The organism is Nakamurella lactea DSM 19367, from assembly GCF_000426645.1.
In the GTDB taxonomy this organism is placed as follows: Bacteria; Actinomycetota; Actinomycetes; order Mycobacteriales; family Nakamurellaceae; genus Nakamurella; species Nakamurella lactea.
In genome coordinates this window covers 288,358-346,028 of the sequence record NZ_AUFT01000007.1, presented here as the reverse complement: position 1 = coordinate 346,028, position 57,671 = coordinate 288,358, and the positions used below count along the sequence as shown (strand labels likewise).

Annotated in this window: 48 protein-coding genes (2 of these 48 only partly in view); 30 read left to right on the top strand and 18 right to left on the bottom strand. The window is 69.4% G+C overall.

Going from position 1 to position 57,671, the window contains the following annotated elements:
* A protein-coding gene (locus K340_RS0109470) for a hydroxymethylglutaryl-CoA lyase (RefSeq protein WP_029136549.1) crosses the window boundary here: on the top strand, nt 1–473 show its 3' portion. The gene continues 445 nt to the left of window position 1, outside the view; only the last 473 of its 918 coding nucleotides appear in the window; its start codon lies beyond the left edge, outside the window; it ends in the stop codon at nt 471–473.
* A gap of 169 nt (nt 474–642) precedes the next feature.
* Here the strand turns inward: K340_RS0109470 and K340_RS0109465 are convergent, their stop codons facing one another.
* Nucleotides 643–2,226 carry a glycoside hydrolase family 10 protein gene (locus tag K340_RS0109465; RefSeq protein ID WP_029136548.1) on the bottom strand — a complete coding sequence of 528 codons (1,584 nt, stop codon included), beginning with the start codon at nt 2,224–2,226 and terminating at the stop codon, nt 643–645.
* Between the two features lie 177 nt (nt 2,227–2,403).
* Between K340_RS0109465 and K340_RS28705 the strand changes: the two genes are divergently transcribed.
* Complete coding sequence (locus K340_RS28705) at nt 2,404–2,928, top strand: GNAT family N-acetyltransferase (protein WP_037363593.1); 525 nt, start codon at nt 2,404–2,406, stop codon at nt 2,926–2,928.
* 7 nt (nt 2,929–2,935) lie between these two features.
* Here K340_RS28705 and K340_RS0109455 read toward each other — a convergent pair whose 3' ends face one another.
* Complete coding sequence (locus K340_RS0109455; RefSeq protein ID WP_029136547.1) at nt 2,936–3,889, bottom strand: ornithine cyclodeaminase family protein; 954 nt, start codon at nt 3,887–3,889, stop codon at nt 2,936–2,938.
* A gap of 264 nt (nt 3,890–4,153) precedes the next feature.
* On the opposite strand from K340_RS0109455, the gene K340_RS34080 reads away from it, so the two are divergent.
* Entirely contained in the window at nt 4,154–4,870 is a 717-nt protein-coding gene (locus K340_RS34080) for a class I SAM-dependent methyltransferase (protein ID WP_029136546.1), read from the top strand.
* Between the two features lie 292 nt (nt 4,871–5,162).
* Here K340_RS34080 and K340_RS0109445 read toward each other — a convergent pair whose 3' ends face one another.
* Together K340_RS0109445 and K340_RS0109440 are read right to left on the bottom strand one after the other, a co-directional pair.
* The gene (locus tag K340_RS0109445; protein WP_029136545.1) at nt 5,163–6,191 is read right to left on the bottom strand and encodes a mannonate dehydratase; all 1,029 of its coding nucleotides are present in this window, start codon (nt 6,189–6,191) and stop codon (nt 5,163–5,165) included.
* A 30-nt stretch (nt 6,192–6,221) separates the two neighbouring features.
* Nucleotides 6,222–7,076, bottom strand: coding sequence for an SDR family NAD(P)-dependent oxidoreductase (locus tag K340_RS0109440; protein WP_029136544.1), 855 nt, complete (start codon nt 7,074–7,076; stop codon nt 6,222–6,224).
* Nucleotides 7,077–7,717: 641 nt separating this feature from the next.
* Between K340_RS0109440 and K340_RS28695 the strand changes: the two genes are divergently transcribed.
* From K340_RS28695 to K340_RS0109405, 6 genes are read left to right on the top strand one after another with little or no spacing between them, the layout of a single operon-like run.
* A complete protein-coding gene (locus tag K340_RS28695; RefSeq protein ID WP_051265612.1) occupies nt 7,718–8,437 on the top strand; it encodes a GntR family transcriptional regulator in 720 nt (239 codons plus the stop codon).
* Between the two features lie 29 nt (nt 8,438–8,466).
* A complete protein-coding gene (locus K340_RS0109425; RefSeq protein ID WP_029136542.1) occupies nt 8,467–9,132 on the top strand; it encodes an RraA family protein in 666 nt (221 codons plus the stop codon).
* Between the two features lie 39 nt (nt 9,133–9,171).
* Nucleotides 9,172–10,647, top strand: coding sequence for an ABC transporter substrate-binding protein (locus tag K340_RS0109420; RefSeq protein ID WP_029136541.1), 1,476 nt, complete (start codon nt 9,172–9,174; stop codon nt 10,645–10,647).
* On the top strand, nt 10,644–11,534 hold the full coding sequence (locus K340_RS28690; protein WP_051265610.1) for a carbohydrate ABC transporter permease: 891 nt from the start codon (nt 10,644–10,646) through the stop codon (nt 11,532–11,534). The genes K340_RS0109420 and K340_RS28690 overlap by 4 nt, the downstream gene beginning before the upstream one ends.
* A complete protein-coding gene (locus tag K340_RS0109410; protein WP_154674157.1) occupies nt 11,531–12,415 on the top strand; it encodes a carbohydrate ABC transporter permease in 885 nt (294 codons plus the stop codon). Before K340_RS28690 ends, K340_RS0109410 begins: the two co-directional genes overlap by 4 nt.
* 3 nt (nt 12,416–12,418) lie before the next feature.
* Nucleotides 12,419–15,205, top strand: a complete 2,787-nt coding sequence (locus K340_RS0109405) for a glycoside hydrolase family 38 N-terminal domain-containing protein (RefSeq protein ID WP_029136539.1) — start codon at nt 12,419–12,421, stop codon at nt 15,203–15,205.
* On the opposite strand, the gene K340_RS0109400 is transcribed toward K340_RS0109405, so the two are convergent.
* Together K340_RS0109400 and K340_RS0109395 are read right to left on the bottom strand one after the other, a co-directional pair.
* Nucleotides 15,180–16,982 (bottom strand): siderophore-interacting protein, encoded by a 1,803-nt coding sequence (locus K340_RS0109400; protein WP_029136538.1) that lies wholly within the window; start codon nt 16,980–16,982, stop codon nt 15,180–15,182. The two genes, K340_RS0109405 and K340_RS0109400, sit on opposite strands and share 26 nt — an antisense overlap.
* Nucleotides 16,983–17,026: 44 nt before the next feature.
* A complete protein-coding gene (locus tag K340_RS0109395) occupies nt 17,027–18,184 on the bottom strand; it encodes an ABC transporter substrate-binding protein (RefSeq protein WP_084614210.1) in 1,158 nt (385 codons plus the stop codon).
* A 104-nt stretch (nt 18,185–18,288) separates the two neighbouring features.
* On the opposite strand from K340_RS0109395, the gene K340_RS0109390 reads away from it, so the two are divergent.
* The 4 genes from K340_RS0109390 to K340_RS0109375 are packed head-to-tail and all read left to right on the top strand — an operon-like array spanning nt 18,289 to nt 22,460.
* A complete protein-coding gene (locus K340_RS0109390) occupies nt 18,289–19,266 on the top strand; it encodes a FecCD family ABC transporter permease (RefSeq protein ID WP_211229349.1) in 978 nt (325 codons plus the stop codon).
* Complete coding sequence (locus tag K340_RS0109385; RefSeq protein ID WP_029136535.1) at nt 19,263–20,330, top strand: FecCD family ABC transporter permease; 1,068 nt, start codon at nt 19,263–19,265, stop codon at nt 20,328–20,330. Before K340_RS0109390 ends, K340_RS0109385 begins: the two co-directional genes overlap by 4 nt.
* Nucleotides 20,323–21,189, top strand: a complete 867-nt coding sequence (locus tag K340_RS0109380; protein ID WP_029136534.1) for an ABC transporter ATP-binding protein — start codon at nt 20,323–20,325, stop codon at nt 21,187–21,189. The genes K340_RS0109385 and K340_RS0109380 overlap by 8 nt, the downstream gene beginning before the upstream one ends.
* Nucleotides 21,180–22,460 carry an enterochelin esterase domain-containing protein gene (locus K340_RS0109375; protein ID WP_029136533.1) on the top strand — a complete coding sequence of 427 codons (1,281 nt, stop codon included), beginning with the start codon at nt 21,180–21,182 and terminating at the stop codon, nt 22,458–22,460. Before K340_RS0109380 ends, K340_RS0109375 begins: the two co-directional genes overlap by 10 nt.
* 34 nt (nt 22,461–22,494) lie before the next feature.
* On the opposite strand, the gene K340_RS0109370 is transcribed toward K340_RS0109375, so the two are convergent.
* The 5 genes from K340_RS0109370 to K340_RS0109350 form a co-directional block, all read right to left on the bottom strand.
* The gene (locus K340_RS0109370) at nt 22,495–24,633 is read right to left on the bottom strand and encodes an elongation factor G-like protein EF-G2 (RefSeq protein ID WP_029136532.1); all 2,139 of its coding nucleotides are present in this window, start codon (nt 24,631–24,633) and stop codon (nt 22,495–22,497) included.
* Nucleotides 24,634–24,802: 169 nt separating this feature from the next.
* Nucleotides 24,803–25,750 carry an alpha/beta fold hydrolase gene (locus tag K340_RS28685; RefSeq protein ID WP_084614209.1) on the bottom strand — a complete coding sequence of 316 codons (948 nt, stop codon included), beginning with the start codon at nt 25,748–25,750 and terminating at the stop codon, nt 24,803–24,805.
* A gap of 39 nt (nt 25,751–25,789) precedes the next feature.
* On the bottom strand, nt 25,790–26,413 hold the full coding sequence (locus K340_RS0109360) for a TetR/AcrR family transcriptional regulator (RefSeq protein ID WP_029136531.1): 624 nt from the start codon (nt 26,411–26,413) through the stop codon (nt 25,790–25,792).
* 44 nt (nt 26,414–26,457) lie between these two features.
* Nucleotides 26,458–27,807 (bottom strand): FAD-binding oxidoreductase, encoded by a 1,350-nt coding sequence (locus K340_RS34075; protein ID WP_051265604.1) that lies wholly within the window; start codon nt 27,805–27,807, stop codon nt 26,458–26,460.
* A gap of 19 nt (nt 27,808–27,826) precedes the next feature.
* Entirely contained in the window at nt 27,827–29,041 is a 1,215-nt protein-coding gene (locus K340_RS0109350; protein ID WP_154674156.1) for an ROK family protein, read from the bottom strand.
* A gap of 108 nt (nt 29,042–29,149) precedes the next feature.
* On the opposite strand from K340_RS0109350, the gene ggh reads away from it, so the two are divergent.
* The 15 genes from ggh (at nt 29,150) to K340_RS0109275 (ending at nt 46,785) form a co-directional block, all read left to right on the top strand.
* The gene (gene ggh, locus K340_RS35780) at nt 29,150–30,535 is read left to right on the top strand and encodes a glucosylglycerate hydrolase (RefSeq protein WP_029136529.1); all 1,386 of its coding nucleotides are present in this window, start codon (nt 29,150–29,152) and stop codon (nt 30,533–30,535) included.
* Entirely contained in the window at nt 30,532–32,772 is a 2,241-nt protein-coding gene (locus tag K340_RS0109340) for a xanthine dehydrogenase family protein molybdopterin-binding subunit (RefSeq protein ID WP_029136528.1), read from the top strand. The genes ggh and K340_RS0109340 overlap by 4 nt, the downstream gene beginning before the upstream one ends.
* A complete protein-coding gene (locus K340_RS28675) occupies nt 32,763–33,317 on the top strand; it encodes a (2Fe-2S)-binding protein (protein ID WP_084614206.1) in 555 nt (184 codons plus the stop codon). The genes K340_RS0109340 and K340_RS28675 overlap by 10 nt, the downstream gene beginning before the upstream one ends.
* Nucleotides 33,314–34,201 carry an FAD binding domain-containing protein gene (locus K340_RS28670; protein ID WP_051265600.1) on the top strand — a complete coding sequence of 296 codons (888 nt, stop codon included), beginning with the start codon at nt 33,314–33,316 and terminating at the stop codon, nt 34,199–34,201. Before K340_RS28675 ends, K340_RS28670 begins: the two co-directional genes overlap by 4 nt.
* Nucleotides 34,198–35,214, top strand: a complete 1,017-nt coding sequence (locus tag K340_RS0109325; RefSeq protein WP_084614205.1) for an LLM class flavin-dependent oxidoreductase — start codon at nt 34,198–34,200, stop codon at nt 35,212–35,214. Before K340_RS28670 ends, K340_RS0109325 begins: the two co-directional genes overlap by 4 nt.
* A complete protein-coding gene (locus K340_RS0109320) occupies nt 35,211–36,335 on the top strand; it encodes an NAD/NADP octopine/nopaline dehydrogenase family protein (RefSeq protein WP_029136526.1) in 1,125 nt (374 codons plus the stop codon). The genes K340_RS0109325 and K340_RS0109320 overlap by 4 nt, the downstream gene beginning before the upstream one ends.
* Nucleotides 36,332–37,507: an amidohydrolase family protein gene (locus tag K340_RS34070; RefSeq protein WP_051265598.1), complete on the top strand. Its 1,176-nt coding sequence runs from the start codon at nt 36,332–36,334 to the stop codon at nt 37,505–37,507. Before K340_RS0109320 ends, K340_RS34070 begins: the two co-directional genes overlap by 4 nt.
* A 49-nt stretch (nt 37,508–37,556) precedes the next feature.
* The gene (locus K340_RS0109310; RefSeq protein WP_029136525.1) at nt 37,557–38,876 is read left to right on the top strand and encodes a sugar ABC transporter substrate-binding protein; all 1,320 of its coding nucleotides are present in this window, start codon (nt 37,557–37,559) and stop codon (nt 38,874–38,876) included.
* A 96-nt stretch (nt 38,877–38,972) separates the two neighbouring features.
* A complete protein-coding gene (locus K340_RS0109305; protein ID WP_029136524.1) occupies nt 38,973–39,917 on the top strand; it encodes a carbohydrate ABC transporter permease in 945 nt (314 codons plus the stop codon).
* Nucleotides 39,914–40,741, top strand: coding sequence for a carbohydrate ABC transporter permease (locus tag K340_RS0109300; protein ID WP_029136523.1), 828 nt, complete (start codon nt 39,914–39,916; stop codon nt 40,739–40,741). The genes K340_RS0109305 and K340_RS0109300 overlap by 4 nt, the downstream gene beginning before the upstream one ends.
* Nucleotides 40,738–42,003, top strand: a complete 1,266-nt coding sequence (locus K340_RS28660; RefSeq protein WP_051265596.1) for an amidohydrolase family protein — start codon at nt 40,738–40,740, stop codon at nt 42,001–42,003. The genes K340_RS0109300 and K340_RS28660 overlap by 4 nt, the downstream gene beginning before the upstream one ends.
* Nucleotides 42,000–43,187: an enolase C-terminal domain-like protein gene (locus K340_RS28655; protein WP_051265594.1), complete on the top strand. Its 1,188-nt coding sequence runs from the start codon at nt 42,000–42,002 to the stop codon at nt 43,185–43,187. Before K340_RS28660 ends, K340_RS28655 begins: the two co-directional genes overlap by 4 nt.
* Complete coding sequence (locus K340_RS28650; RefSeq protein WP_051265593.1) at nt 43,184–44,110, top strand: NAD(P)-dependent oxidoreductase; 927 nt, start codon at nt 43,184–43,186, stop codon at nt 44,108–44,110. The genes K340_RS28655 and K340_RS28650 overlap by 4 nt, the downstream gene beginning before the upstream one ends.
* Before the next feature lie 47 nt (nt 44,111–44,157).
* Entirely contained in the window at nt 44,158–45,432 is a 1,275-nt protein-coding gene (locus K340_RS0109280) for a metal-dependent hydrolase family protein (RefSeq protein ID WP_051265702.1), read from the top strand.
* 69 nt (nt 45,433–45,501) lie between these two features.
* Nucleotides 45,502–46,785 (top strand): hypothetical protein, encoded by a 1,284-nt coding sequence (locus K340_RS0109275; protein WP_029136521.1) that lies wholly within the window; start codon nt 45,502–45,504, stop codon nt 46,783–46,785.
* Between the two features lie 13 nt (nt 46,786–46,798).
* On the opposite strand, the gene K340_RS0109270 is transcribed toward K340_RS0109275, so the two are convergent.
* From K340_RS0109270 to K340_RS0109240, 7 genes are all read right to left on the bottom strand, one after another.
* The gene (locus tag K340_RS0109270; RefSeq protein WP_029136520.1) at nt 46,799–48,070 is read right to left on the bottom strand and encodes an MFS transporter; all 1,272 of its coding nucleotides are present in this window, start codon (nt 48,068–48,070) and stop codon (nt 46,799–46,801) included.
* Between the two features lie 114 nt (nt 48,071–48,184).
* The gene (locus tag K340_RS0109265) at nt 48,185–48,841 is read right to left on the bottom strand and encodes an amino acid ABC transporter permease (protein WP_029136519.1); all 657 of its coding nucleotides are present in this window, start codon (nt 48,839–48,841) and stop codon (nt 48,185–48,187) included.
* A gap of 1 nt (nt 48,842) precedes the next feature.
* Complete coding sequence (locus tag K340_RS0109260) at nt 48,843–49,568, bottom strand: amino acid ABC transporter permease (protein WP_051265589.1); 726 nt, start codon at nt 49,566–49,568, stop codon at nt 48,843–48,845.
* A gap of 14 nt (nt 49,569–49,582) precedes the next feature.
* Complete coding sequence (locus K340_RS28645) at nt 49,583–50,548, bottom strand: transporter substrate-binding domain-containing protein (RefSeq protein WP_051265586.1); 966 nt, start codon at nt 50,546–50,548, stop codon at nt 49,583–49,585.
* Between the two features lie 30 nt (nt 50,549–50,578).
* Nucleotides 50,579–51,304 carry an amino acid ABC transporter ATP-binding protein gene (locus K340_RS0109250; RefSeq protein ID WP_029136517.1) on the bottom strand — a complete coding sequence of 242 codons (726 nt, stop codon included), beginning with the start codon at nt 51,302–51,304 and terminating at the stop codon, nt 50,579–50,581.
* Between the two features lie 41 nt (nt 51,305–51,345).
* Complete coding sequence (locus K340_RS28640) at nt 51,346–52,641, bottom strand: threonine synthase (protein ID WP_051265583.1); 1,296 nt, start codon at nt 52,639–52,641, stop codon at nt 51,346–51,348.
* Nucleotides 52,642–52,742: 101 nt separating this feature from the next.
* A complete protein-coding gene (locus K340_RS0109240) occupies nt 52,743–55,433 on the bottom strand; it encodes a M14 family zinc carboxypeptidase (RefSeq protein ID WP_051265581.1) in 2,691 nt (896 codons plus the stop codon).
* 528 nt (nt 55,434–55,961) lie between these two features.
* Here K340_RS0109240 and K340_RS28630 point away from each other — a divergent pair.
* Together K340_RS28630 and K340_RS0109225 are read left to right on the top strand one after the other, a co-directional pair.
* Nucleotides 55,962–56,678: a GntR family transcriptional regulator gene (locus tag K340_RS28630; RefSeq protein ID WP_051265579.1), complete on the top strand. Its 717-nt coding sequence runs from the start codon at nt 55,962–55,964 to the stop codon at nt 56,676–56,678.
* Nucleotides 56,679–56,975: 297 nt separating this feature from the next.
* Nucleotides 56,976–57,671: the 5' portion of an immunoglobulin domain-containing protein gene (locus tag K340_RS0109225; protein ID WP_154674154.1), read on the top strand. 393 nt of this gene lie beyond the right edge of the window; the window shows 696 of its 1,089 coding nt (coding positions 1–696); its start codon is at nt 56,976–56,978; the stop codon falls past the right edge of the window.

The window sequence follows — 57,671 nt, the reverse complement described above, 5'->3', positions numbered from 1 at the left end:
GGTGCCCCTTCGAGGGCGAGGTGCCGGCCGAACGGGTGCTGGCCATTGCCGAACGGGTGGCAGACATCCAGCCGGACGAGCTCGCGATCGCCGACACCATCGGCGTCGGGGTGCCCGCGCAGGTCCGGACGCTGGCCGACGTCGCGACCGCGGCCTGCCCCGGCGTCCCGCTGCGCTGGCACTTCCACAACACCCGCAACACCGGGTACGCCAACGTGCAGGCGGCCGTTGACGCCGGGCCGACGGCGATCGATGCCAGCGTCGGTGGCATCGGCGGCTGCCCGTTCGCGCCGGCAGCGACCGGCAACGTCGCCACCGAGGATGTCGGATACTTGTTACACCGTCAGGGTTTCGACAGCGGCCTGGACCTCGCCGCGCTCACCGACATCTCCCGCTGGGTCGGCGAACAGCTGGGTGCGCCGACGCCCGCCCTGCTCGGCCGGGCCGGGCTGTTCCCGCCGCCGACGGAGTAGTCTTTCGCCGCCGGCGAGTCGTCCACGGTCAGGCGACCAGTGCCGATCCGGGCCTATCACGGCACGGCTCGGCCCGATCGGGCCTCAACTTCTGCATCCGTCCAGGCCAACCTGCGGCGACCGGAAAGTTGAGGCCGGATCGGGTCAACCCCGGGCCGGGAACCACGACTCAGACCCGCAGCGCCACCGACCGCGGGCTCTCGTGCCACAACCGGTCCAGCGCGGTGACCACGTAGGTGTAGTGCTCGCCCGGGTCGGCGGTGGTGTCCAGGTAGCTCTGCCGGCCGCGACCGGTCCGCCGGACCGTCGCCAGCAGGTGTGCGGCGTCGACGAAGTCGGTGGGCACGACCCGGCCGGGCAGCCGCCAGATCGCATAGGAGGTGGCGTCACCGGAGCGCGGGGTCGCCCCCGGCGACACCCAGCCGAGCCGGACCCCGCCGGCTTCCCGGCGCGCGGACGGCGCCACCGGGGGCCGCGGCGCCTTCCCGCCCAGGTGCTCGATCACCGGGACGATCGCCGGACGGGTGTAGTGCTCAGCGACCATGGCTGACGTCGAACCCTGGGCGTCGGCGCGGACGTCCTTAGCACTGAAGAACACGTCACCGTCGACCTGCGGGTAATCCTGGTTGAAGGTGAGATGGGTGGCCAGTTCGTCCGGACCGAACACCCCACTGGTCTCCTTGTAGGTCGCCTGGCCGATGTACAGCGCCACGTCGGTGCCGTCCGCCACGTCCGCCCACCACGGCACCAGCTTGGCGTAGTCGGCCACCGCAAGCCCTACCTGCCAATAGATCTGCGGGTTCAGGTAATCGACCCAGCCCTGCTTCACCCAGCGGCGGGTGTCGGCGTAGATGGCGTTGTACGACTGCGTCCCACCGGTGTCCGAGCCGTCCGGGTGCTCGGCAGACCTGTTGGCCCAGATACCGAACGGGCTGATGCCGAACTTCACCCACGGCTTGGCCCGGCCGACCCGGTCGTGGAACTCGGAGACCAGCCGATTCACGTTGTCCCGCCGCCAGTCCCCGATGTCGTCGAAGCCGTGCCCGTAGGTGGCGAAGGTGTCCTGGTCGGGCAGTGGGGTGCTGCCGGACGGGTACGGATAGAAGTAGTCGTCGAAGTGGGCGCCGTCGATGTCGTAGCGGCTCACCGCGTCGAACATGGCGTCCTGCACGAACTTTCGGACGGCGGGGATCCCGGGGTTGTAGTACAGCTTGCCGCCGTAGGGGAACACCCAGTCCGGGTGCACCCTGGCCGGGTGCGTCGGCACCAGCGAGTTCGGGTCGGTACCCATGGACACCCGGTAGGGGTTGAACCAGGCGTGGTACTCCAGGTTTCGCTGGTGCGCCTCGGCGATCTGGAAGGCCAGCGGGTCGTAGCCGGGATCGGCGCCCTGGGTACCGGTGATCCACTGCGACCACGGCTCGTAGGGGGAGGGCCAGAACGCGTCGGCGGTCGGCCGAACCTGGGAGATGACGGCGTTGAGGTTGAGCTGCTCGGCCAGATCCAGCCAGCCGACGAACTCCGCCTGCTGCTGCTCGATCGTCAGCCCGGTCCGGCTCGGCCAGTCGATGTTGACCACGGAGGCGATCCACATCGCCCGGAACTGCCGCTTCGGCCGATTCGGATCACCGCCGGCGGGCGCGCCGACTTCGGCCGGAGCCGGCAGGGATCCGATGGTGACGGCGAACGCGCCGCCGGCAGCGGCGGCGGCGGTCAAGCCGAGAAAGTGGCGGCGATCCAGTGCAGGGGACATTTTTTCCTCCTGAGCGGCCATTGTTGGTGGATTTCTACGGTCTCACGAGTCGGCCGGTTCTGCCAGCCCCAGTTGGAGGAATGGTGCGCGGGACCGGGTCACGCTTGGTCAAGTCTCCGATTTGCTGTTCAGCGTCGTGTCGTTCGCCGAGGCCGTTCCCTTGCCTATACTCGCCGGGTGATTTCGCTGGCGTTGCCCGATCGTGCCCGCTGGAAGTCGTGGACCGAGGCGATGGCCGAGTTCGACGGCGGCGAATTGCACGGCTTCTCGACGTTCGGGTTCGACGATGAAGACCTGACGCAACACGAGGTCTTCGAACGCTGGCTGCAGCGTGAGATCCGGCAGCGGACGGAGGCCCTGGACGGGTTCGTGCCCGCGACGGTGTGGTGGATCGTCGATGACGTTCGACCGACCGAAGTCCTCGGCTCCATTCACCTGCGGCACGAGTTGAACGATGCACTGCTGGCCGAGGGCGGGCACATCGGTTACGGCGTCCGGCCTTCGGCACGGGGGAACGGGGTCGCGACCGCGGCCCTGCAGCTGTGTCTGGCGGAAGCGGGCCGGCTGGGGATCGGCAAGGCCCTGCTGGTCTGCGACGCCGGCAACGCGATTTCCAGGCGCACCATCGTCGCCGCAGGTGGCGCCCTGGAGAACACCCTCGGCACGAGCGAGCGCTACTGGGTGACGCTTCCGGGAGGGTGATCGGACCTTACAGGTCGATCTGATGCGCACCCGAGCGGACCGCGAGCTCGACCAGGGGTACCGCGATCGCCGCGTCCTGGATGCCGAGTCCGACGCTGAGGAACAGCGTCAGATCGCGGTCGGCGTCGGGTGCAGGCAGCTCGGCGCCGGCCAGTACAGCGCCCAGCGAGAAGGTCCGGCCCGCCGTCAGCTTCCCTCCGTCCGCCACCAACGGGCCCGATTGCCGTGCCGCGGTGGCGATGTCGTCCACCACCACGGCCCGCGCCCGGCCCAACAGGTCCGACCCGATCTCCCGCCGGTCCGGGGCGAACGATCCGACACCGGCGATGAGCACACCGGCAGCGACGTCACCGGCGTCCAGCACCGGGACCCCGGACGTCGTCGCAGTCACGATCACCTCGGCACCCTCCAGGGTTGCCCGCCTGCTCTGCGGCGCGCTGGCGCGTACGCCGTCGGCCCGCAGCGCCTCGACCGCGTTCCTGGCGCGCGCAGGACTCGGCGACCAGAGCCGGATCTCGCAACCCGGGAACCGGGCGTCGAACCACCGGGCGTGCCCGCTGCCCTGAACACCCGCACCCAGAATCGCGACCACCGCGGGCCGCAGTCCGAGGGCCTCGACGGCCGCAAGGGTCGCCGCCGGCGTCCGGGCAGCGGTGATCTCCTCACCGTCGAGCAGAGCCAGACAGTCACCGGTCACCGGGTCCATCACCATCAGGTACGCATCGACGCTCCGGCCGTCGACGGGTCGATGCACCGAGCCGATCTTCGCCACCACCGGCCCGCCGGTGCTCGCCTTGGCCAGATAACTGAACACCATCGATCCGGCCCCGCCGTCCAGCAGCACTCTGGGCGCCAGCAGCTCAGGGTGTTGTTCAAGGGCCAGAAAAGCCGCGCGCTGCAACGCAATCACGTCCAACGAGGTCAGTAGCTCCCGCACCTCGGCCCGGCCAAGGATGATCACGGCAATTCCTTTCTACGGCGAACGCCATGAACTTCCTCGGCGGCCGGATCGGCGAACGCGCAGGCTCATTCGCACAACACTAGGCCGTCCGTCATTCGCCGGGGGTAATCTCGTCCGTAACCGCTAGAGCGCCTGCTGCTCACCGACTGCAGCGGCATCGACCCCGCGCGGCAGCTGCCGGCAGGCAGGTTCGCGTCGCCCGGAGGGACTGCTCGGGAGCCCCACCGGGCGCTACGGCACGGCGCCGAACGGAGGTGGGTTCGGGTGGAGGGTCACCCCACCGCGATCGAGCCGATTCCGGAGACGTCCGCCGCCGAGCGGCTGGTCGCCGACGAGTTGGCCATCGGCGCGACGGCCGCGGCCGCCGAACGCGTCCGTCACTCGGTGCCGCTCTGGTTTCACACTTTCGCCCTTGCCCCCGGGATCTACACGCCCGGCATCGCCCGCGACCACGGTTACCGGCTCCCCGCCGTGGGTGCCGACCGCTTCGCGGGACGCAGCGTGCTGGACGTCGGCACGTTCGACGGCTTCTACAGCTTCCTGGCGGAGGGCCGCGGCGCGCGCCGCGTCGTCGCTGTCGACAACGAGCAGTACGTCGAATGGGTGGGTGCTCGTTTCGGCGTGACATTGCCGGCCGCTGCCGGGTTTCGGGCGATCGCCGAGCTGCTCGAATCGCGGGTCGAGTACCACCGGATGGATGCGCTGGACGTGCGCCGGCTCGGTGAGTCCTTCGACGTAGTCCTGTGTTTCGGTATCCTGCACCGGGTAACGGACCCGATCGCGTTGTTGCGGGCGCTCGCCGACGTGTACGCGCGCGACGACTTCGTCTACTGGGGATTTCCCGTCGAAGCCCTCCGTCGGTTGGCCGGCGTTGTCGGCCTCCGCGACGTCGAGGTCATCGACCAGCCGGAGATCGACGGGCATCCGCGGATCATCGCCGTCCTTCGAAGAGGCAGCATCGCGGGTCTGGCGCAACGATGACCGCCGCGACCGAGCTCGCCGGCCTGGCCGCGGTGCGATCCTGGCAGGAGGAGTGCTACCGGGACCTGCACGCCCATCCAGAGCTATCGCACCAGGAATACCGGACGGCCGCGGCCGTCGCGCAGCGGCTGCGCGAGTTCGGCATTCAGGTACGCGATGGCCCCAATGGGCCGGCAACAAGAGCAACCCACCCGCGAGGTAGCGGAATCTTGCGCCGACGCGCCGCGAGAATTCCGCTACCTGGCCAGGTTTCCGCTACCTCCAGGAGGGTGAGCGGGCTCGACAGCGGGCGTCAGACCTGGCCGCGGCCGTACGCGACCTGCTGCAGCGCCCGGAGGTAACCGAGGGCATACAGCCGGCCCAGCGTGGCGTAGCCGGGGCGCTCATTCGACTCGCCGAACAACGTCGGCACGTGGTCGGGGCGCATCGGCCCGTCGAAGCCGACCTCGGCATAGGCCCGCATGCACGCCTCCAGATCGTTCTGTCCCTCGTCGTGGAACGTCTCGATGAAGTCGGCGGCGGTGCCGCGGACGTCCCGGAAGTGCACGAACGCCACCGCGTGCTGCCCGCCGAACTCGCGGATCACCGACGGCAGCTCATCGGTCATCAACGCGAAGTTGCCCTGACACAGGGTGATCGCGTTGTTCGGCGACGGGTACAACGCCAGCACCCGGCGGTAGGCATCGATCGAGCTGACGATCCGCGGCACCCCGCGCATCGACGGCAGCGGCGGGTCGTCCGGGTGCAGGGACAGCCGGACGCCGGCCTGCTCCGCCGCCGGAACGGCGGCATTCAGGAAGTACTGCAGGGCATCCCAGAGCTGCTCGCCGGTGATCTCGCCGGGCTCGGCCAGCGCGGGCAACCGGTCGGCGGCCCGCTGGGAGAACCCGGACGACAGTGCCCCACCACGCAGCGGGACCCCGACGTCGGTGCGGGCCCAGCTGGTGATCGCCATCCAGTTGTAGCAGAGCACCGGGATGCCCAGCCGGCCCATCGCCGCGATCTGCACCAGCACGGCGTCGATGTCCTGGTCGCGGCCGGGTAGGCCGAGCCGGATCCGGTCCATCGGCGGAGTGTCCTCGATCGCGGCGATGCTCATCCCGTAGCCGGCGACCTGCTGCTGCAACGTGCGAAGGCGCGACTCGGACCAGGGCACGTCGTCGCCGTCGACGACCTCCGGTGCCGGCCGATCGGCCGCCCGCAGCCAGCGGGACTCCTGCTCGGCGCCGTCCAGGATCATCACGGCGTGGTCAACACCGCACTGCTTCACCAAGTGCCACAACGGTTCCGGAGTACTGTGCAGCAACTCGCTGAGCCTCATCGATCCTCATTCCGCAGGTGTGGTTCTTCGTCAGCCATAGGACGCCAGCAGGCCGCCGTCGACGGTCCAGGTAGCGCCGGTGACGAAGGAGGCCTCGTCGGAGACGAGAAAGGCGACCACCGCGGCGATCTCACTGGACCGGGCCACCCGACCCAGCGCGTGCAACTCTCCCCAGCCGGCCAGCACCGCGTCGGGGTCCTCCGGCCGGACGGCCGCCGCGTTCCGGCGGACCAGGGGTGTGTCGACGGTGCCCGGGGCGACGGCGTTGACCCGCACACCCTGCCGGCCGTGATCCAGCGCCATCGCCCGCACCAATCCCATCGCACCGGCCTTCGCCGCGGCGTAGCCGGCGTTGCCCGGTTCGGTGGCGATGCCCTGTACCGACGACAGCACGACGACGGACCCGCCGCCGTTGGCGATCAGCAACGGGATCCCGGCGCGGGCGGACAGGTACGCGGCGGTGAGGTTCACGTCGATCATCTGGTCCCAGATGGTGCCGTCCTCGGCCAGCACGTCGCCGTGGCGTTCGGCGCCGGCCGAGAACACCAACGCCTTCAACGGGGCGATGGCGTCGGCCTCGGCCACCACCCGCCGCAGGTCCGCCAATCGGGTGGCGTCGGCGTACCGGTGTCGCATCGATCCGGGCGCGTCATCGGCGCCGCCGACGGCGCGATCGTCCACTTCGCGATTGTCCCGCTCGGGGCGGTCCGGCCCGGGACCGTCCAGCCCGCGGCCAACGGCGTCGCTCTGGTCCGGCGGATCGGCGATGTCGGCGCAGACGACGTGCCAGCCGCGCGCGGCCAGCAGGTCGGCGGTGGCCGCGCCGATGCCCGAGGCACCGCCGATCACCACGGCCGAACGGCCGGCGCTCGTCTCAGTCCGCACCGACCGATCCTCCCCCACCGCCGACAACTACTCACCCCGAGGTTGCCGGCACCCGATCCCGCCTGTTACCCCTGGCCGCTGGTCCGACTGGTCGGGACCGCCGCCGCGTCCATGTCCTGCAGGCATCGGCGCAGCTCGGACCACCTGTCGGCCAGAGTCGGGCGCCCGACGCCGGAACCGGCAGGATCCGCCGAGGCCCACGCGCGTGCGCTCGGCTGCTGCGCGGGCAGCCACGGCGTGTACAGCCGGCGCGTCACCGCATCCCGGCGCGCGTAGACCAGGGCGGAACCCGCCCGGTCGCATCCGATCCCACTGCCCGCATTGCGGTCCATCGCTTTCAGCACCAAGTTTCTGCCATCGACAGGCCCGCCCCGGTCTGCCGATCCACACTTCAGATGTCGGGGCACCGGGCGCCGCCGAGAACGACGGCACGACTGCGTCGGCCGTCGGTCCGCAGTACCCAGGCCACCTACGTTGCCCGGGTGGGGTGCGCCCCCCGGACGGCGTACTAATCGCCTATCGATTGCCGATCAGCGATAGACTCGCTACTGTCGCGGAGATTGTCAAGAGGAACCACCTATTCGGGCGACAATCGTGACCAGCGGTCGGCGTACCACAGGCCGCCACGAGGAAGGACGGCTGTGAGCGATTACCAGGCCGCACTGCAGCCGACGAAGACGCTCAGCCGCACGCTGCTCTCCGACCAGATCTACGACGTGCTCATCGACGCGATCGCCGCCGGCCGGCTGGAGCCGGGCCAGCGGCTGGTCGAGTCCGAGATCGCCCGGCAGCTGTCGGTCAGTCAGGCACCCGTCCGCGAGGCGCTCAAGCGGCTGGCCCATGGCGGCATGGTGCTGCAACTTCCGCGCCGCGGCAGCTTTGTGGCCACCATCGACGAGAAGACGGCCCGCCGGACCTATCAACTGCGGGCGCTACTCGAGGATCACGCCGCCCGCGAGTTCTGCAGTTATGCCGACGACACCGCCGTCGAGAAGCTGGCGGGCGTGCTCACCGAGATGCGGGCGGCCGCTGCGGCCGACGACCTGCGGCAGGTGATCGAGCAGGACATCAACTTCCACCGCACCGTCTGGGAGTCCACCGGCAACGACCTGTTGGCCCGGATGTGGCCGCTGGTCGAGGGCAGCCTCCGGGCGGTCACCACGGTGTCGAACCGGATCTATTTCGGCTCGCTGTCCGAGATCGCCGAGACGCACCAACCACTGATCGACAGCCTGCACGGGAACGATCCGGACGTCGCTGGGCCGCTGTTCCGTGAGCACGTCACCGTCGTCTGGCACCGGGTCGACGCGGCGGCCGCCGGCGGCAAAGCCGCCCGATCGACGCGGAAATCCGGCTCGTGACCGAGCCCGCCCGGATCGACACCGGCCGGATCGACCCGGCCCTGGCCGACTCCGCCCTGTTCGACACCATCCGGTCCAAGCTGCACACCGCCGCGGTCGGCGACATCCTCGATGAGCTGGGCCGGCGGCATCAGTTCCTGCCCGCCGAGATCCGCCCGTTGGACCCGGAACTGACCGTGATCGGCCGGGCCATGCCGGTAGTGATCGCCGATGTGTTCGGACCCCGGTCCAAGCCGTTCGGCAAGCTCACCGAGGCGCTGGACCAGCTGGCCGCCGGCGACGTCTACCTGGCCAGGTCGGGCCGGCTGGCCTGCTCCGCCTGGGGCGAACTACTGACGGCGGTCGCCCGCGAGCGGCGAGCGGCCGGTGCCGTGATCGACGGCTACCACCGTGACACCTCGCGCATCCTGCCGCAGCGCTGGCCGGTCTTCAGCCGCGGCGGCTACGCCCAGGACGCCGGTGTGCGGGCCGCGGTCCTCGACTACCGGATCCCGGTCGAGATCGGCGGCGTCGAGGTGGCGCCGGGCGATCTGGTGTTCGGCGACCGGGACGGTGTGCTGGTGGTGCCCAGCGAGATCGAGGCCGAGGTGATCGACAGGGCGCTGGCCAAGGCAGCCACCGAGGACCGGGTGCGCGAGGCCATCAGCAACGGAATGAGCAGCACCGACGCGTACGCCGAGTTCGGCATTCTGTAGCGGTCGAACCGGTCGACGGCTGCGCAGAAGGGAGCGGTCATGCACGAACTCGTCGGCACCCGCGGGCGCGGCAGCGGTGCATCCCGGCAGCGCCGGACTGGCCTGATCGCCGTCGGCGCGGCCGCCGGTCTGCTGCTCAGCGGCTGCGGCGGGAGTTCCCCCGCCGCGTCCGGGGGACCGCCCGGTTCGGGTACCGGCTCCGCCGCAACGGGTCTGACGCCATCCGTCGCGTCCTCGACTGTCACATCGGGTGCTTCGTCCGGCGGTCCGTCTTCCGGGACAACGTCCGGGATGACGTCCGGCGGTGAGACCGCCGGCTCCGGATACCACGGTCCGCCGGCCACCCTCACCTGGGCGACCGAGTCGAGCGGCCCGCAACTGGACGCCGAGAAGAAGGTGCTGGCCGACTTCCACACGGCCAACCCGTCGATCACCGTGACGGTGGACGCGGTCGCCTTCGACTCCTACGACACCAAGCTCACCACCGCGCTGCGGGCCGGCAACGGACCGGACGTGTTCCGGGTCAACCATCCGAACATTCAAGCCTGGGCCACCGCGAAATTCCTTGCGCCGCTGACGGATGTCGGCGTCGACACGACACCGTTCATATCCGCGCTGGTGACCGCCGGCCAGGTGAACGGTACCCAGTACACGCTGCCGATGGACACCGACGCCCGCGCGCTCTACTACGACCCCGATCTGCTGGCGAAGGCCGGCATCACCGGGCCACCGACCACCTGGGACGAACTGCTCAGCGATGTGGCGAAGGTCAAGGTCACCGGCGCCTACGGCTACGCCTTCCGCAACTCGGGCGACTACGACATGGCCTACGAGACGGTCGGCCCGTACCTGAAGACCGCCGACGGTGAGCTGCTGAACGCCGACGGCACCCGGGCAACGGCGGCCGATTCGGCCGGCACCGTCGCCGCGGTCACCCTGCTGCAGGACATCGTCAAGACCGGGGCGTTGCCGCCGGGGCAGTCGAACATGACCGAGGACACCATGAACCAGCTGTTCGCCCAGGGCAAGCTGGCGTTCATGGTGGGCGGTCCGTGGGAACGCCCGACGATCCTGAAGGACAACCCGAACGCCAAGTACGGCAAGGATTTCGCCACCACGCCGATCCCCGCCCAGCAGACCGGCGGCAAGTCGGCCAGCACCTCGGGCGGCTGGCAGATCGGGATCTCGGCAACCGGCAAGAACCCGGACGCCGCCAAGGCTCTCGTCGCGTTCATCGAACGGCCGGACAACCTGAACGCGATCGCGGCCTCCAGTACCTTCCCGCCGCTCACCGCCGGGCTGGATTCCGAACCGTGGAAGTCCGATCCGTTCTACGAAGCGTTCAAGGCCGAGCTGCCGAACAGCGGGCTGCCGATCCCGCCGGTCCCCCAGCTCGCCCAGGTAGCGGCGGCGCTGCAGAAGAACGTGGCACCTGCGCTGCTCAGCGGAACCTCCGCGCACGACGCGCTCGCCGCCTTCGACACCCAGGTGAACCAGCAGATCCTGCGGCGATGACGGCGGGCGGTGCTGATACCGGGCCCTCCCGCGGTGGCCCGCGCACGCTCGGGTTCGTCATCGTGCCGGCGCTGGTCGTTGCCGCGGTGGCGCTGTATCCGTTGCTGTACAACATCTGGATCAGCCTGCACGTCAACAACCTGAGCCAGGCCGACGGCGAGTTCGCCGGATTGTTGAACTACCGCAACGTCTTCGCCTTCGACGACTTCTGGTCGGTGCTGCGTACCACGCTGATCTGGACGCTGGGCAGCATCGCCGTGCAGTTCGTCATCGGATTCGTCGCTGCGCTCGCCCTGGACACCGGCATCCGCGGCGCCGGGGTGATCCGTGCCCTGCTGCTGACCCCGTGGGTGATGCCAGGAGTGGTGATCGGCGCGGTCTGGCTGGCCATCTACCACCCGATCAGCGGTCTGCTGACCGAGGTGCTCGGTTGGTTCGGGGCCGACGGCGTCGACCTGCTCGGCCGGTCGTCGACCGCGCTGCCGGCGGTGATCTTCGCGAACGTATGGAAGGGCTTCCCGTTCTGGATGCTGATGATCTCCGCCGGGCTCAGGGCCATTCCCAGTGAGCTGCACGAGGCGGCCGCGATGGACGGCGCGAGCTACCGGCAGCGGATCCGTGCCGTGGTGTTGCCGGGCCTGTCGACGGTGCTGGCGCTGACCGGCACGCTGGCGTTCATCTGGACGTTCAACTACTTCGACCTGATCTACACGCTGACCTCGGGTGGGCCGAACGGCGCCACCAGTACTGTGCCGTTCCTGATCTGGCAGACGTCATTCCAGTTCAACCGGCTCGACGAGGGAGCCGCGCAGTCGGTGCTCACCTTCGCGCTGATGGCGGTCGCCATCGGCAGCTATCTGCGCGTCTCGAAGGCGACCGCGCGGTGACCGGCACGGGGCGGTCGGGTAGCGCGCGGTCGGGGAATGCGCGGTCGGGTGGTGCGCTGTCGACGGCCGCCGGGCGCCGGTGCGCGGCGCTGGTGCTCGGCGTCCTGCTGGTGTTCGCATTGGTGCCGGTCTACTGGATGGTGTCGTCGGCGTTCAAGACCAACGCCGAGATCGCTGCGCTGGCACCGACTCTGTACCCGCATCATCCCACGCTGGAGCAGTTCCGGGCGGTACTGGCCGGCGGCGCCCTGCTCCGGTCGCTGGGTTACAGCGCCGTGATCGCCGGGCTGACGACCATCGTCGTGGTGGTACTGGGTTCGTGCGCGGCCTTCGCCGTCAGCCACCTGACCTTCCGTGGGTCCAAGGGCTTCCTGATCGGCATCCTGTTCACCCAGCTGTTGCCGCAGAGTGCGGTGCTGGTGCCGGTCTACCTGCTGTGGAACTCACTGGGCCTCACCGGAACCGGTGCCGGCCTCGGCCTGGTCTATCTGGCGCTCTACCTGCCGGTCGCGGTGTGGATGCTGACCGGGTTCTTCCGCGGCATCCCACTCGACCTCACCGAGGCCGGTCGCATCGACGGGGCCTCCAACGTCCGGATCCTGTGGTCCATCGTGCTGCCGATCGCCCGGCCGGCACTGGCGGCGACCGCCATCTACACGGCGCTGACCTGCTGGAGCGAATTCCTCCTGGCCCTGGTGCTACTCACCTCGAACACCACCACCGTCACCGTCCAGCTGGCCGGTCTGATCGGCCGGCACGACACCAATCTCGGCCAACTGATGGCGGCGGCGACCATCGCCACCGTTCCGCCGGTTGTCGCATTCTTCGCCCTACAGCGATACTTCGTGGCAGGGCTGACGATCGGAACGGTGAAGGGGTGAGGCATGGCTGACGGCGCTCCGCTGCCGGACCGGATCGTCTACGTCCCTGGTTCGCACCTGGATCTGTACTGGCTCGGCAGCTATCTGACCTGCCTGGCCCGCGGCGCGGACATCATCCTCGGCTATCTCCAGCGGTGTCTGACGCATCCCGACGAAACCTTCGTCATCGAGACCGCGGTGTTCGCCGAGCATTTTCTGCTGGTCCATCCCGAGCACGAGCGGGATCTGATCCGGCTGTTGGCGCAGGGCCGGGTGGAGATCGGGGCGGCGTACATCGACGTCTGGGAGAACCTGGTCCTGGGTGAGTCCCACATCCGCAACCTGCAGCTCGGCCGGGATCTGCTGCGCGAACGGCTGAACTACCTGCCGCACACCGCGATCCATCCGGATCTGCCCGGACTCAACCCGCAGACCGCGCAGCTCTGCCGGCAGTGCGGTGTCGACTTCTATGCCACCGCGCGGAAGATCTTTCCGGAGGGCAGGATCTGGCGGTCCGTCAGCCCCGACGGATCCGAGCTGCTGGTACTGCGCTGGCCCGGCCACTACAACTTCATTCCGCTGCAGGTCGCCGACCTGCCCGCCGAGACGCCGCGGTGGGGCGACTGGCAACTGAACCTCGACGAGGTGGCCGACCGCTTCCCGCTGGGCACCGTTCCGATCTCCGGCACGGCCGGCGACCTGACAACGCACGACGATTTCGGCGCCGGCTACGGGCGGCCGTTGGCGGAGTTCATCGAGGCCTACCGCCGGCAGCTCCCGGGGATCGAGTTCGGCTACTCGACGCCGGCCGCCGTCCTGGCTCCCTACCGGGATCACCCGGTGCCGCTGGCCGAAACCCGACAGGGCATCCCGAGCGTCTGGGGTGTCGCGGCCGACGAGTCGGCGGACTTCTTCCGCCGCGCCCGCGCCGCCGAGTCGCTGCTGCTGACGGCCGAAACCGCTGCGGTGCTGGCTGTTCACGCCGGCCGGTCGCCCTGGCCGGCCGAGGTCGGGGAGTGGAAGGGCAGCTTCCACGAGGACGCCTTCTTCGCCCGCAAGGACCCGATCCCGGCCGGCGCAGAATTCGAAGGTCTGTGGCGGATGCATCTGTTCACCCAGGACCACAACGGCGGCGGGCAGGAGGGTGCGCTCAGCAGCTACCACAAGCGGATCCGGCAGGATCGGGTGATCGACTACAGCCGGCAGCTCATCGAGCAGTCGATCGGCACGGCACCATCGAACGACACGGCACCATCGAACGACACGGCACCATCGAACGACACGGCACCATCGAACGACACGGCACCATCGAACGACACGGCACGATCCAACGGCACCGCATCACCGAACGGCGCCGGGCCGGTCGAGACACTGGTCGCCTTCAACCCGGGCCTGTGCAGCGGGAGCCGCACCGACCGGATCGACCCGGCGAGCCCTGCGGGCGCGGTGCTCACCCGCTGGCTGGCGGACGACGACCCGTCGTCCACGGAACGACCGCTGGGGGTCCAGCGACTGGCCGATGCGCTCGGCGGTGGGGTGCTGGCGCTGGCCACACCGCCGGTCCCGGCGGTGGGCGGCAGGCTGCTGCGGGCCGCCGACCTGGTAGCCGCCGGCCCGCCGGCGCACGTGGTGGACGGCGACGTGATCACCGTGACCACAGCGCATCTGCTGGTCGCGGTCGACCGGTCCGACGGACGGATCGTGAGCCTGGTGGACCGCGACCGGGGCACCGACCATGCCGGGTCGCTCGGGGTGTTGCGATCGGTCCCGGAGACCGGCAACGACGTGACCCTTCGTACCGACGAATCGGCCCCGACCCGGGCGGCCACGGCGGAGGTCGGGGTGGTTTCGCACGGTCCGCTGGCCACCCAGATCAGAATCGTCCAGGACTTGCTGGATGTTCGTTGGACCCAACTGCTGACGGTCTGGACCGACGGTCCGAGGCTCGACCTGGAGGTCGGCGTGCGCTGGCCGGGAACGCCCGACCGGCAGGTCCGACTCGGCCTTGCCCGGCCGAGCGGCCCAGAGCAGATCAGTTACGGGACGCCGTTTCACGCCACCAACTGGTCGGACGTGCCGGCCGGTGCCGGGCCCTCACACACCGATGAGATCGATCCGGCCGACTATCCGCGCTACCGGGAGGCGCAGCACTGGGCGCACGTCGCCGGAGCGAACGGCGGCCTGACGATCACCGGCGATCTCCTGGGTCTGCGCCACAGCATCGATGAACCGGGTGGCGATCGACCGGGCATCGATCAACCGGGCGTCGACCCGTCACGCGTTGACCGGACGGGACTCGACCGGCCACCCGACGGCGTGCTGGAGGCCGTACTGCTGCGGACCCCGACATCCTGCGGCGACGAGCATTTCGTCTGGCACAACTACGGGCCGCAGTTGTGGCGGTTCACCCTGCGCCCGGGCGAGTCATCCTGGATCGAGGCAGGAGCGCCGGAGCTCGGCGACGCCGACTGGCGGGGTCGGCAGTACCTGACTACTGCAGCAGCAGTGGACCTTCCGGGCCTGCTGGCCGCCGATGGCGATCCGGTAGTGCTGTCCGCGCTGTACCCGAACCGGGGCTCGTACCTGATCCGGATCGCGAATCTCCGGCCGACGCCGGCAGTGACGACGCTGACCGGCCCGCTGCTCACCGGGTCCGTTGCAGGTGTCGACCTCAAGGATCAGTCGGCCGGCGACCTGGGACGGATCGGGCCGTCGAGCGTCCGGCTCCGGCTGCCCGCCTGGCACATCCAGACCATCAGGGTTGACCCACCACCCAGTCTCCCGGTCAACTCGTGGCCCGCAGCTCGATGAGATGCAGGTCCTCGCCGATCGGCGTGGTGCCGGTCACCGTCAGACCCGCCCGATCGCCCAGCGCGGCGAATTCGTCGAGGCTGCGCTCGCCGGACCCGAACGTCGCGTACATCTGCAGGTCGAACATCACGTCGTGGTCGTGGTCTTCGTCGGCGGCGAGACGTTCGACCAGGGCGATTCGCCGATCACCGGCCGCATCCGCCACCCGCCGCAGGATCTTCACGGCCTCCGGGTCCGGCCAGTCGTGCAGCACCTGGGCGAGCAGATAGACATCGGCGCCGGCGGGCAGCGGCTCGAAGAAGCTCTGCTGCAGAATCCCGACCCGATCGGACAGGCCGCGCGCAGCCAGATTGGCCCGGGCCCGTTCGGCCACGGACGGCAGCTCTACCAGGGTGCCGCTGGTCTGCGGGTAGGTCTGCAGCACCTCACCGATGAGGGTCCCGGTCCCACCGCCGACGTCGACGACGGTCTCGTCCGTCAGCTCCAATGAGCCGGCGACTCCCCGGCTCCAGACCGCCGACCAGTCGCTGAGCGATGCGTCGAAGGATTCGCCCAATTGCCGGTCGACGGCCATCGTCGCCCAGAAGCTTTCGCCGATCGCCTCTTCGTACCCGGACCGGCCGGTCCGGATCGTGTGCAGCAATCCTGGCCAGCTGTCGTCCAACCGGGCCATGCCGCTGCGCCGATCCAGCGCCTGGTGGGTCGCCTCGTCCAGCAGCACGGATCCGCTCGCTCCCAACCGGACGGAGTCGCCGTCCAGCTCGAAGAGCTGGTGGAAGGTGAGCATCCGGATCAGTTTGCGCACCCCAACGGGGTGTGCGCCGGCCGCGGCGGCGAGCGTGGGGATCGTGGTCCGACCGTCGGCCACGTGCTCGGCCAGCTCGAGTGTCACCGCGGCCCGCACGGCGTACGGAACCGCCAGCGAGGTCAGCGCCTGCACCCTCTGCCGCAGGTGGGCGGCGTCGGACTGGGACTGGCCGGAGCGCCAGTAGCCCGCGATGTCGATGTGGGTCGGCGGAACCGCTCTGTCGCCCTTGAGCCAGCGGCGCAGCGGGCGCAGCATTCCGGCCTCGCCGGCGGCCCAGGCGTAGACGGTGCCGTCCCGCCAGCGCGCGGCTGTCACCGCTTCCATCAAGCCGGCGCCCATCGGCGCGTTCGGTCCGGCGACGTCCCGATGGACCCAGGTGATCGTCAGATCCGTGCTGTGCTCGAAGGTTTGCTCCTCGGCAGCGCTCGGTACGCTGACCACCGCCGTCACCGGGGTGCCGGCCGGCAGTTCCTCGATCCGCCGGGCAATGGCCGGCAGCGCGGTCTCGTCGCCGACCAGGAAGAACCAATCGATGTCGTCGGGCAGCACGGTGGTGCCGCGCGGACCCGCGACCAGCGCACGGTCGCCGGGCTGTGCCCGCACGGCCCACTCGGAGGCGACTCCGCCGGCGTGCCGGACGAAGTCGAGCTCCAGCCGGTGGCCGACCGGATCGAACCGTCGGGGGGTGTAGTCCCTGGCCCGGTCCAGCGCCTCCCGCGACCAGTCGAGGTGCCCGTCCAACTGAGCCGGGACCTCGATCGAGTCATCGGGCCCGAGCACCACCAGCTTCACGTGGTCGTCGGCGTTCTCGGTGCGGAACGGCTCAACCCGATGGCCGTTGTTGACGAAGTGACCGAGCTGATCACCTCCGACCACGACACGACGCATCAGTGGGGTGACGTCGTAGGCATCGATCACCTCGAGGTCGCGGATCACGATGGGGTAGCTCTTGTTACGGCGGCCGGCCACGGGAGATCTCCTACTCGGTGGGATGGTGCGACTGTCGGACCAGGTCAGCTTTCGGCGAGCGCCTTGGCCGCAGCCCTGATGTCCTCGACCTGCTCGTCGGCGCCGACGAAGGTGTAAATGACGCCGCTGGTCACCGGATACTCCCGGCCGGCCTTGACCGCGGGAAGTCGTTGGTATGACTCCTGTTTCTGCACGATGTCGTTGCCGGCGATGGGGCTGCCATCGAGGTTGGTCTGGTAGAAGATCGCGGCTTGGTCCGCCAGGTTCGGGATGTTCTCGGCGGTGAGGACGGTCACGTACCGTTCGGGATCGTCGGTGTAGACCGGGTTGTAGGTGAAGCCCGCCTGCGCCAGACGCTGGTAGAGCAGTGATTTGCTGGTACTGATCCAGATCTCGTCCGCCGAGACGCCGAACGCCGTCACCGACTTGTCCTTGAGCTTGTCGCCGTACTCGTCGGCGATCGCCCCGAGCTTGGCATCCAGGTCGGCGTTCTTGGTGGTGAAATCACTTGTCTTATCGACGATCTCGGCAACCACCGGGTAGTTCCGCCAAACATCGGTCGGCTCGGCGATCTTGAGAATCACCGTCGGGGCGATCTCGGCGAGGGTCGCGTAGTCGATGCTCAGCCCACCGTTGTCCATGCCGATGATCAGGTCGGGCTTGGCGGCGATCACCTTCTCGATGTCCACTCCCTCGAAGCTGCCGACAGTGGGCACCTCGGCGACGGACCTGTACAGGTCGGCGCCGAGCTCACCCTCCAGGAATTCGCCCTCCAGCGACCCGACCGGCACCACGCCGAGCTCGGCCAGCTCGGAACCGGTGCGCCACAGTGCGACCACCCGTTGCGGCTTGGCGGGAACGCCGGTCACCTCACCGGTGAAAGTGCCGGTGACGGTATGGGTTCCGTCGGATGCCGTGGTCACCGTTGCCGGGCCAGGGCCACTCGACCCGGGCGCGGCTGCTGCGGACCCGGCCGACGAACCCGCCGCCGACGAACCGGTAGCGGCCGACGAACCCGCCACCGACGAACCCGCCGACGACGCCGGCGCCGATTCGGACCCGGACGTGGCCGGGCCTGCGGTCGTCGCAACGGCGGCGATGTCGTTGCCGTCCGCCGGGTCGTCCGACGAACCGCAGGCCGCCGAGGCAGCAAGGAGGACCGCGGCGGTCACTACGGCCGCCGCTCGACTCACAAATTTCATGTCACAACTCCGGGTCACGTTGGATGTTTAGGTGAGGCTAACCTATGACGGTGTCGCTCTCTCCCACACCCCGGTCACGCTCCGGAGGTGTCACACGCTACCTGGTGCTGGGTTTCGTCCTGGTCGTCGTCCTGCTCGTCGTGGTGCTGTTGAGTCTGGCTGTCGGCAGCCGGAACATCGCGCCGTCCGAGGTGCTGTCCGCCCTGTTCACCGGCGCGGACAGCGACGATGCCACCGTCATCACCTCGCAGCGACTGCCCAGAACCCTGCTCGGCCTGCTGGTCGGTGTCGCGCTGGGGATGGCCGGTGCGCTGATGCAGGGCCACACCCGCAATCCACTCGCCGACCCCGGGCTGTTCGGGGTGAACGCCGGCGCCAGTTTCGGCGTTGCCCTGTCGGTGTCGCTGTTCGGCGGGGTGTCGTCTGGTGGATTGGTGGTCGCCGCGCTGGTCGGGGCCGGGGCGGCTGCGGTCATCGTGTTCGCCTTCGGCCTGCGGGACATCAGCGGCAGTTCGCTGATGATGCTCGCCGTTGTCGGCACGACGCTGGCGGCGCTGTTGGCCGCATTGACCACCGCCCTGGTGTTGCTGGATGCGAGCGCGTTGGACGCGGTGCGGTTCTGGAACGTCGGAACGCTGGCTCAACGCAACTACGACCTGGTCGGACTGCTGGTTCCGCTGCTCGTCGTCGGACTGTTGTTGGCGCTGTACAACAGCATTTCGTTGAACGCACTCGGCCTGGGCGAACAGGTTGCCACGTCCTTGGGCACCAGGGTGGCGGCCAGCCGGATGGTGAGCATCGTCTCGATCACCCTGCTCGCCGGGGCGGCCACCGCGATCTGCGGGCCGATCTCGTTCCTGGGCCTGGTGGCACCGCACGTCGCCAGGGCGATCGGCGGATCCGACTACCGACGCATCGTGCCGTTCGCCGGACTGACCGGAGCGGTACTGCTGCTGACGGCCGACACCGTCGGCCGGATCACCGTCGACAACGGTGAACTGCAGGTCGGAATCGTCCTGGCGGTGATCGGCGCACCGGTTCTACTCGCCATCACCCGACGCCGTCGGCTGGTCGCCCTGTGACCGCCTCGACCCCTCCCCGCTCCTGGCAGCTCCGGGTCGGTCCGATCGGGCTGCGGGTGCGCCGCCGGCTGGTCATCGGCGCGCTGACGGCCGTGCTCGTGCTGCTCGGGTTGCTGGCGTTGGCGGTGTTCACCGGAACCCTGGCGATGCCGGTCGACCGGGTGGTGGCCGTGTTGTCCGGTGGCGGAACCCGGGTCGAGCGGCTCGTCGTCATCGACAACCGACTCGCACCGGCACTGGCCGCGCTGCTGGTCGGTTTCGCGCTCGGCTGTGCGGGCGGGCTGACGCAGTCGATCACCCGCAACCCGATCGCCAGCCCGGACATCCTGGGCGTGACCTCGGGGGCCGGCGCCTTCGCCGTCCTGCTGATCACCACCCCGGCGGTGGCCGGGTTGGTGGGCGACAACCCGGCGTCCTCGCTGCTGACGCCGGCCGCCATCGTCGGCGGCCTACTGACCGCAGGCATCATCCTCGCGCTGTCCTGGCGGACCGGATTCGACGGTGTGCGAGTAGTTCTCGTCGGTCTGGCGGTGAACGCGCTGGCACTGGCCGGCACAGCCTGGATGCTGACCAGGACCGATCTGCTCAACGCGCAGGTGGCCGTGCGATGGCTCTCCGGATCGGTGAACGGAGTGAAGATCGGCGATCTCTGGCTGCTGGCGGGCATCAGTGCGTTGGCCCTGTTCGTCTGCATCCGGCTGGGCCGCGACGTCGGGGCCCTGCGACTTGGCCGGGACGTCGCCGCCACCGTCGGCACCGTGCCGGGCCGGGTCGAGTTGGTCGCCCTCGCGGTCGCCGTGATCCTCACCAGCGCGTCGACGGCGGTGGCCGGACCGATCGCGTTCGTCGCATTCGTGGCCCCGCAGATCGCCATGCGACTGTTCCGTACTGCCGGTCCGCCGCCGTTGGTCGGCGGCCTGGCCGGCGCGGGCGTGATGATGATCGCCGCCCAGGTGGCCGACCGGTTACCGGGGACGCTCCCGGTCGGCGTGCTCACCCCGTTGATCGGCGCCCCGTACCTGTTGTTCCTCATGCGCTCCTACGTCAGGAAGACCAGTGGCTGAAACCCCTCCCCTGCAAGCCATCGACATTCGGGCCGGTTACGGCCACGGCGACGTCCTCAAGGGCGTTGACCTGCGGGTGGGTGGCGGCAAGATCACCACCATCATCGGCCCGAATGGCTGCGGGAAATCGACCCTGCTCAAGGTCCTGTCCCGACTGCTGCGGCCCACCGCAGGCAGCGTGCTGCTGTCCGGCAGTCCGTTGGAACAGTTGCGCACCAGGGAGATCGCCCGATCTTTGGCCGTCCTGCCCCAGCTCCCGGTGGCGCCGGACGGGATGACGGTGGCCGAGCTGGTCCGGCGTGGCCGGCAGCCGCACCAGCCCTGGTACCGACAGTGGTCGGAGCAGGACGAACGGATCACCGCCGATGCCATGCGGGACACCCAGGTTGCGGAGCTGGCAGACACGGCGGTGGATCGACTGTCCGGTGGCCAGCGCCAGCGGGCCTGGATCGCGATGTCCTTGGCGCAGCAGACGGAGTTGTTGTTGCTGGACGAGCCGACGACGCACCTGGACATGGCACATGCGGTCGACGTCCTCGAGCTGGTGACGACGCTCCGGGACGTCACCGGCCGGACCATCGTTGTGGTGCTGCACGACCTCGGGCTGGCCGCCCGCTACAGCGACGACCTGGTAGTGATGAAGGCGGGCAGCATCGTCGCCCAGGGACCGCCGGCCGAGGTGCTGTCCGAAGAGTTGCTCCTGGAGGTATTCGGACTGCGGGCACACCTGTTCGACGACCCGTTCGACGGACTGCCGACGGTAATACCGGTGCGCCGCACCGGAATCGGCGGCGCCGCGCCCGCCGGTGACGGCCGTGGACCGCTGGACGTTCGCGATCGATCGGCGACATGGAGCTGAACCCGGTCGATCCGTTCACCCCACCGGCGGATATCGAGCTCCGGCCGTCGCCGGTGGCGGCCGACGGCGCACCGATCCGGATCCGGCCGGGGTGGATCGACGCGCTGGGGTCCGCTGCCCGGCCACAGCCGGCTGCCGACCGGTTCTGGACGGCACAGGCCAGGACGCCGTTGATCGGCAAGCAGGTGGCGGTCGACGGTGTCGACCTGGTCGAGGTCTCGTTCCTGGCCAGGGTGGACACCGACCGCGAGGTGATGGTCTGTCTGACCAGCCTGACCGACAACCACCGGGCAAACATCGAACCTGCACTACTGCAACCGATCTGCGGTGGCCCGGTGCGACAGGTCAGCTATCTGCTCCCCGCCGACGGGCGCTACAGCTACCAGTTGGTGTATCGCGACCACTTCCCGCTCCAAGTCGGCGCGGACCGTCCGGGCTGGGTTCGGGTGCGGCAGGACGGCCGACCCGATCCGCGCAACCCGGCGCTGCTGACTCGCCCACACACCGGACCCGCATCGGTGTTCCGGGGACCGGGCACGCCGAGACACCCGACGGCCCAACACTTCGAGCCCGTCGACGGAGTCGTCGACCCCCGCGGCCCGGCCGGACGCGAGCTGCTCGTCGAGCACTCGGACGGCCGCAGCAGGCGGGCAACGCTGCTGACGGGCGCCGATCCCGGCGCACCGCTGCTGATTCTGCTGGACGGCGAGGCCTGGCGTCCATGGAACCTGTCGGCGCTCCGGACCGGACGACGGCGCCCCACCCTGGTCCTGATGGACTCCGTCGATCTGCAGCGACGAGCCGCAGAACTGCCCATCCCCGACCGTTGTGCACGGATCATCACCGACCTGCTCGCCGCCGTGCGGCGGACCGGGTTGGTGACCGTCGACCCGGACCGGACCACGATCGCCGGGCAGTCCTTCGGCGGACTCGCAGCCGCCGGGCTCGTCATCGACAGACCCGATCTGGCGACTTCGGCCATCGTCCAGTCCGGGTCGTTCTGGTTCGATCGCGATGTCAGCTCGGCGCCCGGCGCCACCGCGCCGGGGCACCTCACCAGGAGTCTGGCGGGACGGACTCTTGGTCACCGGCCGCGGTTGGCTGTCCAGGTCGGTACCGACGAGGCCGAAATGACGACGCAGGCGCGGCAGTTCCGCGATGCAGCCCGCGCTGCCGGAGCCGCGGTGTCCTACACCGAATTCCGGGGCGGTCACGACTACGCCTGGTGGCGTGAGGAACTGGCCACCGGGATGCGACAACTCGGAATCTGACGGGACACCATGCCGGCGGCAGCAACGCCCAGGCTCAGGACCCGTCGAGTTGCGCCTTGGCCAGTTCCGTCGGGAGGTAGTCGTAGCGCAGCAGAGCCCGGCTGAAGGTGCCGGTGCCGCGGGACACCGAACGCAGATCGACGGCGTACCTGGACAACTCGAGCGCCGGGACCTCCGCGTGCACGACGGTCCGGCCGGTACCGGCGCGCCCACCGTCGGCCGCCAGGTCGCCGGCGGGCTCGGTACCGAGCACGTGGCCGCGCCGTCCGCGCAGGTCCGAGAGCACGGCCCCGAGATGGTCGTCGTCCACGGTGATATCGACCGTGTCGACCGGCTCCAGCAGCGACACCGTCGAGGCATTCGCCGCTTCCCGCAACGCGATCGCCGCCGCGGTCTGGAACGCCATGTCCGAGGAGTCGACCGAGTGGGCCTTGCCGTCGAGCAGCGTCACCCGGACATCGACCACCGGATAGCCGGCCAGCACACCCCTGTCCAACTGCGCCCTCGCGCCCTTCTCCACCGACGGGATGAACTGCCGCGGAACGGATCCGCCCACCACCTTGTCCACGAACTCGATCCCGGCGCCCCGCTCCAGCGGCTCGATCTCCAGCTGGCACACCGCATACTGGCCGTGCCCGCCGGACTGTTTGACGTGCCGGCCCTGCACGGTGGCCTTGCGGATGAACGTCTCGCGAAGCGCGATCCGCAGCGGTTCCGCCTGCACCGGAACGCCGTACCGATCGGCCAGCCGGGACAGCAGCTCGTCAACGTGCGCCTGTCCCATCGTCCACAGCACCAGCTGATGAGTCCGTGGATTCTGCTCCATCCGCATCGTCACGTCTTCGGCGACGATCCGCTGCAACGCCCCGGCCAGCTTGTCCTCGTCACGCTTGTTCGCGGCCTGGATCGCCACCGGCAGCAGCGGTTCCGGCAGCACCCACGGCTCGACCAGGATCGGCCGGTCCGTCCCGGACAGCGTGTCGGACGTCTCGGCCCGGCTCAGCCCGCTGACCAGCGCCAGGTCGCCGGCGATCGCGCGCGGCTTCGGGCGGGTCTGCTCGTCCAGCGGCGAGCTCAGCGGCCCCACTCGTTCGTCGGCATCGTGGTCGGCGTGGCCCTCGACCTCGTGTCCGAGGAATCCGCCGAGATGCCCTGAGACATGGACGGTTTCGTCCGATCGCAGGGTGCCGGAGAAGATTCGTACCAGCGACAGGCGGCCGACGTACGGATCGCTGGTGGTCCGGATCACCTCGGCCACCAACGGCCCGTTCGGGTCGGCGGTGATCGGGTCCAGCGCCACGCCCGACGTGCGGTAGGCGGCCGGCGCGGATCCCGTCAGCGGCGACGGGAAGCACCTCTCGATGATCTCGAAGATCTCCTCGATGCCCACACCGGCGGCTGGCGAGATCGGCACCAGCGGGAAGAAGGTGGCCTTGCCGACCGCCGTCAGCAGGTCGTCGATCACCGTGTCGGTGGAGAGCTGTTCGCCCTCGAGGTAGCGGTCCAGCAGTGAGGCGTCCTCGGACTCCTCGATGATCGCCTCGATCAGCTCGCCGCGGCGGCCCTCGATGGCGGCGGCCTCCTCGCCGGTGGGATCGCGCTCGATCCGCTCGCCGGAACTGCTGTCGAAGACCCGCCCGCTCAGCAGTCCGAGAGTTCCGACCACCTGCCGGTCGGCGTTCCGCAGCGGCAGGTACAGCGGTTGCGCGTCGCCGAACACCCGACGGCAGGTGGCGATCGTCTCGTCGTAGTCGGATCGCGGCAGGTCGAGTTTGCTGACGGCGATCGCCCGGGGAACCCCGAGGCCGGCCAGCTCCTGCCAGAGCAGCGCGGTGGCACCGTCGATGCCGTCGGCCGCGGCGATCACGAAGACCGCGGCGTCCGCGGCCCGCAGGCCGGCCCGCAGCTCACCGATGAAGTCCGGATAGCCGGGGGTGTCCAGCAGGTTGATCGTCAGCCCGAAGCTGTCGATCGCGGCGGCGCTCAGGCCGACCGACCGTGGCCGCGTTTCCGGCGCTGCCCGGCGGCCCGGCACCCGGGCCGCGATGAGCGCGTCGTACAGGGTGGACTTGCCAGCACCTCCCGGCCCGACGAGCACCACGTTGCGTAGCTCGTCGGGCGATTGCGGGTCCGGTGCCGGTGACGCCTCGGCTCTGCTCGCGCCCTTGCTCACGATGTCTCCCCGCTCGTCCCTCGCGGGTTGACATCGTTCAGCGCCGATGCTTCGCTCGCACGCTCGCTCACGTCCCCAGCCTTCCCCCAGCGACGATGTCCGGACAAGGGGGTACGGCAAATTTTGCTGCCGCCAGGCCCGCAGCGCCGGACAGCTGGCGGCCGCCTCGTCAGGCCGGTTGGGCGGCTACCTGCCCGGCGAACTCGGCGACCCGCCGCACCACGGCGGGATCCCAGAGAATGCGCCGGTGCCCGAGCCCCTCGGTGAGCATGAGTTCGGCACCGGGCCAGGCCGCGGCGATCGCCTCCGCTCCCGAGGCCGGGAGTTCCGCGTCGTCGCAGTCGTGCACGGCCAGCATCGGAACCGGATCGTCCGCCGCCCACTCCGCGGCCATCGCCGGCACGTCGAATTCGGCCAGCGACCGGCCGAACCGGCGCTCCAGCAGCACTGTCAGCCGCCGTCGGGTCGCCGGCCCGAAGCCGCACATCATCTGAAAGGTGTCCAGCACCGGCGAGACCGACGCGGCGGGCGCGATCAGCACAGCGGCACCGATCCGCAGGTCGCTCCTGGCCGCCTCCCAGGCCAGTGCCATCGCGCCGAGCGAGTGGGCGATCACCAGGCGCACCGGACCGACGGCGCCGGCCACCGCGGCGAGCACTTCGGCCATCTCCAGCACCGTGCTCGACCGCCGGCCGTGCCGCCCGGCCCCGGACTCACCGTGGCTCGGTGCGTCGTAGCCGATCACCCGGAAACCCTGTGCCGTCAGCGGTTCAATGTAGGCGGACAGCTGTTCCCGCCAGCCGGCCCAGCCGTGCACCAACAGGGCGACCGGCCCCTCGTCGGGACCGAACTCCAGCCCGCGGATCCGTCCGACGCCCGGGACGTCGAGCTCCAGCGGCCAGCCGCCGACCGGCATCCGGCGACGCCGGCGGGCCGGCTCCGGCGGCCGGGCCAGCCGGAACCACAGGTAGGCGGCCAGCCGGGCGGAGGCCGCCGGGGCCGTCGCGTCGAGACGGGCGAACACCGCCCGCAGCGCTTCCTGGCGACGGTCGATATGCGGTCGAGCCGGTGTCGGTCGCTCGAATAACCGCACGGTCGTGCTTTTCTGTGGAGACATTTCCGCTCCCTTGTCGAGGGTGTATCGGTTTGGTTGCTGTTACCGCTGCACTTGATTGCTGGCCGGCGTCCTGGCCTCCTCGACCAGCCGCTGGAAACTGCATCTGGCCCGGTCGGTGGCCTGTGGGTCACGGAGCAGTCGGGCGGCGAAGTGGTAGCCGAGCATGACGGCCAGCAGATCGTGGGCGAACCGCTCGGGATCGGTGGTCGGCGCGAAGTGACCCTCGCTGATCGCGCCGCGAACGACGATGGCGATCGAGTCCAGCCAGTCGCGCTGCTGACGGACGATCAGATCCCGGATCGGCCCGTCCGGCTCGTCGTCGTACTCGCGGGCAACCGTGACGAAGATGCAGCCGCCGGGCAGCGCGAAGTCGGCGTATCCATCCCAGCCGGACCACGTCTCGAACAACCTGGTCAACCGGGGCAGGCCGCGAGGCTGTCGCAGTGCAGGCAGCAGCACCACCCGGCGGAAGTGCTCCGCCGCGAACAACAGCACATCGGTCTGGAGTTGCTCCTTGGACCGGAAATGGGCGAACAGCCCGCTCTTGGACATGTTCAACTTCTCGGCCAGCATGCCGACGGTGATGCCCTGCAGCCCGACATGGCTCGACTGCGCCAGCGCCTCCCGCAGGATCGCCTCCCGGGTCTGCTCGCCCTTGCTCACCGGATCATAAAAGCACGGTCGTGCTGAAATGGCCAGGAAATAGTTCAGTCGAGAAGATCCAGCACGCTCGCCACGACCCGGTCCGGGTCGACCCGGCTCCGCAGCCGGATCAACCGTTCCACCGCGCCGGGCGGGAAGCACTCGCGAATCCGGGCCGGGTCGCCCGTGATGTCGGCCTCGCCGATGTAGCGGCGTGGCGCGCTGCCGCCGACACCGGCCAGCACCTGATGGGTCCACCCGATGGCGGCGCCGGCAGTACCCGATTCCGGATCCCAGTGCGCATAAGCGGAAACCCCGAGCGTCCCAGGCGCCCGGTACAACGCAGCGGGCTGCTCGGGTGCACCGGACGGGGCGCGGGCGATCAGCACCGTGCTGCGCTCGGACGGACGGTCCTGGGTCATCGGTACCGCGTCGAGTACCGCGCGCCAGGACCCGGTCCCCCACACGTGATGCGACCACTGGGCATTGGCGGCGTGGTCGGGGATCGCCACCAGCAGCGCCGCCGCCGAGGCATACGGGCCCGAGTCGACAACCTCGCCGGCAAGCCGGTCGAGCGAGGCCGACCCGCTCCGCACTGCCACAAGGGCGCGCTCGGTCTCGGCGAAAGTCGTTGCCACCACGGTGATCATCGCGCCGCGCACGGCGGGCCGCGCCATCACCGTCAACTCGACGCCGGCCGGCAGCGGCTCCAGGGCATCCAGCGCCTCACCGAGCTCGGCGGCGGCCGCCGCCGGCACCGACCAGGTCCGCCGCCCGACCACCGGCGAGTGGGTGTCGACGCGGACGGTGAACTCGGTGACGACGCCGGGAAACGCCGAGCCCGCACCCCGCAACGCCCACCACAGATCGGGATCGGACCGAGCGTCGACCCGCCTGGTGCTGCCGTCGCCGGTCACCACCCGGGCGGCCAGCACCCGGTCCGCCGCACAACCGGGGGCCGGCCTGACATTGCCGGCGCCGGGGCCGGAAGTGCCGATCTGCCAACCGTTCCCGCCGGCCAACAGGAATCCGCCGATACCGACCAGCGGTGAATGACCCACCGGGAAACTGCACCCGGCGGCGGCCAGTCCGGCCGCCGCCGCTGCCGACGTCAGCCCTGGTCCCAGGCGGGCGATCCCCCGTTCGCGATCCACCGCCAGGGTGGTCAAACGGCGCAGATCCAGCGCGACCGCTCCGCCGCGCAGATGGGTGCCGCTGAGCGAATGCCCGCCGCTGCGGACTGTCAGCCGACGACCCAGCGCCCGCGCGTACCCCACCGCCGCATCGACATCGGCCTCGTCGGACGCGGCGAAGATGGCTGCCGGTACCGCTTTCGGGGCGCTGCCGGTCGCCGGAAGGACAGCGACAGCGGCGTCGAATCCCGGGTCGCCGGGGAGCAGCGGATCGACGTTCACCGCGACGGGACCCCGGGGCTCACGACGCCGGCGCTGCGGCGATCTGGGCGTCGATGGCCCCCGGGGCGAAGGCGAGATCCACCACGCGTTGGCTCAGTCCGACCATCGCGCCGTCCGATCCCAGCCGACCGACGCTCACCACCAGATGTTCCCTGGCCCGTTCGGACACGTCGTCGCGGATCAACGCGTCCAACCCGGCGACCACCCGTGGCAGCCGGCCCAGCTTCCCCCCCAACACCAGGGTGTCCGGGTTGACCGCCGCGACCACCGGGGCCAGCACGCCGGCCAGCCGCTCGACGGCCTGGTCGATCGCCGCGACCACCTCGGCATCGCCGGCGGCCACCCTGGCGACGATGTCGTCGAGTTGATGAACCCCGACCGGCGCGAGCTGGCGCAACAGCGCAGCACCGGAGGCCCAGGCGGCCAGGCAACCATGCCGCCCGCAGGTGCAGGGCGGCCCGTCGACGGACAGCCGGACATGGCCGATGTCGCCGGCAGTGCCGTCCGATCCCTCGAGCAGATGGCCGGCGGAGACCAGGCCGGCACCGATCCCGGTCGCGAACTTCACCGCCAGCAGCGTGTCGTGCGGGCCGGCCACCGACGCCTCACCGAAGGCGAAGGCCCTGGCATCGTTGTCGATCACCACGTCGACGTTCCAGTGCTGCCGCTCGCGTTCCAGCAACGGATAGTGTTGCCACTGCGGCATAGTGGTCGAGCGGCCGAGGACGCCAGTGCGGCTGTTCACCGGGCCGGGAATGCCGACCCCGACACCGACCAGCGTCTCGTCGGTGCCGGCGGTCAGCAGGATCCGGCCGATCTCGTGCGCCTGGGCCAGATAGGTCTCGGCGTCCACGTCGATACTGACGGCCAGTTCGCGCATCCGCAGCACCTGCCCACGCACCGTGGTGACACAGATCCGGGCGTGCGTCTGGCCCAGGTCGAGCACCAGCACCACCCGGCCGCGATCGTCCCAGCGCAGGATCTCCGACGGCCGCCCGGGCGCCGACCTCGACCCGCCGTTCGGTGCCAGTCCGGCCTGATAGATCAAGCCGTGCTGGAACAATCCGTCCAGCCGCTCGAACAACGTGGTGCGCGACATCCCGGTGGCGGCCAGCAGTTGTTGGCGGGTGGCGCCCGACCGGGCCCGGATCAGCTGCAGCAGGGCACCGTGGGACGCCGGGGATGTCGCCGCCGCGGCCCGGTCGCGAACACTCGCATCGCTGGGCTCAGTCACCACCTCGTCACCACATCGGTCATCTTGCCACCCTTGACGCCGAGCACAAGACCCTTTAGGTTCGGCGATTGAACGTAATCAATGGCGCTGCGCGAGCAAGGAGTACGGGTGCACACCTCCGCTGGAACCTTGGCGGATGCTGCCGCGGCCGTATTGCGCGACAACGACCGGGGCGACCACACGGTGGCTGCGCCGCAGCTCTATCCGCACCAGTGGTCGTGGGACAGCGCCTTCGTTGCCGTTGGCTGGGCATCTCTTTCGATCGATCGGGCGCTGCTCGAGCTGCGCAGCCTGCTGGCCGGCCAGTGGCAGACCGGGATGCTGCCGCAGATCGTCTTCTCGTCGGCGCCCGGCTATTTCCCCGGTCCGGATCGCTGGCGGACCGAGGTTGCACCGACCGCCCCGGTCGGCGTGTCGACCTCTGGAATATGTCAACCGCCTGTACATGGGCTGGCGGTTCATCTGATCGGCGCTGCCGCCCACCGGCGCGGCGGGGCCGACGCCGAGGCGTTCGACGCCTTCCTGGCCGAGACGTTCGACGCCTGGCTCGGCTGGCACCGCTGGCTGGCGAACGTCCGCGGCACCCATCCCACCGGTCTGGTCGAGATCCACCACGGCTGGGAGTCGGGGATGGACAACTCACCGCGCTGGGACGGGCCCTACTCCCGGATCGAGGTCGGCGACCTGCAGCCGTACCGGCGGCAGGACCTGCTGCACGTCGCCGACCCGGCGGAGCGTCCCTCGGATGCCGACTACGACCGCTACGTGTGGCTGGTCGATCAACTGGTGGCCGTCCGTTACGACGACGTGGCCGCGCGGGAGAGCATTGATTTCCGGGTCGGGGACACGTTTTTCACCGCGCTGCACTCGCTGTCGGCCCGGCTGCTCGCCCGGCTGGGTGAGCGGCTCGGGCGGACCGCCGATGCCGCCGAGCTCGATGCGATGGCGGACGCGGCCAGGTCGGCCGTGCAGTCCAGCGTCGATCCGGCGACCGGGCTGGCCCGTGATCACGACCATCGAGCCGACGAGTGGCTGTCCACCTCGACCATCGGCGGCTTCGCCCCGCTGATCTGCGGAACCAGCCAGGACGGCTACGACGCGCTGGTCGCCGAACTGCTCGGCCCGCGCTGGTGCGGCCACCCGTCGCTGCATCTGCCGCAGCCGCCGACCACCTCCCCCGACAGCCCGGCGTTCGTGGCAGCGAGCTATTGGCGTGGGCCGGTCTGGCCGGTGGTGAGCTGGTTGGTGACCTGGTGTCTGGATCACCACGGCCGGACCGAGGCCGCCGCCGCCCTGCGCAGCGCCGGCCTCGCCCAGCTCGGCGACCGGACCTTCGGCGAGTACTACCACCCGCTGTCCGGCCGTTCGCTGGGCAGCTCCCGGCAGTCATGGACCGCCGCCGCTGCCCTCGCCTGGACTGCCGCGGAGCAGGCGGCCGAGGACGCCGCCGGCGCCGCCACCGCCGAACGAAACCCGGTGGGAGACCGGGGATGACGACACCCGACACCGCCGGCACGCCGCCCCGCAACTGGGTGGGACGGTCCCGACCTGCCGTCGAGGGCGCCGAGATCGTCACCGGCGAACTGGTGTACGTCACCGACCGGCGGGTGCCCGGCATGCTGCACGCAGTGGTGGTCCGCAGCACCGTCCCGCACGCCGAGATCCGGCGGCTGGACACCAGCGCTGCTACCGCCCTGCCCGGCGTGGTGGCCGTGCTCACCGCTGCGGATGTGCCGGTCAACGCGCTCGGCCCGCGCGAGGTCGACGGACCGGTGCTCTGCAAGACCGTGGTGCGGCAGGTCGGCGACGCGATCGCGCTGGTCGCCGCCGAGGACGCGGCGACCGCCGCCGCGGCGGCCGCCATGGTGACGGTGGACCTGGAGCCGCTGCCGGTGGTCGACGGACCGGACGCCGCGCTGGATCCGGCCAGCCCCCAGCTGCACTCCGTCGGCAACATCGCCGGCCGGATCGCCTTTGCCAGCGGCGATGTCGAGGCAGCACTTGCCGGCGCCGATCTGGTGCTGCGCCGGACCGTTCACACGCCCGCCCAGGAACACCTGGCGCTGGAAACCCCGGGCGGGATGGCGATCTGGGCGGACGGGAAGGTCACCATCTGGTGCGGGTCGCAGAATCCCGGCCTGCACCAGCGCAAGGTCGCCAGGGCACTGGACATCGAGACGTCCGCGGTCCGGATGATCGCCGGCCCGGTCGGTGGTGCGTTCGGTGCCCGCAACGACGATCCGGTGCCGGTGCACCTGGCCGTGCTGGCCCACGCCACCGGGCGGCCGGTACACCTGCACCTGACCCGCGAGGAGGTGATGACCGCCGGCACCAAACGCCACCCGTTCACCACCTCGATCGACATCGGCTTCGACCGGTCCGGACAGATCGTCGCCTCCCAGGTGATCGCCGTCGCCGACACCGGACCGGTGATCACCTCAGGGCCGAACGTGCTCAAGACGTCGGCAGAGATGTCCACCGGCCCGTATCGCTTCCCGATGGCGTCGTTCTCCGGAACGGTGGTGTACAGCAACAACTCCAACAACGGCGCCTTCCGCGGCTACGGCGTTCCGCAGGTGGCCTTCGCCGTCGAGAATGCCCTCACCGAGGCCGCCGCCGAGCTCGGCATCGACCCGGTGGAGATCCGGCTGCGCAACGTGTTGCGCGGCGGCGACCCACACAGCCTCTACCGGCATCGCACCACCGACAGCCTGCAGGTCGAGACCACGCTGCGCACCGCGGCGGCCCACCCGCTGTGGACCGACCGGCAGGGTTGGCAGGCAGCCGGCGACGGGCTCTGGCGGCGCGGCACCGGCCTGGCCTGCGCGATGAAGGGTGTCGGCATGGGCTCCGGCACCGGCGATGTCGCCCGGGCCCGGTTGGAGATCGATGCCACCGGAGCGGTGACCATCTGGGCCGGACCCAATCACACCGGCCAGTCGATCCAGACCACCTACGAACAGATCGCCGCGGACGCTCTCGGACTGCCGATCGACGCCATCGAGGTGCGGGTCGGCGACACCGATTTCGTCCCCGAGTCGGGACCCACTGCGGCGTCCCGCTCCACCTACGCCGGCGGCGGCGCGGTGACCCGGGCCTGCGCCGAACTGCGGGAAACCTGTGCCCGGCTGGGCCTTCCGCTGGCCACCGACCCGGCCGGCACCGGCGAGAAGCTGGTGGAGCTGGGCAGCGCCGCGGTCGAGGCCGAGTTCTTCCTGCCGTCCACCGAGGACATCGGGCTGATTCCCGCCGACCAACTGGCGACCTACGGGCCGCACCGGGTCTACGGCGCCTGCACCCAGGTGGTCAGGGTCGAGGTGAACATCCGCACCGGTGAGCTGCGGGTGCCCGACCTGCTCTCCGTCGTGGACTGCGGCACCGCCATCAACCCGGCGGCCACCATCGGGCAGGCCGAAGGTGGTGCGCTGCAAGGCCTCGGCCTGGCGGTGATGGAGGAGCACCGACTGGTCGACGGGGTCCCGGTGACTACCAACCTGGAGAATTACCTGGCGCCGACCATTGCCGACGCCCCCCACATGCAGACCGTGCTGATCTCCGGTCACGAGGACACGGGCCCGTACGGCGCCAAGGGCATGTCGGAGGTGGTCGTGGTGCCGGCTCCCCCGGCACTGGCAGCCGCCGTCCTCGACGCCGTCGGGGTGCTGCCCGACCGACTTCCGGTGACCCCGGAACGGATGCTCACCTGGCTCGAGGAGCAGCCATGCGGGTGAACGGCCGGCCGGTGCCCTTCGATCCCCGCGACCCGCAGCTCGCCGCTACCCGGTTGCTCGATGTCCTGCGGGACCGGCTCGGGCTGACGGGCAGCAAGGAGGGCTGCGGGGTCGGCGAATGCGGCGCCTGCGCCGTGCTCATCGACGGCCGGTCCGCCTGCTCCTGTCTGGTGCTGACCGGGCAGGTCGCCGGGAACGAGATCACCACCGTCGAGGGGCTCGCCGACCGGGGTCACGGCGATCTGCAGGCTGCATTCGTTCGTCACCATGCCGTGCAATGCGGTTACTGCATTCCCGGCGTGCTGACCTCCTGCGCCGCCCTGCTCGAGCGGAATGCGACGCCGCAGCGGGACGACGTCACCACTGCTCTTGGCGGGAACCTCTGCCGCTGCACCGGCTATCAGCGATTCACCGACGCCGTCTGCGACGTCGCGGCTGCGCGCAGGGGCGCCGCGCCGGCTGACGACGGCGACGGCGACGGCGACGGGCCCGTCGGTGCCGTCGGCTCTGCCAACTCCGACGGCCAGCGGGCAGGTGGATCATGACCGCGCCGATCACCTCGATGCACATCGCTCGGACCGCCGACGACGCCGACCGACTGCTGTCCACCGGCACGGAAGCAGTCCCGCTGGCCGGCGGCACAGATCTGTTGGTTCAGCGCAGATCCGGCCGGTCTGTCCCGGCCGTCGTCGACCTGTCGGGGCTCGACGGGGATCCGGTGACGCGCCTGGAGAACGGCGCGCTGCGACTGGCCGCGACCGCATCACTGACCGACATCGCTGCCGGACTGGACGGGCGATTCCCCGCGCTCCTGGATGCCATCGCGGTGTTCGCCGCCGAGACCATCCGGAACCGGGCAACGCTCGGCGGCAACCTGGCGACCGGGTCGCCGGCGGCGGACACGGTGCCAGCCCTGCTGGCCGCCGACGCCGTCGTCGAGCTGCGCGGCCGGGACCGGCGCCGCCAGGTAACGATGGTCGATTTCCTTCTCGGCCCGCGCCGGGTGGATCTGCGGGCGGGCGAATGGATCGAATCCCTGTGGCTGCCGGCGCCGCCGGGGGCCGGTGGGATGCGCAAGGTCGCCGGTCGCCGGGCGCAGGCGATCTCGCTGGTCAGCCTGGCCTGGCAGTGGGAACTCGATCCACACGGTCGGCGCACCGCGGTCCGGCTGGCGATGGGCGCGGTCGCCCCCACCGTGGTCCGGCTGCGTCGGGCCGAGGCCGTCCTCGAGGGTGCACCGAGCACCCCGGAGGTTGCAGCGCAGGCAGCTGCGGCGGTCTCCGCGGATATCCGGCCGATCGACGACCTGCGGGCCGGGGCGGACTACCGCCGTCGCTGCGCGGCCGGTCTGCTGCGCGAAGTACTCGGCGACGTTCCGCCGTCAACACCATCAACACCATCAGCACAGATCAGGAGCACCCACCGATGAGACTCGGAGTGACCGTCCGGCCGACCCAGTCGATCGTCGACGCGGCCGAGACCGCCCGGCTCATCGAGGATCTCGGCTACCAGAGCGCCTGGATCGCCGACCACTACTTCCACCGGGAGGCCGCGGCCGCGCTGGCCTTGATGATGACGGCCACCAACGGCCTCACCCTCGGCACCGCGGTGATGTCGCCACTGCTGCGTCATCCCACGCTGTTGGCCAGCCTGGCCGCCACCCTTCGGGAGATCGGACCGGATCGGTTCATCCTCGGGCTGGGCGTCGGCGGGTACGAGTTCGCCAGCGAGCTGGGGATCGCGTCGCCGCGGCCGCTGCGGATCACCGAGGAGGCCACCGCGATCGTCCGCGAGCTGACCGCCGGCCGGGCCGAGGTCAGCGGTGACACGTTCAGCGCCAAGGGCTCGCAACTGCGTTGGGCGGCCGCTGACGGCCCGGTGTACCTGGCGGCGCGCGGCCCGAAGATGTTGCAACTCGCCGGCCGGATCGCCGATGGCGTCATCACCCACGGCATCTCGGCGGCGCACATCGACTTCGTCCGCGACCGGGTCGCAGCCGGCGCCGCCCAGGCCGCCGCCGGGATTGCCGACGGCACCAGCGATCCCGGCTCGAGCGGCCGATCGATCTCGCTCGCGCTGATGCTGGACGTCGAGGTCGACGGCGACGAGACCCGGGCCTGGGCCGGACTGCGGCCGCGCTGCCTGACGATGGCGGCCGGCGCCTACGCCGACGAGCTGATCCCCGTGTACGGACTCGATCCGGAGCAGGTCGGCCTTGCCCGAACGGCGCTGCGGTCCGGCGACCGCGCCGCAGCCGCCGCCCTGGTCACCGACGACATGGCCAAGGCGTTCGGGCTGGCCGGCTCGGCCGGCCGGATCGCCGATGGGCTGGCCGAACTCGAGCAACGCGGCGTCGACGAAGTGATCATCAGCGTCGGCGGCAGCGACGCCGCCGGCTACCGCACCCAACTGACTGACCTGGCAAAGGAAATCGTCCGATGAGCACCCTGCCCGATACCGTCCTGATTCTCGGCTCCGGTGCCGGGGCGCTGTCCTGCGCGAACGAGTTCGCCCAGGCCGGGATCGATGTGGTGGTCTCGGACCTGCCGCAGTTCCCGGCCAATGTCGATGCCATCGCCGAGTCGGGCGTGGTCCGGCTCAAGTCGCCGTGGCAGGGCATCACCGAATCTCCCGCCAGGGCGGACCGGGATCCGGCGGCGGCGATCAGGCGCTCAGCGATCATCGTGGTGTGCGTGCCGGCCTTCGGGCACGACACCTTCGCCGCGCTACTGGCCGAGCATGCGCAGGACGGCACTCAGGTGATCTTCGCCGGCGAGGGCGGCGGCTGCCTGGCGCTGGGCGCCGCACTGGCCGGCAGCGGGCGCGAGGTCGACCTGGCGATGGCCGAACTGAACAGCCTGCCGTACGGAACCCGGGTCCGCGCACCTGGTCTGGTGACGGCGTCCCGCAAGTCGGGCGGCACCCTGGTCGCCGGCATCCCGAGCGTGGACAACCCCGCTGTCGAGACCGCGCTGCGGCTGTGGCCGACCGTGTCGCCGGTGCAGAACGTGCTGGAAACCATCCTGCTCAACTTCAACGCCATCGACCACGTGCCGCCGATCCTGTGCAACCTGGGCGCGATCGATGCCGGACCGGGCAAGTTCCTGTTGTGGGGCAGCGGAGCCAGCCCTGCGGTGTGCCGGATCATCGGCGGCATCGACAGCGAGTTGGTCGATATCCGCCGCAGCCTGGGCTTCACCGAGCTGCGCGGCTACGAGGAGTTCCTGGTCGCGCAGGGATTCGCGCCGAAGGTGCTGGGCGACCTGCACGCCACCCTGCAGTCGTCCACTTTCGCCGACTCCACCTTCGGCACCGGCCCGCACGCCCTGGAAAGCCGGTACGTGACAGAGGATGTGCCGTTCGCACTGTGCCTGATGTCGTCCATCGGCCAGGAGATCGGCGTGCCAACCCCGACCATTGACGCCGTCATCCAGCTCGCCTCGGTGGCCACCGGTACCGATTTCCGCGCCGAGGGCCGCTCGCTGGCCACCTTCGGGCTGGCCGGCCGCGGCCGGGACGGGCTGTTGGCGGCGACCGACGACGGCTGGTGGAACTCCCGATGACCTCCGCTCCCGCAGCGGTGCTGGGCGAGGACCAGCGGTCGATCACCGTTCCCGGTCTGATCAACATGCACGATCACCTGCGCTCGTTCCTGGCGCCGAGCCGGGCCTCCGACAGCGCCCCGTTGGCCGAGGTGGTCGCGATGGCCGGTGCGGCTCAGTCGGTAGCCGAACCCGAGGACTACCAGGCCCTCACCGCGCTGGCCGCCGCCCGCCAGGTACTGGCCGGCACCACGACGGTGGTCGACCATCTCTATCCGCTGCGGCCGGAGTTGTTGGACGCCACACTGGCCGGCTATCGCCAGGTGGGACTGCGCGGCATCGTCGCGCTGGGCATCATGACCCGCGGGCTGCCGCAGCTGTGCAGTTCGGTGGACCAGATCGCCGAACTGGCGGAATCCGCGCTGCCGCGACTCGGTCCCGGCCGGATGTTCCTGGCGCCGGTGTCGCTGCGGCAGAACATCCCCGACGACTACGGTCGAGCGGCCGTGGCGGCGGCCGAGCTCGGCATCGGGCTCTACACCCACATCGCCGAGAACCACGCCGAGGTCCGCCAGTCGGTGGACGAGCACGGCCGCCGACCGGTGGAACTGCTGGCGGACCAGGGATTCCTCGGCCCCCGCACCGTCCTGGTCCACGCGATCTGCCTGACCGACAGCGAGATCCGGCTGCTCGCCGAGTCCGGGACGACGGTGGTCTACTGCCCCAGCAACCACGCGAAGCTGGCCAAGCCGGTCGCCAGGGTGGTGGACCTGCAGGCCGCCGGGGTCCGCGTCACCCTCGGGGTGGACGGCATGGAGAGCCTGCTGCACGAGATGCGGCAGGCGATCGCGGTCCAGGGCCAGGCGGCCGGTCGCCCCGGGGTGTTGCCGACGGCCGCCGCTCTGCGGATGGCCTCCCAGGACGGCCGTGATGCCTTGCTGGCCAACGGCATCGCAGCTGACTTCGCCGACCACGACGCGGTGACGATCGATCTCTGGTCGTCATCCACCCAGCCGCTCGCCGATCCCGAGTGGGCGCTGGTGCACCGGGCAGGACCGAAGGATGTTCGGGACGTCACGATCGACGGTCGGCGGGTCGTTCGTGACGGTCGGCTGGTATCAGCCGAGGAGCAGGACCTCGTGCGCGCCGCGCGCGAGTCGACCAGCCGGATCGCCCAGCGGGCCGGCAACTGACACACGGATGGGTCCGCAGCGCTGCGGACCCGAAACGAAGGAGAAACGCATGGCACCCACGTACCGGGAGTCACTCCGGTTGGACCGCCGCCGGTTCCTCGGCCTGGCCGGTGGCTCCGCAGCCGCGCTCGCTCTCGCGGCCTGCGGCACCAGCGCCGTCACCGACACCCCGGCCGCCGGCGGCACTGCTGCCGCCTCTGGTGGCGGCGGTGGCGGCGGCTCACTGACCATCTGGGCGAACGCCGCGCTGACCGCCGACAAGACAACGGGCCTGTCCAAGGCGGCAGCAGACTACGGCTCGGCCAACGGCATCACCGTTGACGTCCAAGGGATTCCGACCACCGATCTGACCGCCAAACTGACCACCACCATCGGTGGCGGCGCCGGTCCGGATCTGGCCATCGTCGATTCGTCGTCCGTCCCGCAGCTCGCGGCCGGCCAGATCCTGGCGGACCTGACCAGCAGGGCCGGCTCGATCAAGGACCAGTTCGTTGCCGACGTCTGGAAGTCGTCCTCGTTCCAGGACAAGCAGTTCGGCGTGCCGTACTACGCCAACGACGTCGTGCTGTACGTGAACAAGGACCTGCTGGGCAAGGCCGGCGTCGAGGCTCCGAAGACGTGGGACGAACTGCAGGCGGCGGCCGTCGAGCTGACCGGCGGCGGCAGCTACGGCTACATGATGGGCGCCAACGGCTACGGCTCGTTCCTGTTCTGGCCATGGCTGTGGCAAAACGGCGGCACCATCGTCGGCGACGACGGGATCACCCCGACATTCGCCGACGACGCCGGCCAGGAGGCATTCCAGTTCTACGCAGACCTGGCGATCAAGCACAAGGTCGCGCCGCCGGAGTTCGTCGCCGTCACCAGTTCCTGGGACCAGTACGTCGCCCCGTTCGTGCAGGGCAAGGTCGCGATGATGGCCACCGGCCCGTGGGGCGCCCCGTCGATCACCAAGGGCAACCCGGACCTGAACTGGGAGGTCGCACCGCTGCCGAAGGGCAAGCAGGCCGCCACCATCCTCGGTGGGGCGACCATCGGCGTCTCGGCGAAGACCGCGCAGACGGACGCGGCATGGAAGTTCGTCGAGTGGATCACCAGCGCCGATCAGGTGGGTGCGATCCAGGCGACGAACAACATTCCCGGCCGCACGGACGTGCTCGATTCGGCCTGGGCCGAAGAGGATCCGATCCGCAAGGTGTTCGTCCAGCAACTGCCCGACGCGAAGGCCCGGCCCACCCTGCCGACCTGGGGCAGTGTCGAATGGGGCGTGATGGCCGACGCCTGGGACTCGGTGATCCAGGGGAAGAAGGACCCGGCGACGGCGCTCACCGATGCTGCCGCCGCCTCCGTCGACAAGCTCAAGGGCTGACGACCCAGTAGTGCGACGGGCCCCGCCGGACGATCCGGCGGGGCAACAGATCACCAGGGCACGACACCGTGCCGAGTTGTGGCAGAGGAGCCGAAGATGAGCATCCTGCAGGCACCGCCTGCGGCGCGGACACCCGGTGCGGGCACCAGGGTTCGGCGGCGCAGGCGCCGGTGGGAACCCGTCCTGTACATCGCCCCGGCATTCGTGGTGATGGCGCTCATCATCGGCTACCCGGTGATTTCGGCGATCGGCACCAGCTTCCTGCACTCCTCGCTGGCCGCGCCGGGCAAGGACAGCTTCGCCGGGTTCTCCAACTACGTCGACCTGATCGGCTCCGAGGAGTTTCTCGGGGTACTCGGTCGCACCGCTGTCTGGGCGATCGCTTCGCTGGTCACTCAGGTCGGTCTGGCGCTGTTCGTGGCGAACATCCTGAACAAGAAGCTCTTCGCCCGCGGATTCGTCCGGACCAGCATCATCGTGCCGTGGGTGGTGCCCAGCGTGATCGTGGCGCTGATCTGGCGGTTCCTGCTCGACCCGGCGCAGGGTCCGATCAATGCCCTGCTGCGCAACAGCGGCCTGCTGGAGGCCCCGCCGGCCTGGTTGGCCTCGACCGCCACCGCGCTGCCCACCCTGATCGTGATCGGGGCCTGGAAGTGGACCCCGTTCGCCGCAGTCATTCTGCTGGCCGGCATGCAGCAGATCCCGCACGAGCAGTACGAGGCCGCCACCGTCGATGGCGCCTCCGCCTTCCGACGCTGGTTCCACATCACGCTGCCCGGCATCCGAACCTCGCTGGCCCTGGTCTGCCTGACCACGATCTCCGGCTCGATCAACAACTTCAACGGGATCTGGTTGTTCACCCGCGGCGGACCGGTCGGCAGCACCGACATTCTCACCACCCTCGCGTACCGCACCGCCTTCCAGGACCTCGACCTCGGGATGGCCGCAACCGCATCGGTGGTGATCTTCGTCCTGATGCTGATCATCGCCGTGGTGTACTTCTTCGTCGTCGAGGGCCGGAGCAAGGGGAGGCGGTCGTGACGACCGACCGCACTCACAGCAGCGTCTGGAGTCACCTCGGCGCGGCCGTTCTGGTGCTGGTGGCACTGGTCCCGTTCGGGTGGATGTTCGTGTCCTCGTTCAAGTCCCCGGCCGAACTCAACGGGGTCGACCAGCGGCTGCTGCCCAGCCACCTCTACTTCGGTAACTACACCGCACTGCTGGACACCAACTTCTTCCGATACTTCCTCAACTCGGCGATGGTTGCCGTCGGCACCACGCTGATCGCCCTGTTCCTGGCCATCCTGGCCGGATACGGCCTGGCCAGGTTCACCTTCGTCGGCAACCGCGGCATGCTGCTGATCGTGGTGGCCGCCCAGATGTTCCCGGCCGTGATGCTGGTGATCCCGCTGTACACGACGGTGAAGTCGCTGAACCTGCTCAACTCCCTGGTGGGGCTGACCGTGGTGTACGTGTCGTTCGCACTGCCGTTCTGCATCTGGCTGCTGCGCAACTACTTCCTGGCCGTCCCGGTGGAGATCGAGGAGGCAGCGATGATCGACGGCTGCTCGCGGTTCCGGGCGCTCTGGAAGGTGGTGCTGCCGCCGGCCATGCCCGGCGTGATGGCCGCCGCGGTCTTCGTCGTCATCCAGGTGTGGGAGGAGTTCCTGTACGCCAACACCTTCATCGACACGGACAAGAAGTGGACATTATCGGTGGGGCTGAACTCGCTGATCGGCGAGTACACCACCGACTGGGGCCGGCTACTGGCCGCCGGGGTCGTGGTGATGATCCCGGTGCTCATCGTCTTCGCCTACCTGCAGCGATACGTCACCGCCATCGCCGGCGGCGGGGTGAAGGGATGACGGCACCGGCGGCCGGCGAACTGGTGCTGCGCAATGCCCGGCTGCTCGACGGCTCCCGTGCGGACGTGCTGATCACCGGGGGCCTGGTTGCGGCGGTCGGCCCCGGGCTGGCGGTGGCCGCCGCCACGCCCTGCGTCGACCTGTCCGGCGACCTGCTCCTCGGTGCCTTCGTGGAGCCACACCTGCACCTGGACAAGGTGTTCACCGCGGACCGGGGCTGGTCGGACGGCTCCCTGCGCGGCGCGATGACCAGCTACCAGCGGCTGCTCGCCGCGCCGACTCCGGACGTGATCGGCCGGGCCCGTCACGGGGTTGCCGCCCTGGTCCGCAACGGCGTGACGACCGCCCGGGTGCACATCGGCTGCGGCCGGCTGGCCGGCACCAGGTTCGTCGAGGCGATCGCGACGGTCCGCGAGCAGGCGGCCGCGCTGATCGATCTGCAGATCGTCGCGCACCTCGGTGGCCCGGCAGCGGATCAGCACTGGCACAGCCACACCCGGTTGCTGCGCGACGCACTGGACGCCGGCGCCGACGTGGTCGGCGGCAACCCGTCACTGGAGGCCGAACCGGAGGCGGCGCTGGACGCGCTGCTCGACGTCGCGGTCGACCGGGGCGTGCCGATCGACCTGCACCTGGACGAGACCATGGATCCGTCGGTGTTCCTGCTGCGCCGGCTGGCCGAACAGGCACCCGACTCGATCCCGGTCACCGCCAGCCACTGCGTCTCGCTGGGCCAACATCCGGGGTCGGTGGTGGACGAAGTGGCCGAACTGCTGGCACGCAAGAGCATCCGCGTGGTGACGCTGCCGGCCACGAACCTGTATTTGCAGCGCGCCGGTTCCCGGACCGGCGGACTGCCGCCGCTGGATCGCTTGCTGGCCGCCGGCGTCGAGGTGGCCGCCGGCGGCGACAACGTGCAGGATCCGTTCAATCCCACCGGCCGGCTCGACCCGCTGGACACCGCCGGCCTGCTGACGCTGGCCGCGGGCCTGGACGCAGCGCAGGCGATACGGCTCGTCACGGACGCCGGCCGACGGGTGATGGACCGGCCGTCCGCCGGCCCGGTCGCCGGGTCGGTCGCCGACCTGGTCGCGCTGCGCACGCCGGAGGCGGGCAGCCCGCTCGCCGCGGCCGGCGCGGGCCGCCGGGTCTGGCGACGCGGCCGACTGGTCGCCGAGACCCGCTGCACCGTCACCGGTCCGGTGGCAGCCTGGTCCGCACAGACCCGTCAGCAACGATCCGAGGAGGCACGTCGACCGTGATCACCGCCGTCGAATGCGTCGAGTACACCGGGGTCCGGTCGGCTCCCGGCGGCGTCTTCGCCGACCGGCTGCGCCGGCCGGCCGACATCTATCCGGACCGACGCGCCCTCGGGCCGGAGGTGTTCCCGCCGGCGGACCGACCGGACGAGGTGGTCGTGACCTCCATCGCGCTGCACATCCGGACCGACGACGGGCTGATCGGCACCACGATGCAGATCTCCGCCGAGTCGGCCTTTCTGATCAACTCGATGTTGCGGCCGCTGCTGATCGGCGCCGATCCGATGGCGTCGGAGTACCTGTGGGATCTGGCCTATCGTTCCTCCATCCATGGCCGGCGCGGTGCCGGAATGGTTGCGCTGTCTGCGGTCGACTGCGCGTTGTGGGATCTGCGGGGTCAGCTGCTGGGCCAGCCGGTCCACCGGTTGCTGGGCGGCCCGACCCGCGACCGTATCCCGGCCTACGCGTCCACGCTCGGCGACAGCCTGGAGCCATCGGCCGTCCGCGAGCGGAGCCGGGAGCTGGTGGCCGCGGGCTTCTCCGGAGTGAAGTGGTTTCCGCGCTGGGGACCGGAGGACGGACGGGCCGGCGTCGACCGGGTGGTCGAACTGGTGGCCGCCGCCCGGGAGGGTGCCGGCCCGCAGGCGGAGATCATGCTGGATGCCTGGTGTTCCTGGGATGTCGAGTTCACCGTCCGGGTCGCCCGCGAGTGTCAGGGCCTGCGCCTCGGCTGGATCGAGGAGCCGCTGCTGGCCGACAACATCGACGGCTACCGGACGCTGCGCCACCGGTTGCCGTCCGAGGTGCAGATCGCCGGCGGCGAACACGAATACACCCGGTGGGGCTACCAGGAGTTGCTGCGGAGCGCGGTGCTGGATGTGCATCAGCCCGACCCGCACTGGGCCGGTGGGATCTCGGAGACCTGGAAGATCCTGGCGCTGATCGCCGCGGCCGGCGGCACCGCCGTCTTCCACGGGCAATCGATGCAGTGCAACAGCGCTTTGTCGTTCGCCAGCTCGCCGGCGTTGGTCCAGCAGCAGGAGTACCTGGTGCGGCTGATGCCGCTGTATCAACACTTCCTGGCCGAGCCGGTGGTGCCGGTCGACGGTTACCTCCGGGCTCCCACCCGCCCGGGGCTCGGGATGGCGCTGGACGAGTCGGCGGTGCGATCGCGACGGATCCTGTGAGTCACGGCGGGGTGCTGGTCTGCCTGTCCGACTATCCCGATGAGCTGGTGCGCCAGTGGGTTCCCGGTGCGGTCGAGGTGGTGGTGGCCGAACGTGAGCTCCCCGTCACCGCGGCGTATTCGGCGCTGCGTCGGGCGGACGTGGTGATCGCCGACGCGGCCCGCCGGCTGGTGTTGGATGCGCCGGCGATCGGCCAGCTGGACCGGTGTCGACTGGTGGTGGTGCCGGCGGTCGGGATCGAGGTGTCGCTGGACGTGACCGCCGCGGGCGAACGCGGCCTGCGGATCGTCAACGCCGCCGGTTACAACGCCGACGCCGTCGCCGATTGGACCGTGGCGGCGATCATCGACGCGCTCCGCCGACCCCGGGATCTGCGGGAAACCGGTTGGGTGGCACAGCCTCTCGGGCGAGAACTGGGATCCGTCACTGTCGGGCTGGTCGGCCACGGCGCGATCGGCCGGGCGGTGGAGCGCCGGCTCAACGGGTTCGGGACCACCGTGCTGCACACCACTTCCCGGCCACCCGCCGACGGCACCGACCCGGGCTGGGTCAGTCTTCCCGAGCTGTTCGCAGCCAGCGATGTGGTGAGCCTGCACGCGCCGCTGACCCCCGCCACCGCGGGAATGGTTGACGCGCCGCTGCTGGCCAGCATGCCGGCCGACAGCATCCTCATCAATACCGCGCGAGGCGCCTTGGTGGTCGAGCCGGATCTGGTTGCGGCGCTGCGAATCGGGCGCCCGGCCACCGCCGTGCTGGACGTCTTCGCCGAGGAGCCGCTCCCGGCCGATCATCCCCTGCGGGAACTCGACTCCGTCCGGCTCACCCCGCATGTCGCCGCCGGCACGTGGCAAGCACGAGAGCGGGTTCGCGGCATCGTCGCCGGGCACCTGCGGGTCGCCTTCGGCATCCCCCCGACCGACTAAGATCTGGGCGCTCCACGATGCAGCGATCAGCCGCCAGGAAGGCCCCGATGACGCACCCCGACCTCAGCAGCAGTTCCGTCCACCCGACGCCCAGGGCGGCCGACATCACCCTCGGCGCTGCGCGATTCCTGGACGTGGCGGCCGGGACCTGGCGCACCGCCGATATCCGACTGACCGGCGGCCGGATCGTCGAGATCACCGAGCCGGCCCCGGCGGGCGCCGCTCCTGCCGGCGAGCGCGTCGACCTGACCGGCAGGTTCGTGCTGCCCGGCTTGATCGACTGCCACGTGCACGTGCTGGCGGTCGACGCGGATCTGTCGCAACTGATGGACACCCCGACCTCGTACGTGATGTTCGGCGCCGCCCGGCTGATGAGCGACATGCTCGATCGCGGCTTCACCACGGTCCGGGACATGGCCGGCGCCGACTTCGGCATTCACCGGGCCCAGCGTGAGGGACTGCTGCGGGCGCCGAAGATCTTCTTCGCCGGCAGGGCGCTGTCCCAGACCGGCGGCCACGGCGACGCCCGCGGCCCCGGCCGCACCACCGACGTCGAGCACCGGTGCTGTCCGAGCCTGAGCCGGATCGCCGACGGCGTCGACGCGGTCCGGCTGGCCGCCCGCGACGAACTGCGCACGGGCGCCCACCACCTGAAGATCATGGTGAGCGGCGGCGTCGCCTCGCCGACCGACCGGATCGATTCCACCCAGTACTCTCTCGACGAGATTCGGGCCGTGGTCGAGGAGGCCGAGGCGGCCAACCGGTACGTGGCGGCCCATGCGTACACCCCGCGAGCCATCCAGCGGGCGCTGGCCTGCGGGGTTCGCACCATCGAGCACGGCAACCTGATCGACGAGGAGACCGTGGCACTCGTCAAGCGACACAACGCCTTCGTCACGATGAACCTGGTGACCTACCGGGCACTGGCCGACGAGGGCGCCGGTCTGGGGCTGCCGGCGGAGTCGGTGGCGAAGGTCGGCGCGGTACTCGACGGCGGGATCAGCGCGCTGCGGTTGCTGCACGCCGCCGGCCTCAATCCCGCCTACGGCTCCGACCTGCTCGGCGCCATGCAGCGGCACCAGGCCGGCGAATTCGCGATTCGCGCCGAGCACCAGCCGACGCTCGAGGTGATCCGGGCGGCGACCACCGTCGCGGCGACGGTGCTGCAGCGGGAAGGCGAACTGGGACAGATCATTCCTGGGGCGGCCGCCGATCTGGTCGTGCTGGACGAAGACCCGCTGCAGGACATCTCGGTGTTGGCCGAGTCCCGGCTGCGGGCCGTCGTGCAGGACGGTGTGGTGGTCGCCGGCCGGCTCGGCTGACGCGGCATGGCGGGCGGCTCACCCCAGGCGGGTGAGCGCCGGCACCGCACCGCGGCCCACTATGTATCCATGGCAGACACCGCACCCATCCCCACCGGCGATCCGGCGACCGGCGCTGCGGCCGAACCCGCCGCTGCCGCGTCCTCAGGTGCCTCGCCGCGACACCGCGGCCGGCGGATCACCTCCTGGGTGTTGGTGGTGCTCATCTTCGGGCTCACCCCGCTCACCCTTGCCACCGGCTGGACCCGGCTGATTCTGTCGAACGAACAGGCCTACGTGGCCGCGACCGCACCGCTGGCCAACGAGGCCGAGGTACAGGCGGCCATCGAGGACCGGGTGACCCAGGCGGTGATGACCAAGGTCGAATCCCTCGATCTGGATCAGCAGCTGATCGACTGGCTCAACAGCTTCGAGCGGATGCCGGACAAAGTGCTGACCGCCGCCCAGGCCCTGGCGTCGTCGTTGAATCAAGGCCTGGAGAGCATCGTCCGCAACGCGGTGACCTCGGTGCTCACCTCATCGCAGTTCCAGAACATCTGGGACCGGCTGCAGACGGCAACGCACCAACAGTTCACCGCCATCATGGACGGGACCAGCGTTCTGCTCACCGAGGAGGGCGGTCTTGCGCTGCAGCTGCAACCGGTGGTCGCGGCGGTCCGCCAGCAGCTGGTCGACAACGGCCACGCCTGGGCTGCCAACATTCCGGACACCGACCTGCGCTACGACCTGGTCGACGCCACCCAGACGAACGCCCTGCGAGGGTACTACAAGCTGGCCACCAGCGCGTTCTGGGTGATCTTCGCTGTGTGGATCGTGGTCGCGATCGGCGCGGTGCTGCTGGCGGTCGACCGGCTGGCAGCCGTCGTCCGGGTGGCGGTGGCGACCATCCTGGGATCGCTGCTGCTCGCGGTCGGATTGCGGATCGTGGAGAACAAGCTGACCGCCACCGGCACCGATCTCGCCCACCCCGGCGCGATCAGTGCGATCTTCAATGACGTGCTGCGCGGGCTCCGCGACGGGCTGCGGATCGTGGTTGCGGTGGCGTTCGTGGTCGCCGTCCTCGCCTGGGTGTTCTCCAGCGGTCGGACCGCGGTGGCGGTGCGCCGCTTCGCCGGCAAGCTCTGGGGACCCGCGGCCGACGAGCATGCGGTGCTGATTCGACGGATCGCCGCATGGGCGGTCACCGGGATCGTCGGGATCATCCTGCTGTTCGCCGACCTGGGTACGGGTTGGACCATTGTGCTGGGGGCCGTCCTGCTGGCGGCCGTGGTGCTGGCCCTGCTCCCCGGTGGTGACGGGACCCTTCGGCCGACGGACGGCACAGCGGTCGCGTCATCCCCGTCATCCCCCTGACGCAACCCCGACGTCAGGTCACCCGAACGACCCACCGGCGCATGCCGAGCACCAGCACGAATACCGGAACCGTCAGCATGGCTGCCACCAGGTTGAGACCGCCGAAGCCCCAGGCGGTTTGCAATGGTCCGGAGACCCCTGCGGCAATCGCCGCGAACACGTTCATCAGCATGTCCGAGGTGCCCTGCACCGAGGTCCTGATCTGCTCCGGCACCGACTCGACCAGCAGCGCGGATCCGGCGACCAGCGAGCACGACCAGCCCAGCCCGAGCAGCAGCAGGCCGGCCGTCACCAGCACGGTCGAGGAGTTGGACAGGCCGGCCAGTACCGCGGCTGCAAGGAACAGCAGCTGCCCGAGCACGATCGTCTGGACCCGTCCCCAGACGTCGGCGAGTCGGCCGACCAGTGGCGAGAAGGCGTACATGCCGAGCACATGCACGCTGATCGTCATCCCGACCAGCTCCAACGATGCACCGTGGTGAGTCATGTGCACCGGCGTCATGGTCATCACCGCGGCCATCACGGTCTGCCCCAGGACAACGGTGACCAGTGCGAACCGCGCGACCGGTGACGACCGGACGGCCGACAGCGCCGCAGCGACGTTGCGTTTCGGTGGGCTGGTTCCTGGCGGGTGCACCACCGCGGGCGTGCGGCGTCGGGCCAGCAGCAACGGATCCGGACGCAGGAACGACATCAGCAGCGCGGCCAGGGCAAGTACCACCGCGGAGATGACGAACGCGCCGGCCAGCTCCGGCAGGTTCAGCCACTCGGCCACCGCCGCGCCGGGGCCGGACAGGTTCGGCCCGAGTACCGCCCCGATGGTGGTGGACCAGACGACCAGTGACAGCGTCCCGGCGCGCCGGGCGGGCAGCGCGACATCCGTTGCGGCATATCGCGACTGGAGATTCGTGGCGGTGCCGGAACCGAACATCAGCATGCCGAGGACCAGGATGACGACGCTGTCGAGCGCGGCCGAGACCACCAGCGCCAGGCCACCGACCGCGGCGATCGCCCAGCCGAGGCCGAGCGAAGTGCGACGGCCCCGGCGACCGGCCAGGGTGGCCAGCGGGATCGCCACCACCGCGGCGCCCAGGGTGGCTGCGGTCCTGGCCAACCCGGCCATCGACTCCGAGGACGTGACCGATTCCGCGAGCAGGGCGCCGAGCGAGGCACCGGCGCCGATCCCGATACCGCCGACGATCTGGGCGGACGCCAGCAGCCGCACTGTGCGGCGCTGCACCGCGACGACGGCCGGTTCGGCCTGCCAGACAGCTTGGTCGTTCACTGCTCGCCGCTCTCCCGTCCGCTCACCCGATGATGGCCTGCTGCACAGCTCATCAGATCATCGGTGGCGGCATTCACCCGGCGCGGGTACTGCAGCCACACCGTCCGGCGTCGACTAGTGCCGCTGACCCTCCAATCGCCGGGACAATACGGTGAGCGGGAAGCACACCACGAAGAAGATCAGCAGCACCGCCCCGAGAATCGGCACCGCGTGCGTGCTGCCACCGCTGAGCGTCAGCCGCTCGATCGACCGTTGCGATGCCTCCAGCAGATCCAGCAGACCGATGATCGCCGCCAGCGATGTCTGCTGGATCATGTTGACCACCAACCCGACCAACGGCGGAAGCGCCCGGCGGGTCGCCTGCGGCAAGATCACGTAGCGCATCCGGCTGTGCCAGGGAAAGCCAAGCGCCGCGGACGCTTCCTGCTGTCCCTGCGGAACCGACTGCACGGCACCACGGACCACCTCGGCCACGTTGGCGCTGCCCCAGAGGCTCAGGCCGACCGTCGCCGCGACGAAGGTGTCCACCTCGATGTGGATGATCGGCAGCACGAAGAAGACGAAGAACAGGATGATGATGATGGGCAGTCCGCGCCACACCTCGACATAGATGCGCAGCAGGCCGCGCAATAGTCTGTTCGGGAACACCAGCAGCGTCCCAATGACCGTTCCGAGCAACAGGCTGATGACGTTGCTCAGCAGGGCGAGCAGCAGTGTCGTCCACAGGCCCTGTGCCATATATGACGCAACGGGTCCGACCCAGGCCGGCATGTCAGAACCCTCCCGGTATCGCGAAGCGGCGCTCGATAAGCCGGGCACCGAGCGACATCAACCAGACCAGTGCCAGGTAGACGGCACCGATGGCGATGAACAGCTCGAAGACCCGGAAGCTCACGGCAACGAGGTTCACGGTGGTCTCGGTCAGTTCCGGGTAGCTGATCGCGATCATGAACGACGAGTTCTTGAACACCGAAATCAGGGTGTTGGTCACCGACGGCAGCGCGGCCCGCCAACCCAGCGGAAGATTGACCAGGCGGAAGGTCGCCAGCCGGGGGAATCCGAGCGCGCGGCCGCCCTCGACGTAGGCCGGGTCGACGGACTGGAATCCCGCCCGGAAGTTCTCCACGTTGTACGCGCCGCCCCACAGCACCAACGACAGCCAGCCGACGGTGAACCCGCTCAGGCTGATGCCGATGTCCGGCAGGGCGAAGTACAGGAAGAAGATCTGTACCAGCAGTGGAGTGTTGCGGAAGATCTCGACGTAGAGCCAGATCAGGGTCCGCAGCACCGGAATCCGCAGGGCGGCGGCGCCGCCGAGCAGAACTCCCACCACCACACTGCCGGCCATCCCGATCGCGCTGATCGCCAGGGTCCGCAGCAGTCCGTCCCAGAGCTCGCTCAGATGATCGCCGAGAACGCCCCAGTGGAACTGATATCCGCCGTCGGCGAGAAAGCCGGGGCCGAGAGCGCTGTTGGCGGGCACTGGTTCGGTGAGCACCGGTCAGCTGCCTCTCAACACTTGAACACGTCGCCCTCGGGATAGCTCAGCGAGTTGGCCGGCCGCGGCACGAACTTCTCGAACTGCTGCTGCACCGCGCTGTCCGGGACGGCCTTCTGGAAGTCCGCCCAGAAAACGTCATCTGCCTGCATCTTCTGCAAGGCGGCGTTCGTCCAGTCCAACATTGCCTTGTCTGCCTTGCGAACCCCCATCCCCCACGGACTGTCGGCCTTCGCATCGCCGACCACCGCAAGATCGGTGTTCTTGGCGGCGAGGTCGACCAGCAGCGTGTCGTCCTGGGCGAAGGCAACGCCGCGGTTCTGCTTCAAGGCCGTCAGCGCCTCACTGGTCTGGTCGAACAGCTGCTGATGGACGTCCCTCATGCACTGGGTCAGCCAGATGCTGGCGGTCGTGCCCTTGATCGAGATCACCGTCTGGCCGGCCAGCGCCGCGAACGAGGTGACGGCGGAGTCCTTGGGCACCAACAACTTCACCCCGCTGTCGAAGTACGGGGTGGTGAAGTCGATGGTCTGGGCCCGCTCTGGGGTGTAGTTCATGGTCGCGATGATCAGGTCGATCTTGTTCGTGGTCAGGAACGGCACCCGGTTGGTGCCGGTGACACAGGTCAGCTCGAGGGCATCCGGGCTCCCGAACGCGTACTGGGCCATCTGGTGGGCGAGGTCGATCTCGAACCCGGCGTTCTTGCCCGACTCGTCGATGTAGCCGAACGGCGGATAGTCGCACTTCACCCCGATCGCCAGCTTGCCCTTGCCCTGCACCTCGGCCGGCAGCGGAACGTCCAGACCTGTTGTCCCAGCCGCGGTCCCATCGGAACCGCTGGCGCCACCACCCGACGCCTCGATACTGCTGCCGGCCTGTGCCGGCGTACTGCCGGCACCGTCGCCGTTGTCCGTCGAGCCGCCGCATCCGGTCGCGGCCACGGCGAGGCCGAACAGTAGGACTCCGATTCGTAGCTTCATCTCAGGTTCCTCTCCTGGAGGTCATGGCGTTCATCGCAGTACCTTGCGCAGGAACTGGCGGGTACGGTCCTGCTCGGGGTGGTCGAGTACCTGTTTCGGGTCGCCCTGTTCGGCGATGATCCCGCCGTCGACGAACACCAGGCGATCACCCAGCTCTCGGGCAAATCCCATCTCGTGGGTCACGCACAACATCGTCATTCCCGACTCGGCCAGGTCGCGCATGACGTCGAGCACCTCGCTGACGAGTTCCGGATCGAGCGCCGAGGTCACCTCGTCGAAGAGCATCACGTGGGGATCCATCATCAGCGCCCTGGCGATGGCCACCCGCTGCTGCTGGCCGCCGGAGAGCTGCTTGGGAAACCCTTGCGCCTTGTCCCGCAGACCGACCCTGGCCAACAGCGCATGCGCCCGCTCCTCGGTGGCCGCGCGCTCCCGCTTGAGCAGCTTGCGCGGCGCCAGCGTCAGATTCTGCAGCACGCTCAAGTGCGGGAACAGGTTGAACTGCTGGAAGACCATCCCGATCCGACGCCGGATCAGGTTGAGGTCAACACCTTTCGCGGTCAGATCGGTGCCCTCCAGCAGTACCTGACCGGCCGTCACCGACTCCAGCAGATTGACGCAGCGGAGCAAGGTGGACTTCCCGCCGCCGGACGGCCCGATGATGGCGACCACCTCGCCGCGAGCGATTCGCAGGTCGATGCCTTTGAGCACTTCATGATCGCCGAAGCTCTTGTGCACACCGCGCAGTTCGACCATCGGCTCCGGCGCCGCTCCGGCGGTGGGCGACGCGCCGCCGGTCACCCCGGCACCTCCGTCGTCCCCCAGCGGGTCCGGCCGCCGGGCGCCGGCTCGGTGGCCGACGGCGGCAGTCGCTCGTCCTGGCGCAGTCGAAGCGGCTCGGCCACGACGGCCGCTGATTCGTACTTCAGAGCGCTACCGGTGTTCAGCACCAGTACCTCCTCATCGCCGGCCAACCAGCCCTGCTCCCGCAACCGGAGCACCGCGACCAGCGTCGCCGCGCCCTCCGGACACATCAGCACTCCGTCGACAGCCGCGCAGCGGGCCTGCTCGGCGGCGATCTGCGCATCGGGCACGGCGATCGCGGTACCACCGCTCTCCCGCAGGGCTCGCAGGATGAGGAAGTCACCCAGCGCGCTGCCGACGTTGATGCCGAACGCTATGGTGTGCGCCTGTTCCGGCGGCCACGGCTCAGCCGTTTCGGCGCCGGATTCGAAGGCCTTGACGATCGGTGCGCAGCCCTGGGCCTGCACCGCCACCAGCCGGGGCATCTTGCCGGTGATCCAGCCGAGGGCGAGTAGTTCGCCGATCGCCTTGTGGATCCCGATCAGGCCGACGCCACCTCCGGTGGGATAGACGATCACCTCCGGCACCCGCCAGCCCAACTGTTCGACCAGCTCAAGGCCCATCGTCTTCTTGCCCTCGATGCGGTAGGGCTCCTTCAGGGTGGAGACATCGAACCAGCCCTTGTCGACCGCCTGTCGCACCATCCGGCCGGCATCGGCGATCCGGCCGTCCACCGTGAACAGCCTCGCCCCGGCTAGCGCGCACTCCATCCTGGTCAGCTTCGGCGCGTCCTCGGGCATCACCACCAGGCATTCGATCCGGGCGCGTGCCGCGTAGGTTGCCCAGGCGGCTCCGGCATTGCCGTTGGTGGGCAGCGCAATTCGATCAATGCCGAGCTCCCGCGCCTTGGAGACGCCGACCGCGGCACCGCGGGCCTTGAAGCTGCCCGTCGGCAGCGCCGACTCGTCCTTGGTGATCAGCCCGGGCAGTCCGATCCTCCGACCGTATTCCGGCAGCGCGAGGATCGGGGTCATCGTCTCGCCGAGGCCCACCACGTTGGCGGGATCCAGGACGGGCAGCAGTTCGCGGTAACGCCAGAGGTCGGGCGGACGGCGGGCAAGGTCCGACCGGGACGCACCGGCGGCCACCTGCTCGAGGTCGTAACGGACGAGCAGCGGCGACCCGCAGGTGCACAGGTTCTGCGGCACCGATGGGTCGTACCTGGTGGCACATCGGGCGCATTCCAGATGGCTCAGTGCACTGGTCCATTGTTGTTGTGCTGCTTGCACGCCGACGTCCGTTCTGTTGAATTGAGGTTTCCGACGGTCCGCGGTACCGGCGCAGCGTCGGGCTGCGCCGGTACCTGGGTCGAACCATCTCCGTCAGCGAGTCAGACGACGGTGTTCAGGTTCGAGAACTGAGTAGCCGTCAGCTCCGTCGCCGGCCCGTTGTACATCGCGTTGAAGATCATCCGCTCCTCGGAACGGTTCCAGGTCCGGAAGGCGATCTCGCTGCCGAAGGTCAGCACCGTGCCCTTGCCGACCGTCCACGAGACTCCGTTGATGGCACCGTTCAACGCCTCACCGCCGATCAGCCAGCCGCTCTGCAACTGTTCGCCGCTGTCCGGATACTTGGCCACCACCTGATGCGGATACTTGGCCGCGTCGGTGATCTCGAACGCGTCATCCCCGTCGAACCAGACCGGGTTGTCCGGGGTCATCCCCCAGCCGGCCGGGCTGGTGGTGTCGATCTCCTGGCTGAGCAGAGATCCCGGGCAGTAGAACTCGGTGTTCTCGGTCGGCAGTACCGACGTCAACGGCAGCCCGAACAGGTCGACGGCCGTGTCGGTTCCGCTACCGAAGGCGATCAGGGTCCCACCGCCGGTGACGAAGTCGGCCAGTTTGGCGTAACCGTCCTCACCGACACCGAAGGCCCAGCTCCAGTCCGCCTTCGGATACTTCGTCGAGTCCAGACCGTTGACGATCTTCGACTTGCTGACGCCCTGCGGCATGATGATGGCGTCGAAGTGTCCGGCCAGATTGGCGAAGTGCTGCGCCTTGACGACCTGGTAGTTGACCTTGTACTGGTCGAAGGTCCACATCATCCAGCCGGACGGTGCGTTGCCGGCCGGCTTCAACATGCCGATCCGGGTCCGCGACTTCAGCCGCAGGCCTTTGACCTTCGGCACCGCCGAGATGGCCCCGACCGGAATCCCGGTCTTCGGCGCCTGGTTCTGCAGCACTGTTCGGGCAGCGCTGGTCGGTGGCACCACCCAGGTGCCCGGCGCGAAGTCACGGCCGCCGTCGCTGAACGCCGCGGCCGCCCGGAAGGTCGGAATGCCTTGCGCCTGCAAGCGGGTGACGATCCGGAACACCCCGTACGACTCCGGCCCGAGCACGTAGGCACCCCCGGCGGGCGGGGCCGGCGGCATGGTCACCGGTTCCGGCTTCACGTTCTTCAGCTTCTTGGCCGCCGCCGAGAACGAGCCGGTGACGGCGGTGGCCTGGAAGCCGAGCAGCATCGGCAGCGTCTGTGCGGTCACGTCGTAGGGACGCTGCGGCGGCCCGCCCGGGTACTCCAACAGCTGCGGATAGTCCTGTACCTCCAACAGCGTCTTGGCGAATCCCTTGTAGGGCTGCTGCATGAAGATGATGTACGAGCCCGCCGGATACGACTTTCCGTCCGCGGTGAAGGCCGAGGACGCCTGGCTGATCTCGACATTGCCGGTATGGAAGATGTTCAACGTGTCCAGCACCGCTTGCGGATCGCGTTGGCCGGCGGGAATGACGTAGGCGAAGGGTGCGGTGCTGGTGACGGCGTTGGTCGCCACCTTCCACGAGTTGTACAGCCAGTTGAAGGTGTCGTAGGCGACGGACTCGATGCCCGAGTAGAAGGCCACCGTGACGTAGTCGACGATCTGCTGCAGCGACCAGGTCGTCTTGTCGTAGGGCTGGATGAAGCTGATGTCCGTGTCCTGGCGACCGATCGGCTTGTCGCTGGTGAGCGTGTATGCGAGATTCGAGCAGCTGGCCGCTTCGGTCAGGATCCGCACCGCCCCGTGGTAGACGCAGTATTGGCGGGACGGGGTCCAGTAGTCGTAGGTGGAACCCCACCCACCGCCCTTCATGCCGGCAGCCGTCATCCCGCGTTGCATGGCAAGGCCGACGGTATCGGTGCTCTGCACCAGGATCGGATCGATGTTGATGTCGTAGGGCGACAGATACGGCGGCGTGAACATCCGCGGTGAACCCGATCCGGCCTGGTGCGAGTCCTGGAACACCTGCGGGTGGTACTTGTTCAGGATCGACGCGTTCAACTTGCTCTCGATCTGGGTCAGCATGAACCAGTCGCGATTGTCATCGTGCCCGTTGTAGCGGTTGTACAGGTCGGGGTAGGTACGCGCATAGGCCGTACCGGCCGTCTGGGTGAAGTAGTCGTTGACCAGCACCAGACCGTCCGGGTTCTGACACGGGTTCAGGAGAATCACCAGGTTGTCCAGCAGCCCCTCGATGTAGTCCGAATCCTCCGTGGCCAGCCGATAGGCCCAGTCGATGGTCGCCTGGGAGTTCCCGACCTCGGTGGAGTGGATGCCTGCTTGCACGTAGTAGAACGGGACACTTTCAGCGGCAATGGCTTTCGCCTCGGTCGGCGACAGACCGCGGGGATCGGCCAGCTTGGAGTTCAGCTCAACCAGGTTGTCCAGGTTTGCCAGGTTCTTCTTCGAGCTGATGGTCAGCAGGATGTATGGGTGGCCGTTGGTCGTATCACCGACCTTCTCGAACGTCACCCGGTTGCTGCGCTCGGCGATCATCTCGAAGTACGGGACCATCCGGTCCCAGGTCGCCAGCTTGCCTTCCGAGCCGATCTTGAACCCGAAGTACTGCTCCGGTGTCGGGATGGACTTCTTTGCCGCCGACACCCTGACCGCCGGGCGCACCGGCCCGGCCAGATCCAGTGGGGGAGCCGCTGCCGCCGCCGGTTCGGCTGTTGCCACTGCGCCCACCGCCAGCGCTGCCGATGCCAGCGCGCTACTGCGCAACAGGGTCCTTCGGGACAGTCCGATGCCTTCACTGTTGTTCATTTAACGACTCCGCCTTCCGCGGTCGTTCGCCACGGCTGCAGACCGCCGCCCGACCGCAAGGTCTGGCGGACGTTCTGCAACCTCTTGCTGGGTTCCGTCAATTCGGTTCGGAGAAGCTCTGCGTCCCGATCCAGTTGCTCGATGGCGCAGACAGGTACGTCGCCGGTGCTGATCGGTCGGTGGGACACCCGGGGCCGGTCGCACGGAGGGGCGGCGCGCATCGTGCGGAGACGGAGATGGCCTGCCCACGGCCAACCATGGCCCTCGTACGTAGCCGTTAGGTAACCACCACCCACTGTTGGATGCAATACTTCATTTCAAATTAAAAGTTAGATCTGAGCTGGATCAGAGGTAAGCCGCGCCGGCCCGCGCTGGCCCGTTCGCGCCGACCGACGGTGAACCTCACGCCCCCGTGGGACGTAAAGTGCACAGGTGATGCGCCGAATGGGCAACTTCTGGATGCATGGTCGGATGTGAGTGCACCGGGAGATCACTCTTCGTCAACCATCGATCGGTGAGGAGGGTCGGATGACGGTGCCGCGTCAGACGCTCGTGCAGGCCGCGTACGAAAGTGTCCGGGCCGCGATCCTGGACGGCACGCTGGCGCCGGGCTCACGAGTGACGGTCCGGCCGCTGGCCGAACAACTCGGGCTCAGCCCGACGCCCTTGCAGGGTGCACTGGCGGCGTTGGAGCGCGAAGGCTTCCTGATCACCATCCCGCACCGCGGGTATTTCGTCCCCGAGGTCGGCGTCAACGACCTGCTCGAGTTGTACGAACTGCGCGAGGCAGTCGACGGGATCGCCGGCCGGCGGGCCGCTGCGGCGTCCGGACATGCGTCGATCGCGGACGACCTTGACATGTTGCTGGCCGAGCAGCGGACGGCCGTCGAGGCCGGCGATCTGGTCTCCTACGGCGACCTCGACCTGCTGTTCCACCGACGGATCTGGGAGGGCTCGAACAACGCGCGACTGTTACCGATCGCCGAAAACCTGATTGCCCAGGTGCGGCTCGGGAACAGGCTGTCGGCGCAGGCGCCCGGCCGATTGCCCGCGGCGCTGACGGAACATGAGGCGATCGCCAACGCCATTCGCAATGGCGACGCCGGAGCGGCCGAGCGGCTGGTCCGACGCCACGTGAAGCACGCCAGCAAGGCATTGCGTCGATACCTCGAGTTGCATCGGGGCGATTCGAACGACGGCAGCCTGAGCCACGCACTGCAGGCGACTGGCAGGGCGGAGACCTAGCTCCGTCCCTCATGTCTGACGGCGGCGCCGGATCGAGCTCCTCCGGTGTTCACCGCACTGCGCCCATGAGGGTGCCGACCGGGTCGTGCCGATTCATCCTTTCGAGGACGGTGACGGTCGGCGACCGATGCTACAGTCTGCTATCAGCAGAATGGGTGAGTATCTCCGCGCTCCGACAATATGCCACTTCGTAACGTAAGCCCCTCTGCTCCTCCCGTCGATCGTCCCTCGGCTTTCGCCGATCGGCCCTACCACCCTGTTGGAGCTGGAATGAAGTTGAACGTCATCCATCGCAGCGTGCTGGCGCTGGCTGTCACGACCGCGCTCACGGTAGGCGGTACCACCATCGCCCAGGCAGCCGATCCCGGAGCGCCCGCGCAAAGTGCCCTGACGATGGCACCAACGGCGACCCTCGCCGCCGTCACCAAACCGAAGGTCACCACTCAGCCTGCATCGAAGCGCGTCGCAGTCGGCAAGCAAGTGACCTTCACGGTCAAGGCCACCGGGTATGCAGTGAAATATCGTTGGCAGCAACAGCTTCCCGGCAAGTCGTGGACGTACGTCGCCGGCGCGACGAAGAGCTATCACAACGTGACGGCCAGCGCGGCGCGCAACGGCTCCAGCTATCGAGTCGTGCTGAACAACGTCGCCGGCCAGACTGTCTCGGCGGCGGCGAAGCTGACCGTCGTCATCCCCAAGCCGGTCATCACCAGCCAGCCGGCGAGCAAGCGAGTCACGGCCGGTGCAGTCGCGTCATTCGCCGTCAAGGCCACCGGCTACGCCGTTACCTATCGTTGGCAGAAGCTGGTCGGAAAGACCTGGACGAACATCTCGGGCGCAGTCCATTCGACCCATAATGTCCGAGCCACCAGCGCGCAGAACGGCACCCAGTTCCGGGTCGTCGTGCGCACCGGCTCCGGTCAGGTCATCTCCAAGCCAGTCACCCTCGGCGTGCAGTCGACCCGCTCGGATCCGTACCGCGTGGGCCTGGCC

Coding starts and splice junctions, on each gene's coding strand:
- K340_RS0109465 (WP_029136548.1), bottom strand. CDS start 2,226: ATGTCCCCTGCACTGGATCGCCGCCACTTTCTCGGCTTGACCGCCGCC.
- K340_RS0109445 (WP_029136545.1), bottom strand. CDS start 6,191: ATGAGGCTCAGCGAGTTGCTGCACAGTACTCCGGAACCGTTGTGGCAC.
- K340_RS0109420 (WP_029136541.1), top strand. CDS start 9,172: ATGCACGAACTCGTCGGCACCCGCGGGCGCGGCAGCGGTGCATCCCGG.
- K340_RS28690 (WP_051265610.1), top strand. CDS start 10,644: ATGACGGCGGGCGGTGCTGATACCGGGCCCTCCCGCGGTGGCCCGCGC.
- K340_RS0109405 (WP_029136539.1), top strand. CDS start 12,419: ATGGCTGACGGCGCTCCGCTGCCGGACCGGATCGTCTACGTCCCTGGT.
- K340_RS0109395 (WP_084614210.1), bottom strand. CDS start 18,184: ATGAAATTTGTGAGTCGAGCGGCGGCCGTAGTGACCGCCGCGGTCCTC.
- K340_RS0109375 (WP_029136533.1), top strand. CDS start 21,180: ATGGAGCTGAACCCGGTCGATCCGTTCACCCCACCGGCGGATATCGAG.
- K340_RS28685 (WP_084614209.1), bottom strand. CDS start 25,750: ATGTCTCCACAGAAAAGCACGACCGTGCGGTTATTCGAGCGACCGACA.
- K340_RS0109340 (WP_029136528.1), top strand. CDS start 30,532: ATGACGACACCCGACACCGCCGGCACGCCGCCCCGCAACTGGGTGGGA.
- K340_RS28675 (WP_084614206.1), top strand. CDS start 32,763: ATGCGGGTGAACGGCCGGCCGGTGCCCTTCGATCCCCGCGACCCGCAG.
- K340_RS28670 (WP_051265600.1), top strand. CDS start 33,314: ATGACCGCGCCGATCACCTCGATGCACATCGCTCGGACCGCCGACGAC.
- K340_RS0109325 (WP_084614205.1), top strand. CDS start 34,198: ATGAGACTCGGAGTGACCGTCCGGCCGACCCAGTCGATCGTCGACGCG.
- K340_RS0109320 (WP_029136526.1), top strand. CDS start 35,211: ATGAGCACCCTGCCCGATACCGTCCTGATTCTCGGCTCCGGTGCCGGG.
- K340_RS34070 (WP_051265598.1), top strand. CDS start 36,332: ATGACCTCCGCTCCCGCAGCGGTGCTGGGCGAGGACCAGCGGTCGATC.
- K340_RS0109310 (WP_029136525.1), top strand. CDS start 37,557: ATGGCACCCACGTACCGGGAGTCACTCCGGTTGGACCGCCGCCGGTTC.
- K340_RS0109305 (WP_029136524.1), top strand. CDS start 38,973: ATGAGCATCCTGCAGGCACCGCCTGCGGCGCGGACACCCGGTGCGGGC.
- K340_RS28660 (WP_051265596.1), top strand. CDS start 40,738: ATGACGGCACCGGCGGCCGGCGAACTGGTGCTGCGCAATGCCCGGCTG.
- K340_RS0109280 (WP_051265702.1), top strand. CDS start 44,158: ATGACGCACCCCGACCTCAGCAGCAGTTCCGTCCACCCGACGCCCAGG.
- K340_RS0109275 (WP_029136521.1), top strand. CDS start 45,502: ATGGCAGACACCGCACCCATCCCCACCGGCGATCCGGCGACCGGCGCT.
- K340_RS0109265 (WP_029136519.1), bottom strand. CDS start 48,841: ATGCCGGCCTGGGTCGGACCCGTTGCGTCATATATGGCACAGGGCCTG.
- K340_RS28645 (WP_051265586.1), bottom strand. CDS start 50,548: ATGAAGCTACGAATCGGAGTCCTACTGTTCGGCCTCGCCGTGGCCGCG.
- K340_RS0109250 (WP_029136517.1), bottom strand. CDS start 51,304: ATGGTCGAACTGCGCGGTGTGCACAAGAGCTTCGGCGATCATGAAGTG.
- K340_RS0109240 (WP_051265581.1), bottom strand. CDS start 55,433: ATGAACAACAGTGAAGGCATCGGACTGTCCCGAAGGACCCTGTTGCGC.
- K340_RS28630 (WP_051265579.1), top strand. CDS start 55,962: ATGACGGTGCCGCGTCAGACGCTCGTGCAGGCCGCGTACGAAAGTGTC.